This window comes from Kitasatospora sp. NPDC088391 (genome assembly GCF_044753345.1).
Classification (GTDB): domain Bacteria; phylum Actinomycetota; class Actinomycetes; order Streptomycetales; family Streptomycetaceae; genus Kitasatospora.
In genome coordinates, this window is sequence record NZ_JBIVNB010000005.1 from 168,494 (window position 1) to 225,867 (window position 57,374).

General features: G+C 74.1%; 48 protein-coding genes (2 of these 48 running past the window's edge). 34 read left to right on the forward strand and 14 right to left on the reverse strand.

Annotation, left to right across the window (positions count from 1 at the left end; all coding sequences use genetic code 11):
• Positions 1-931, reverse strand: the 5' portion of a protein-coding gene (locus ACIQBJ_RS17350; protein ID WP_400710254.1) for a polyprenyl synthetase family protein. 176 nt of this gene lie to the left of the window's left edge; only the first 931 of its 1,107 coding nucleotides appear in the window; its start codon is at positions 929-931; the stop codon falls past the left edge of the window.
• A gap of 215 nt (positions 932-1,146) precedes the next feature.
• On the opposite strand from ACIQBJ_RS17350, the gene metF reads away from it, so the two are divergent.
• Together metF and ACIQBJ_RS17360 are read left to right on the forward strand one after the other, a co-directional pair.
• Positions 1,147-2,061 (forward strand): methylenetetrahydrofolate reductase [NAD(P)H], encoded by a 915-nt coding sequence (metF, locus tag ACIQBJ_RS17355; RefSeq protein ID WP_400710257.1) that lies wholly within the window; start codon positions 1,147-1,149, stop codon positions 2,059-2,061.
• Between the two features lie 395 nt (positions 2,062-2,456).
• Positions 2,457-3,161: a hypothetical protein gene (locus ACIQBJ_RS17360; RefSeq protein ID WP_400710260.1), complete on the forward strand. Its 705-nt coding sequence runs from the start codon at positions 2,457-2,459 to the stop codon at positions 3,159-3,161.
• Positions 3,162-3,168: 7 nt separating this feature from the next.
• On the opposite strand, the gene ACIQBJ_RS17365 is transcribed toward ACIQBJ_RS17360, so the two are convergent.
• Together ACIQBJ_RS17365 and ACIQBJ_RS17370 are read right to left on the reverse strand one after the other, a co-directional pair.
• Positions 3,169-4,560 (reverse strand): phytoene desaturase family protein, encoded by a 1,392-nt coding sequence (locus ACIQBJ_RS17365; protein WP_400710263.1) that lies wholly within the window; start codon positions 4,558-4,560, stop codon positions 3,169-3,171.
• A 187-nt stretch (positions 4,561-4,747) separates the two neighbouring features.
• Positions 4,748-5,350 (reverse strand): DUF4126 domain-containing protein, encoded by a 603-nt coding sequence (locus ACIQBJ_RS17370; protein WP_400710266.1) that lies wholly within the window; start codon positions 5,348-5,350, stop codon positions 4,748-4,750.
• 468 nt (positions 5,351-5,818) lie between these two features.
• Between ACIQBJ_RS17370 and ACIQBJ_RS17375 the strand changes: the two genes are divergently transcribed.
• From ACIQBJ_RS17375 to ACIQBJ_RS17385, 3 genes are all read left to right on the forward strand, one after another.
• Positions 5,819-6,304, forward strand: a complete 486-nt coding sequence (locus ACIQBJ_RS17375; RefSeq protein WP_400710269.1) for an SAV_6107 family HEPN domain-containing protein — start codon at positions 5,819-5,821, stop codon at positions 6,302-6,304.
• Between the two features lie 115 nt (positions 6,305-6,419).
• Positions 6,420-7,172, forward strand: coding sequence for a methyltransferase domain-containing protein (locus ACIQBJ_RS17380; RefSeq protein WP_400710272.1), 753 nt, complete (start codon positions 6,420-6,422; stop codon positions 7,170-7,172).
• A gap of 229 nt (positions 7,173-7,401) precedes the next feature.
• Positions 7,402-7,779 (forward strand): DUF3040 domain-containing protein, encoded by a 378-nt coding sequence (locus ACIQBJ_RS17385; RefSeq protein WP_400710275.1) that lies wholly within the window; start codon positions 7,402-7,404, stop codon positions 7,777-7,779.
• Between the two features lie 147 nt (positions 7,780-7,926).
• Here the strand turns inward: ACIQBJ_RS17385 and ACIQBJ_RS17390 are convergent, their stop codons facing one another.
• The 4 genes from ACIQBJ_RS17390 to ACIQBJ_RS17405 all read right to left on the reverse strand — a co-directional run bounded on the left by ACIQBJ_RS17390 (position 7,927) and on the right by ACIQBJ_RS17405 (position 13,364).
• Positions 7,927-10,350, reverse strand: a complete 2,424-nt coding sequence (locus ACIQBJ_RS17390) for a transglutaminaseTgpA domain-containing protein (protein ID WP_400710278.1) — start codon at positions 10,348-10,350, stop codon at positions 7,927-7,929.
• Positions 10,347-11,666: a DUF58 domain-containing protein gene (locus ACIQBJ_RS17395; protein ID WP_400710281.1), complete on the reverse strand. Its 1,320-nt coding sequence runs from the start codon at positions 11,664-11,666 to the stop codon at positions 10,347-10,349. The genes ACIQBJ_RS17390 and ACIQBJ_RS17395 overlap by 4 nt, the downstream gene beginning before the upstream one ends.
• A gap of 1 nt (position 11,667) precedes the next feature.
• A complete protein-coding gene (locus tag ACIQBJ_RS17400; protein WP_400711344.1) occupies positions 11,668-12,615 on the reverse strand; it encodes an AAA family ATPase in 948 nt (315 codons plus the stop codon).
• A gap of 233 nt (positions 12,616-12,848) precedes the next feature.
• Positions 12,849-13,364: a beta-class carbonic anhydrase gene (locus ACIQBJ_RS17405; protein ID WP_400710284.1), complete on the reverse strand. Its 516-nt coding sequence runs from the start codon at positions 13,362-13,364 to the stop codon at positions 12,849-12,851.
• Positions 13,365-13,853: 489 nt separating this feature from the next.
• Here ACIQBJ_RS17405 and rsmH point away from each other — a divergent pair, with 489 nt between their 5' ends.
• From rsmH to ACIQBJ_RS17485, 16 genes are all read left to right on the forward strand, one after another.
• Positions 13,854-14,822 (forward strand): 16S rRNA (cytosine(1402)-N(4))-methyltransferase RsmH, encoded by a 969-nt coding sequence (gene rsmH / locus ACIQBJ_RS17410; protein ID WP_400710287.1) that lies wholly within the window; start codon positions 13,854-13,856, stop codon positions 14,820-14,822.
• Between the two features lie 117 nt (positions 14,823-14,939).
• Complete coding sequence (locus tag ACIQBJ_RS17415) at positions 14,940-15,410, forward strand: cell division protein FtsL (RefSeq protein WP_400710290.1); 471 nt, start codon at positions 14,940-14,942, stop codon at positions 15,408-15,410.
• Complete coding sequence (locus ACIQBJ_RS17420; protein WP_400710293.1) at positions 15,407-17,557, forward strand: peptidoglycan D,D-transpeptidase FtsI family protein; 2,151 nt, start codon at positions 15,407-15,409, stop codon at positions 17,555-17,557. The genes ACIQBJ_RS17415 and ACIQBJ_RS17420 overlap by 4 nt, the downstream gene beginning before the upstream one ends.
• Position 17,558: 1 nt before the next feature.
• Positions 17,559-19,205: a UDP-N-acetylmuramoyl-L-alanyl-D-glutamate--2,6-diaminopimelate ligase gene (locus tag ACIQBJ_RS17425; protein WP_400710296.1), complete on the forward strand. Its 1,647-nt coding sequence runs from the start codon at positions 17,559-17,561 to the stop codon at positions 19,203-19,205.
• On the forward strand, positions 19,202-20,605 hold the full coding sequence (gene murF, locus ACIQBJ_RS17430) for a UDP-N-acetylmuramoyl-tripeptide--D-alanyl-D-alanine ligase (protein ID WP_400710299.1): 1,404 nt from the start codon (positions 19,202-19,204) through the stop codon (positions 20,603-20,605). Before ACIQBJ_RS17425 ends, murF begins: the two co-directional genes overlap by 4 nt.
• On the forward strand, positions 20,602-21,663 hold the full coding sequence (gene mraY, locus ACIQBJ_RS17435; protein WP_400710302.1) for a phospho-N-acetylmuramoyl-pentapeptide-transferase: 1,062 nt from the start codon (positions 20,602-20,604) through the stop codon (positions 21,661-21,663). The genes murF and mraY overlap by 4 nt, the downstream gene beginning before the upstream one ends.
• A complete protein-coding gene (murD, locus tag ACIQBJ_RS17440) occupies positions 21,660-23,084 on the forward strand; it encodes a UDP-N-acetylmuramoyl-L-alanine--D-glutamate ligase (RefSeq protein ID WP_400711347.1) in 1,425 nt (474 codons plus the stop codon). The genes mraY and murD overlap by 4 nt, the downstream gene beginning before the upstream one ends.
• A 114-nt stretch (positions 23,085-23,198) precedes the next feature.
• Complete coding sequence (gene ftsW / locus ACIQBJ_RS17445) at positions 23,199-24,563, forward strand: putative lipid II flippase FtsW (protein WP_400710305.1); 1,365 nt, start codon at positions 23,199-23,201, stop codon at positions 24,561-24,563.
• A 6-nt stretch (positions 24,564-24,569) separates the two neighbouring features.
• Complete coding sequence (murG, locus tag ACIQBJ_RS17450) at positions 24,570-25,676, forward strand: undecaprenyldiphospho-muramoylpentapeptide beta-N-acetylglucosaminyltransferase (protein WP_400710308.1); 1,107 nt, start codon at positions 24,570-24,572, stop codon at positions 25,674-25,676.
• A complete protein-coding gene (locus tag ACIQBJ_RS17455) occupies positions 25,669-26,442 on the forward strand; it encodes a cell division protein FtsQ/DivIB (protein ID WP_400710311.1) in 774 nt (257 codons plus the stop codon). The genes murG and ACIQBJ_RS17455 overlap by 8 nt, the downstream gene beginning before the upstream one ends.
• 334 nt (positions 26,443-26,776) lie before the next feature.
• On the forward strand, positions 26,777-27,985 hold the full coding sequence (gene ftsZ / locus ACIQBJ_RS17460; protein WP_400710314.1) for a cell division protein FtsZ: 1,209 nt from the start codon (positions 26,777-26,779) through the stop codon (positions 27,983-27,985).
• Entirely contained in the window at positions 27,982-28,716 is a 735-nt protein-coding gene (gene pgeF, locus ACIQBJ_RS17465; protein ID WP_400710317.1) for a peptidoglycan editing factor PgeF, read from the forward strand. The genes ftsZ and pgeF overlap by 4 nt, the downstream gene beginning before the upstream one ends.
• A complete protein-coding gene (locus ACIQBJ_RS17470; protein WP_400710320.1) occupies positions 28,713-29,501 on the forward strand; it encodes a YggS family pyridoxal phosphate-dependent enzyme in 789 nt (262 codons plus the stop codon). Before pgeF ends, ACIQBJ_RS17470 begins: the two co-directional genes overlap by 4 nt.
• A 202-nt stretch (positions 29,502-29,703) precedes the next feature.
• Positions 29,704-30,321: a cell division protein SepF gene (locus ACIQBJ_RS17475; RefSeq protein ID WP_400710323.1), complete on the forward strand. Its 618-nt coding sequence runs from the start codon at positions 29,704-29,706 to the stop codon at positions 30,319-30,321.
• Positions 30,322-30,397: 76 nt separating this feature from the next.
• Positions 30,398-30,685 carry a YggT family protein gene (locus ACIQBJ_RS17480; protein ID WP_099898494.1) on the forward strand — a complete coding sequence of 96 codons (288 nt, stop codon included), beginning with the start codon at positions 30,398-30,400 and terminating at the stop codon, positions 30,683-30,685.
• Between the two features lie 46 nt (positions 30,686-30,731).
• Positions 30,732-32,042, forward strand: a complete 1,311-nt coding sequence (locus tag ACIQBJ_RS17485; protein ID WP_400710326.1) for a DivIVA domain-containing protein — start codon at positions 30,732-30,734, stop codon at positions 32,040-32,042.
• Between the two features lie 251 nt (positions 32,043-32,293).
• On the opposite strand, the gene ileS is transcribed toward ACIQBJ_RS17485, so the two are convergent.
• Positions 32,294-35,425: an isoleucine--tRNA ligase gene (gene ileS, locus ACIQBJ_RS17490; protein WP_400710329.1), complete on the reverse strand. Its 3,132-nt coding sequence runs from the start codon at positions 35,423-35,425 to the stop codon at positions 32,294-32,296.
• Between the two features lie 586 nt (positions 35,426-36,011).
• On the opposite strand from ileS, the gene ACIQBJ_RS17495 reads away from it, so the two are divergent.
• Together ACIQBJ_RS17495 and lspA are read left to right on the forward strand one after the other, a co-directional pair.
• Complete coding sequence (locus ACIQBJ_RS17495; RefSeq protein WP_400710332.1) at positions 36,012-36,518, forward strand: TraR/DksA family transcriptional regulator; 507 nt, start codon at positions 36,012-36,014, stop codon at positions 36,516-36,518.
• 151 nt (positions 36,519-36,669) lie between these two features.
• A complete protein-coding gene (lspA, locus tag ACIQBJ_RS17500) occupies positions 36,670-37,362 on the forward strand; it encodes a signal peptidase II (protein ID WP_400711350.1) in 693 nt (230 codons plus the stop codon).
• Between the two features lie 101 nt (positions 37,363-37,463).
• On the opposite strand, the gene ACIQBJ_RS17505 is transcribed toward lspA, so the two are convergent.
• Complete coding sequence (locus ACIQBJ_RS17505; protein ID WP_400710335.1) at positions 37,464-38,993, reverse strand: FMN-binding glutamate synthase family protein; 1,530 nt, start codon at positions 38,991-38,993, stop codon at positions 37,464-37,466.
• Positions 38,994-39,125: 132 nt separating this feature from the next.
• Between ACIQBJ_RS17505 and ACIQBJ_RS17510 the strand changes: the two genes are divergently transcribed.
• Together ACIQBJ_RS17510 and ACIQBJ_RS17515 are read left to right on the forward strand one after the other, a co-directional pair.
• Complete coding sequence (locus tag ACIQBJ_RS17510) at positions 39,126-40,064, forward strand: RluA family pseudouridine synthase (RefSeq protein WP_400710338.1); 939 nt, start codon at positions 39,126-39,128, stop codon at positions 40,062-40,064.
• Between the two features lies 1 nt (position 40,065).
• Positions 40,066-40,530, forward strand: a complete 465-nt coding sequence (locus ACIQBJ_RS17515; RefSeq protein WP_400710341.1) for a GNAT family N-acetyltransferase — start codon at positions 40,066-40,068, stop codon at positions 40,528-40,530.
• Positions 40,531-40,547: 17 nt separating this feature from the next.
• Here the strand turns inward: ACIQBJ_RS17515 and ACIQBJ_RS17520 are convergent, their stop codons facing one another.
• Positions 40,548-41,558, reverse strand: a complete 1,011-nt coding sequence (locus tag ACIQBJ_RS17520) for a mechanosensitive ion channel family protein (protein ID WP_400710344.1) — start codon at positions 41,556-41,558, stop codon at positions 40,548-40,550.
• A 395-nt stretch (positions 41,559-41,953) separates the two neighbouring features.
• On the opposite strand from ACIQBJ_RS17520, the gene ACIQBJ_RS17525 reads away from it, so the two are divergent.
• Positions 41,954-44,680, forward strand: a complete 2,727-nt coding sequence (locus ACIQBJ_RS17525; RefSeq protein WP_400710347.1) for an alpha/beta fold hydrolase — start codon at positions 41,954-41,956, stop codon at positions 44,678-44,680.
• Positions 44,677-45,543, forward strand: coding sequence for an ABC transporter permease (locus ACIQBJ_RS17530; protein WP_400710350.1), 867 nt, complete (start codon positions 44,677-44,679; stop codon positions 45,541-45,543). The genes ACIQBJ_RS17525 and ACIQBJ_RS17530 overlap by 4 nt, the downstream gene beginning before the upstream one ends.
• 24 nt (positions 45,544-45,567) lie before the next feature.
• On the opposite strand, the gene ACIQBJ_RS17535 is transcribed toward ACIQBJ_RS17530, so the two are convergent.
• Positions 45,568-46,119, reverse strand: a complete 552-nt coding sequence (locus ACIQBJ_RS17535; RefSeq protein ID WP_400710353.1) for a hypothetical protein — start codon at positions 46,117-46,119, stop codon at positions 45,568-45,570.
• A 376-nt stretch (positions 46,120-46,495) separates the two neighbouring features.
• On the opposite strand from ACIQBJ_RS17535, the gene ACIQBJ_RS17540 reads away from it, so the two are divergent.
• The gene (locus ACIQBJ_RS17540) at positions 46,496-46,957 is read left to right on the forward strand and encodes a hypothetical protein (RefSeq protein ID WP_400710356.1); all 462 of its coding nucleotides are present in this window, start codon (positions 46,496-46,498) and stop codon (positions 46,955-46,957) included.
• Between the two features lie 7 nt (positions 46,958-46,964).
• On the opposite strand, the gene ACIQBJ_RS17545 is transcribed toward ACIQBJ_RS17540, so the two are convergent.
• The gene (locus ACIQBJ_RS17545; protein WP_400710359.1) at positions 46,965-48,836 is read right to left on the reverse strand and encodes a serine/threonine protein kinase; all 1,872 of its coding nucleotides are present in this window, start codon (positions 48,834-48,836) and stop codon (positions 46,965-46,967) included.
• A gap of 205 nt (positions 48,837-49,041) precedes the next feature.
• Between ACIQBJ_RS17545 and ACIQBJ_RS17550 the strand changes: the two genes are divergently transcribed.
• Entirely contained in the window at positions 49,042-49,947 is a 906-nt protein-coding gene (locus ACIQBJ_RS17550; protein WP_400710362.1) for an MBL fold metallo-hydrolase, read from the forward strand.
• A gap of 47 nt (positions 49,948-49,994) precedes the next feature.
• On the opposite strand, the gene ACIQBJ_RS17555 is transcribed toward ACIQBJ_RS17550, so the two are convergent.
• Complete coding sequence (locus ACIQBJ_RS17555) at positions 49,995-50,990, reverse strand: serine protein kinase RIO (RefSeq protein ID WP_400710365.1); 996 nt, start codon at positions 50,988-50,990, stop codon at positions 49,995-49,997.
• A gap of 312 nt (positions 50,991-51,302) precedes the next feature.
• On the opposite strand from ACIQBJ_RS17555, the gene ACIQBJ_RS17560 reads away from it, so the two are divergent.
• The 4 genes from ACIQBJ_RS17560 to ACIQBJ_RS17575 all read left to right on the forward strand — a co-directional run bounded on the left by ACIQBJ_RS17560 (position 51,303) and on the right by ACIQBJ_RS17575 (position 55,225).
• Positions 51,303-51,722 carry a helix-turn-helix domain-containing protein gene (locus tag ACIQBJ_RS17560; protein WP_400710368.1) on the forward strand — a complete coding sequence of 140 codons (420 nt, stop codon included), beginning with the start codon at positions 51,303-51,305 and terminating at the stop codon, positions 51,720-51,722.
• Positions 51,722-52,102 (forward strand): DUF4180 domain-containing protein, encoded by a 381-nt coding sequence (locus ACIQBJ_RS17565; protein ID WP_400710371.1) that lies wholly within the window; start codon positions 51,722-51,724, stop codon positions 52,100-52,102. The genes ACIQBJ_RS17560 and ACIQBJ_RS17565 overlap by 1 nt, the downstream gene beginning before the upstream one ends.
• 137 nt (positions 52,103-52,239) lie before the next feature.
• A complete protein-coding gene (locus tag ACIQBJ_RS17570) occupies positions 52,240-54,525 on the forward strand; it encodes a M9 family metallopeptidase (RefSeq protein WP_400710373.1) in 2,286 nt (761 codons plus the stop codon).
• Between the two features lie 112 nt (positions 54,526-54,637).
• The gene (locus ACIQBJ_RS17575; RefSeq protein ID WP_400710375.1) at positions 54,638-55,225 is read left to right on the forward strand and encodes a dienelactone hydrolase family protein; all 588 of its coding nucleotides are present in this window, start codon (positions 54,638-54,640) and stop codon (positions 55,223-55,225) included.
• A 17-nt stretch (positions 55,226-55,242) separates the two neighbouring features.
• On the opposite strand, the gene ACIQBJ_RS17580 is transcribed toward ACIQBJ_RS17575, so the two are convergent.
• A complete protein-coding gene (locus ACIQBJ_RS17580) occupies positions 55,243-56,337 on the reverse strand; it encodes a winged helix DNA-binding domain-containing protein (protein WP_400710378.1) in 1,095 nt (364 codons plus the stop codon).
• 189 nt (positions 56,338-56,526) lie between these two features.
• Between ACIQBJ_RS17580 and dnaE the strand changes: the two genes are divergently transcribed.
• Positions 56,527-57,374 carry the 5' end (the start) of a DNA polymerase III subunit alpha gene (gene dnaE / locus ACIQBJ_RS17585; protein ID WP_400710381.1) on the forward strand. The gene runs 2,686 nt beyond the window's last position, so the window shows 848 of its 3,534 coding nt (coding positions 1-848); its start codon is at positions 56,527-56,529; its stop codon lies off the right edge, out of view.

The window sequence follows — 57,374 nt, forward strand, 5'->3', positions numbered from 1 at the left end:
TCTCGTCCGGGGTGAGGTCCGGGGCGCCGAGCCGGACGTCCAGGCGGTGGGCGTCGGCGGCGGACAGGCCGCGCATGGCGTGCGCGACCAGCAGGGTGCGCTTGCCCTCGCGCAGGTCGTCCCCGGCGGGCTTGCCGGTGACGGCCGGGTCGCCGAAGACGCCGAGCAGGTCGTCGCGGAGCTGGAACGCCTCGCCGAGCGGCAGGCCGAACGAGCCCAGGGCGTCCACCAGGCCGGGACCGGCGCCGGCCAGCAGCGCGCCGACCTGGAGCGGCCGCTCGATGGTGTACTTCGCGGACTTGTAGTGCAGCACCGTCCGGGCCCGGTCGAGCGCCCCGGCGTCGGCGGAGTCCCCGGCGACCGGCTCCAGCACGTCCAGGTACTGGCCGAGCATCACCTCGGTGCGCATCAGGTCGAAGGCGGGCTTCGCGGCCGAGACCGCCGCCGCCGGCAGCCCCGAGCGGTGGAACAGCTCGTCGCACCAGATCAGCAGCAGGTCGCCGAGCAGCACCGCGGCGGAGGCCCCGTACTGCTCGCGGTCGCCGCGCCAGCCGCTGGCCCGGTGCAGGTTCTCGAAGCGCCGGTGGACGGCCGGCAGGCCGCGCCGGGTGTCGCTGCGGTCCATCAGGTCGTCGTGCACCAGGGCGCTGGCCTGCAGCAGTTCCAGCGCGGCCGCGGCCCGCTCGACGCCGGGCTCGTCCGCGGCGCCGCCGGCCGCCCGCCACCCCCAGTAGCAGAACGCCGGACGCAGCCGCTTGCCGCCGTCCAGCAGGAAGTCGCGCAGCGCGTCGGCGACCGGCCCCAGCTGCCCGGAGACGCCGGAGAGCAGGGCGGTCTGCTCCGCCATGAACGCGCCGAGCGCGGCGTTGACGCGGTCGCGCACGTCCTCCGCGTCGACGGGGTTGCGGGGAAGACGGGTGGAGGAGGGCACCTGGAACTCCGGATCGTGGGCTGACAGTCAGACTAACGCGCCCGATCGGGTGCCCCGGCCCGCCGTCCGGGCCGCCCGCGCCCCGCCCACCCGTTCGAGCAGCTCGGCGGGGGAACGGCGGGGGGAACGGCGGGGGCACGGCGCGATCTCATCCGGTGTCTCACGGGCTGGACGCCGTTTGTCCGGGCCGCGCCGCCGACGGCTAACCTGCCTGCATGGCACTCGGTATTCCCTCCACCAGAAGCGACCGCGCGCAGACCGTGCGCGACCTGCTGGCGGCAGGCGACCGCTCCTTCTCCTTCGAGTTCATGCCGCCCCGCAACGAGGAGGGCGAGCGCAAGCTCTGGGACGCGATCCGCCGGGTCGAGTCGCTGGACCCCAACTTCGTCTGCATGACCTACGGCGCGGGCGGCTCCTCGCGCGGCCGCACCGTCGACCTGGTCGGCCGGATCGCCACCGAGACGACGCTGACGCCGGTCGCCCACCTCACCGCCGTCGACCACTCGGTCGCCGAACTGCGCAACATCATCGGCCAGTACGCGGACCAGGGCGTGCGCAACGTCCTCGCGGTGCGCGGCGACCCGCCCGGCGACCCGATGGGCGAGTGGGTGCGCCACCCCGAGGGCGTCCGCTACGCCTACGAGCTGGTCGAGCTCATCAAGGGCATCGGCGACTTCTGCGTCGGCGTGGCCGCGTTCCCGCAGATGCACCCGCGCTCCGAGAACTGGGACGAGGACATCCGGCACTTCGTCGCCAAGTGCCGGGCCGGCGCCGACTACGCCATCACCCAGATGTTCTTCGAGGTCGAGGACTACCTGCGGCTGCGCGACCGGGTCGCCGCGGCGGGCTGCGCGACGCCGATCATCCCGGAGATCATGCCGGTCACCAACATCCGCCAGCTGGTGCGCTTCCCGCAGCTCTGCGGCTCGGACTTCCCGCCCGGGTTCCGCAGCCGCCTCGAAGCCGCTGCCGAAGACCCCGCCGCCGTCCGCGCGGTGGGCCTGGAGCACGCCACGGCCATGGCCGAACGCCTCCTCGCGGAGGGCGCCCCGGGGCTGCACTTCATCACCCTCAACCACTCCACCTCGACCCTGGAGATCTACCAGAACCTGGGCCTCCACCAGCGCTGACCCCGCCTGCGGCGAGCCGATGGGGGCCGATGGCCGGCGCTTCCTGTGGGGCGGGGACTTCGCCTGCGGCGGGCCGGTGGCGACGACGGATTTTCGGCCTGCGGCCGGGTGCTGCGGTGGGTCGGCGGGTGCCCTCGGCCGTGGCCGGTGCTTCCCGTGGGGCGGGGACTTCGTGTGCGGCGGCCGATGGGCGTGCGGGGTCTTCGGCCTGTGGATGCCCCGCCTGCGGCGGGGGCCGGTGCTTCCCGTGGGGTGGGAGTTCTGCCTGTGGCGGGTCGGCAGGGGTGGGGAAGCCTCGGCTGGTGGCCGGGCGGTCGGGGATGAGGTGGTGTTCGGCCGGAGGCTGTACAGTCGCCCGCAACCGCGCGGTGATGGTGGCAGTCGGAGGTGGCGGGATGGGCATCGGGTACCTGCTCCTCTATGGCGCGCTGGCGGTGGTGGCGCTCTGGCTGACGGCCGAGCTGCTGTTGCAGAACCGGGCCGCGCTGCACTGGCGGGCGTTGGCGCTGGGCGGGTTCCTGGGCGTGGTGCTGGGGATGGCGATGTCCTCGGTGCTGGTGATAGCGGCGGGCGCGGGCGCCTTCGCGGTGGGCCAGGCGATGGTGACGGCCTCGGTGAAGCGGGGGCGTCCGGTGGGCTGGTCGCTGCGCGGGGCGGACGGGGGCCTGCCCGGCCCGCTGGCCCGGGTGCCGCTGCTGGCGGCCGCGACCGGCGGGGCCGCGGTGGTGGCCGAGGAGGCCGCCGCGGTGGAGCCGGTCGGCGAGGTCGGCCCGGTCGAGGACGAGCCGGTCGACGAACAGCCGTACGCCTACCAGGAGTTCCAGGAGCTGGACGCGGGCGTGTACGCCGACGGCCCGGCCGTCCAGCAGGAGTACGTCCAGCAGCAGCAGTGGGTCGCGCAGCCGCAGCTGATCGGCTACGACCAGTACGGCCAGCCGGTCTACCAGTACCTGGACCCGTACGCGCAGCCCGGCTACCAGGATCCGTACGGCCAGCAGCAGTACCAGTACCCGCAGCAGCAGACGTACGTCCCGGAGCAGCCGGGACCGGCCCAGGACCAGCAACAGCAGCAGAACTGGTACTACCAGCAGCAGTACTGACGCACCGTCAGGCCGGGCCGAGCAGGCCCGCGGTGATCGAGGCGGACATCCCGACCCGGGCCAGCCCGCCGCCGGGGTGGGCGTGCGCGCCGATCAGGTACAGGCCGGCCGGTCCGGGCTCGTTGGCCGCGGCGAGCCGGCCCCCCGCCAGCGCGGGCACCGGGACGGCGGGCGTCCAGCGGGTCTCCCGCCAGCGCAGCCGCGGGCGCAGGTCGAGCCCGGCGGCGGCCAGGTGGGACAGCAGCCGGTCGGCCCAGGCGTCCAGCGCGGCGGCGGCCGGGGCGGGCCCGCCCGGCACCGTGACGGTCAGCACGGCGGCCTCCGCGTCCGGGCCGGGCAGCAGCGCGGGGTCGTCGGGGCGCAGCAACTGGACGGTGGGCCGCTCGGGCAGCGTGCCGTCGGTGAAGACCGCGCGGGCCTCGGCGGCCGGGTCCGCGGCGTGCACGACGGTGCGGTGCGCGGTGCCGGCCGGGCGGGCCCCGTCCAGGGCGAGCAGCACGGTGCAGCGGCCGGGCGCGGGCGCGGCGGGCTCCGGGAGGCCCAGGCCGGGGACGGCGGACAGCACCGCGTCGGCGGACAGCACTCCGTCGTCGGTGCGGACGCCGGTGCCCCGGCCGTCGGCGGCGGTCTCCAGGGCGCGCACGGGCGTGCCGAAGCGGAACTCGACGCCGCGCTCCCCGCAGCGCGCGAACACCGCGTCGGCGAGCGCCCGCAGGCCGCCGTCGACGTACCAGACGCCGAAGGACTGCTCCATGTACGGCAGCACCGTCGCCGAGGCGGGCGCGGTCCGCGGGTCCAGGCCGTACCGCAGCGCGTACTCGGCGAGCAGCGCGGCCGGGCCGGGCCCGCCGCCGAGCTCGCGGGCCGCGTCGGCCAGGGTGGGCCGGCCGCGCGGCAGCAGCCGGGACAGGCCGCGGCGCGGCGGCACCGGGTACGGGTCGGCCGGGTCGACGGCCGGGCGGGGCTCCTCCAGCAGCGGGCGGCGGGTCGCCTCCCAGACCGTGCGGCCCCGGTTGACCAGCTCGCCCCAGCGCTCGCCGGCGCCCGCGCCGAACGCGGTGTCCAGCGCCTGGCCGACCCCGCCCCGGGAGGCGTTCGGCAGCACCAGCTCGGTGCCGTCCGGGAACAGGTGCCGGCTCTCCGGGTCCACCGGCCGCAGCCCGACCAGCTGCTCCAGCGGCTCCCGCCCGGTCTTCAGCGCGAGGTCCCGGTAGACGGCGGGCAGCGCCAGCAGGCCCGGCCCGGTGTCGAACCCGAAGCCGTCCCGCCGGTACGCCCCCACCTGGCCGCCGTGCGTGCCGGCCGCCTCCAGCACCGTCACCCGGTGTCCGAGGGTGGCCAACCGGGACGCGGCCGCGAGACCGCCCATACCTGCGCCGACGACGATGATCCGAGCCATGGCAGAAGATCCTAGGGGGTGCCCGCACGACGGTTGCCCGAGCCGGAGAGCGACGCCTCCGGCGGGCGGGGGAGCGGGGACGGTGGTGGGGCGGGGGTGCCCGCACGACAACCACCGAAGCGGGGGCGGCGCCTCCGGCAGGGCCGGCCGACCGGGGCGGGGGCCGTGGTGCGGGCGGGTGCCCGGATCAGGCCGTGGCCGCGCGGGCCCGGGAGAGGCGGCGTTCGCGGCGGCGCAGCCAGAAGCGGCGGATGCGGGAGACCGCGAACCAGACCAGCAGGAGTCCGAGGGCCAGCAGGACCGCCGACACCGAGGCCGCCAGCCAGGGGTGGAAGACCGCCAGGGTGACCAGGCCCGCCACCGACAGGTCCTCGCCCAGGCTGACCGCGATGTTCGAGGCCGGCTCCGGCGAGGTGTTCACCGCCATCCGCAGGCCCGCCTTGACGCCGTGGCTGAGCAGCGCCGTCGCACCGCCGACCGCGCCCGCCGCGACCTCGCCCAGCGAGCCCGGGTCGTGCGCCGCCAGCAGCGCGCCCACCGTGGCGCCCGCGACCGGGCGGACGAAGGTGTGCACCACGTCCCACACGCTGTCCACGTACGGGATCTTGTCGAGCACCGCCTCGCACAGGAACAGCACCCCGGCGGCGATCAGCACGTCGGTGCGCTCCAGCACCGGCGGCACCGACTCGGCCCCGCCGAACCGCCCGAACAGGCCCAGCAGCAGCACCACGGCGTAGGCGTTGATCCCGCTCGCCCACCCGCTGGTGAAGATCAGCGGCACGGCCTCCACGGCGGCCCCCCTTTTCCACGCGCCCGCCCGCGCCTCGGACAGGACCCGGCCACCGTACCGGGCGCCGCCGACCGGGGCGGGCGTCCGGCGGCCCGGGCGTCTGAGTACCCGTACTCAGATCACCGGTTGAGTACCCGGGCGGATTCCGCCGGACCCGTCCCGGACGGCAGAGTGGTGCGCACCGGGAAGGCCGCCGCAGGGCGGAGCCTCCCGGAGCGCCCGGGGCCGGGTCGCCGCCGTGGGGGATCGGTGGCCGGGACAGGCCCGGGGCGCGCCGACGGCCGGAGAACGGGGGCCGGGCACCGCCGACACGGGGCGGCGGAGCCCGGACCCCTCCCAGGGGGGTCCGGCCGTGGGGACGACCGAAAGGGCCGAAAAGGGCCCGAGTTGTCAGACCCCCCGTTCACGATGGATGCATGCGCGGGCCGACCGGCCCGGGCAAAGGTCCGGAGTGAACGGGGGAGACCCATGACCATCAGTCGTCCTGAGCCTGTCGCCCGCCCTGCCGTCGATCAACCCACCCTGCCCGCCGGTCGCACCGGCGACGTCCACCCGGTGCTGCGCCGGGTCGCGCCGTCGCCCGCCGCGCTCGAACTGCTCCGCCACGCGCACCGCACCCTGGTGCACGCCCGGGGCCGGCAGGATCCGCTGGAGCGCTACGCCACCGCCCACCTCGCCGCACTGCGCGCCACCGCGGCCGTCCTCGCCGTCCGGGGCCGCCCCGAGCGGCACCCGCGCCGCCGCCACGCGATCCGCCCGGCCTGGGAGCTGCTGCCCGAGGTCGCACCCGAACTCTCCGAGTGGGCCGCCTACTTCGCGGCCGGGGCGCGCCGCCGGGCCGCCGCCGAGGCGGGCATCGCCGGTGCCGCCGGCGAGCGGGACGCGGACGACCTGATCCGCAACACCGCCCTGTACCTGCGGATCGTCGAGCGCATCCTGGCCCTGCACCCCTGAGCCCGGGCGGCCGCCCGGGGCCGGCGGCGCGCTGCGCCGGGCCCGGGCGGCCGGGGCGCGGCGGATAAGGTGGTGGCGTTCCCGCCGTGGAAGACCTGCCTAGAGGGGTGCCGCCTTGTATCCGACCCGTCCCCGCAGTGCGCTGCGTACCGCCGTGGTGTGGGAGGTGCTGCGGGCGGCGCTGGAGCGCCGGGCCGCCGAGCTCGGACGGCCGGTGCTGGAGGTCGTCGACACCGGCGGCGGCACCGGCAACTTCGCCGTGCCCGTGGCCCGGCTCGGCCACCGGGTGACGGTGGTCGACCCCAGCCCGGACGCGCTGTTCGCGCTGGAGCGCCGGGCCGCCGAGGCCGGGGTCACCGACCTGGTCCGGGCCGTCCAGGGCGACACCCAGACGCTGCCCGAGCTGGTGCCGGCCGGCTCGGTCGACGCGGTGCTCTGCCACGGCGTCCTGGAGGTCGTCGACGACCCGGCCGAGGCGCTCGGCCACCTGGTCGGCACCCTCGCCCCGGGCGGCCTGGTCAGCCTGCTGGCCGCCAACCGCAACGGCGCCGTGCTGGCCCGCGCGGTGGCCGGCCACTTCACCGACGCCCGGGTGGCGCTGGACGCGCCGGACGGCCGCTGGGGCGCCGGCGACCCGATGCCCCGCCGCTTCACCGGCGAGCAGCTCGACGCGCTCGCCACCGGGGCGGGCCTGAAGGTCGCCGCCGTGCACGGCATCCGGGTCTTCGCCGACCTGGTCCCCGGCGTCCTGGTCGACACCGAGCCCGGCGCGCTGGACGCGCTGCTCAAGCTGGAGCTGGCCGCCGCCGAGCAGCCCGCGTTCCACGCCGTCGCCACCCAGTTGCACCTGCTCGCCGCGGCGGTCTGAGACCCGGCCGGGGCACCATCGCGGCGGTCCGCTCGTTGGGCAGGGCGGGCCGTCCGTGGGGGCGGCCCGAGCCACGCCCGATTGACCACGCCGAACCCGGGCCGTGGACCGTATGATCTGGGTAAAGCCGGTAAGCATGACGGCCAGACCCGTGGGGCATATGGACCACACAGGCCCGAGCCAGGGGTGGCGGACCGGTCGCCCCGCGACCGACGAGTAGGAGGACTCCGTGCCGCTCTCGGAGCACGAGCAGCGACTGCTCGAGCAGATGGAGCGAGCGCTGTACGCCGAAGATCCCAAGTTCGCGTCGGCGCTCGAGGGAACCGGCCTGCGCACCTACACCCGCCGGCGGGTCTACCTGGCCGTGGCGGGGTTCGTGGCAGGCGTCGCGCTGCTGATGGGCGGCCTGGTCGCCCAGGTCATCTGGATCAGCGTGGTCGGGTTCCTGGTCATGCTCGGTTGTGCAGTCCTCGCGGTCACCGCCTGGCGGCGGGGCCCGGTCGGGCACGGTCCGCGGCAGGCCGCGGCGCCACGTCGGCGGACGGGCGTGATGGACCGGATGGAACAGCGCTGGCAGCGGCGCCGCGACGAGCAGAGCGGGCTGTAGCAGCCGGCCGGAGCCCGAGCGGCCCGAGTGGCCCGAGCGGTGGAGAGCCGCGAAGAACCGGAAGAGCACGGAAAGAGCCGCCGGCGGGGAGGACCTCCTCCCCGCCGGCGGCTCTTTCCGTGCCCGGCGCCGGGCGCCCGGCGGGGCTCACCCCTCGTCGTCGGCGTCCTTCCCCCGGCGCAGCGGCCGGGCCAGCGCCTCGCGGAGCCGGGCCGAGCGCTCGGCGGAGCGCTCGCGCAGCGCGGCCGCCCGCTCCTGGGCCCGCCAGCGCAGGCGCACCGCGGACGCCGGGAGCAGCAGGGCGCGCAGCCGGCGGCCCCGGGAGACGCCGTCGAGCAGGCCCTCCCGGACGGTGTGGACGTCGGCGCCGAGCCGCGGCGACGGGTCGCTCTCCCGGGCGTACAGGACCTGCTCGGTGGCCAGCGCGACCCGCCCGGCGGCGGCCGCCGCCTCGGGGGCGAGGCCGCCGTCCTCGGTGAGCCGGCGGACGGCGCTGCGCGGGGTGCGGGCCTCGTCCGGCGGGAGGCCGAGGTCCCAGGCCGAGTCGGTCAGCTCGGCCCAGGCGGCGAGCACCTGCGCGTCGGTCAGGCGTGGCCCGTGCCGGTCGGCCAGGTGCCGGGCGCCGCCGATCCGGCGGCGGCGGAGCCTGGTCCGCCAGAGCATCGGGAAGGCCAGCAGCAGGAGCACCAGCACGACCGCGGCGGCGGCGACCAGCACGACCGGGTCACGCCACCACGGGGTCGCCGCGGTCTTCACCTCGACGACCGCGGTCTCGGCGCCGCAGTCCCCGGTCTTGCGCTGCTGCGCGGTGCAGTTGCTGGACGGGGACGGCCCGGCCGAGGGCTGGTCGGTGGGCGCGGCGGTGGTCGGCGCGGCGCTGGGCGCGGTGGTCGGCGCGGTCTGCGGGACGGAGTAGAGCGGCAGCGAGCCCTGGTTGGGGGTGGGCTCGAAGCGCATCCAGCCGAGGCCGTTGAAGTACAGCTCGGGCCAGGCGTGGTAGTTGGAGCTGCGCACCACCCGGTTCGCGGCGTCGCCGGTGCCGGGGGTGAAGCCGATCGCGACCCGGGACGGGATGCCGAGCGAGCGGGCCATCGCCGCCATGGTGGAGGCGAAGTGGACGCAGAAGCCCTCCCGGTCCTGGAGGAACTTGGCGATCGCGTCCGGGCCGGTGCGGGCCTCGATCTTGGTGTTGTAGGTGAACTGGCCGCCGGTGAAGTACTGCTGGAGGGCGACGGCCTGGTCGTAGGGGGTGGTCCGGCCCCTGGTGACCTGCTTGGCGGTGTCGCCGACCACGGCGGGCAGGTCGGCGGGCAGCGCCAGGTAGCGCTCGGCGATGTCGGCGGGCGGCGGCCCGGCGGCCCGCAGCTGGGCGGCGGTGGCGCCGACGGTGACCGAGCCGACGGTGTACGAGAGCCCGCCCGCCTTCGCGCCGTTGACGGCGTTCACGGTGCGCCCGGTCTTGTCGAAGCGCCAGTTCGTCGTGGACGGCAGCTGCACGTAGGACACCGGGTACGGCATCGGCAGCCAGGTGGTGTTGAGGTTGCCGGAGACCCGGACGTTGGTCCGGACCGTGGTGGTCGCGACGTTCGGGGCCAGCCCCTCGGGCGGGGGCAGGGTGGCCGGCAGCGCCTCGCCGCTCGGCTCGCCGCCGCGCCACTCCTGGCCGTTGAACTCGGTGAGCGCGGCGATCCGCAGGTAGAGCTGGTTGACGTCGGGGGAGTCGGTGGAGAAGCGCAGCAGCTCGGTGTCGTCGCTGGAGCGCAGGTTGGCGGTCAGCGCGACGACCAGGTTGAGCGAGCGCTCGTCGCCCCGGCCGTTGCCGTCGCCCGTCCCGTCGCCGTGCCCGCCCAGGCCGCCGAACAGGCCGGGGCCGACCGCGGGGACGAAGGCCGGCAGCAGGAGGGCGGCGGCCAGCGCGATCACGCCGACCCGGCGGCCGCCGTTGGAGAGCCCCGCGGTGGCGCGGCCGGTGCCGTGGAAGACCCGGCCCCAGCGGGTCAGCCGGTCCTGGCCCTCGGTGTACAGCAGGACGAGGTAGCCGGCGGCCGCGCACAGGAACCACAGCCACATGCCGCCGGGGGCTTCGGCCAGGCCGCTGCCCACCGAGTACAGGGCGAGCAGCGGCAGGCCCGCGGCGGCGGCCCGGCGGTAGGTGACGGCGAGGGCGTCGACCAGGACGGCGACCAGGGCGACCGAGCCGACCACGATCAGCCGCAGGCCGTCGGTGGTCGGGGCCGGGATCGCGTACTCCTGGATGTTGTCGCCGCCGGAGCTCAGCAGCCCGGACAGGGCGTCCAGCGCGCCCGCGCCCGGCAGCACGCCGAAGGCCATCGAGGACTGCACGGTGGTGAGCATCAGCACGTACAGCACGGCGAGCAGCTGGAGCGGCGTCACCAGGGCGCGCGGCAGCGGCAGGACGCGCAGGCCGGCGCCCGCGCCGGCCGTGACGGCGATCATCAGCAGGCCGTGCGGGGCCAGCCCGAAGGAGTCCTTGAACAGCGGGGACAGGCACAGCGCCGCCAGGGCGGTGGCCAGGGCCGCGCAGAGCGTCAACTTGGCCCGGGTGGTCACGCGCCGACCTCGTCTCGGTAGGGAAGGGAGTTCAGGGTGCGGTCCGCGCTCCGCCACAGGGCGGGCAGCGAGTCGCCGGCCCGGACCGGCAGGACCGTCCAGCCGGACTCGCGGAGCCGGGCCGCCCGGGCGGCGGCCTGCTCGTCCGGGGTGTCCGGGAGGACGTGGCGCAGGCCGGACCAGGTGCCGGTGTCCAGCAGCAGGACGACCGCGCCGCCGGTGCGGCGGCGCAGCCGGGCCAGCCGGTCGGCCTGGTCCTCGTCGAGGGTGCCGACCACGGCGACCAGCAGGCCCTCGCCGTCCAGCCGGAGCACCTCCTCGGCGCGGGCCAGGGTGCCCCGGTCGGAGTGCTCGACCACGGCGAGGGCGTCCAGCAGCGCGCCGACGGACTCGGCGGCGGTGCTGCCCTGGGCGCCCTGCCCGGGCACCGCGTGGCCGGTGTCGGTGAGCAGCCTGGTCCGGTAGCCGCGCTGGACCAGGTCGACGCCGATCGAGGCGGCGGCGGACACCGCCCACTCGAAGGAGGAGGCCGGGCCGGAGCCGCGGTGCGCGCTCTCCCGGGTGTCGAGCAGCACGGTGGCGCGGGCCCTGAGCGGCTGCTCCTCCCGGCGGACCATCAGCTCGCCGTACCGGGCGGTGGACTTCCAGTGCACCCGGCGCAGGTCGTCGCCGTGCCGGTACTCGCGCGGGATGACGTCGTCGTCGCCGGCCAGCGCCAGGGTGTGGCTGTTGGAGTCGCCCTGCCCGGCGGACTCGCCGGGCAGCCGGACCGCCGGCAGGTCCTGGACCTGCGGGACGACGGTGAGCACGTCGGCGGCGCTGAACGCGCGGGTCAGCTCGCACATCCCGAACGGGTCGGAGAGCCGGAGCTGGAGCGGGCCGAGCGGGTAGCGGCCGCGCAGGTCGGAGCGGACCCGGTAGGAGACCTCGCGGAAGCCGCGCGGCTCGACCCGGTCCAGCACGAAGCGCGGGCGCGGGCCCAGCACGTACGGGACCTTGTCTTCCAGCAGCAGCAGGCCGGTGGGCACCCGGGAGACGTTGTCCAGCCGCAGGTGCACCCGGGCCTCCTGGCCCGCGGTGGCCCGGTGCGGGCTGAGCCGGCGGCCGGAGGCGACCCGGTAGCGGGTGCGCACCAGCAGGCCGGCGGCGGCCAGCGGCAGCGCCGCCAGCAGCGCGCCGACCTGGAGCAGCGCGCCCTGGCCGAACACGAAGGCGCAGACGGCGGCGGTCAGGCCGGCCGCCAGGAAGGAGCGGCCGCGGGTGGTCAGCCCGCGCAGCGCCGCGCGCAGCCCGGAGACCTGGCCGGAGGCCGCCACCTCAGCGGCCCTGCGGGCGCGGGACGGGCTGTCGGGCCACCAGGTCGAGCACGACCTGCTCGACGGTGCGGCGGCTCAGCTGGGTCTCCGAGGTGGGCAGCAGGCGGTGCGCCAGCACCGGGACGGCGAGCGCCTGCAGGTCGTCCGGGAGCACGTAGTCGCGGCCGTCCAGGGCGGCGTGCGCGCGGGCGGCGCGGACCAGGTGCAGGGTGGCCCGGGGGGAGGCGCCCAGGCGCAGTTCGGGGCAGGTGCGGGTGGCGGAGACCAGGTCGACGGCGTAGCGGCGGACCGGGTCGGAGACGTAGACGGTCTTCACCAGGTCGATCAGCTTGAGCAGGTCGGCGGCGTGCGCGACCGGCTGCAGGTCGTCCAGCGGGTTGGCGGCCGAGTGCAGGTCGAGCATCGCGAACTCGGCGTCGGCGCTGGGGTAGCCGATCGAGATCCGGGCCATGAAGCGGTCGCGCTGGGCCTCCGGCAGGGCGTAGGTGCCCTCCATCTCGACCGGGTTCTGGGTGGCGATCACCATGAACGGCGAGGGCAGTTCGTGCGTGGTGCCGTCGATGGTGACCTGGCGCTCCTCCATCGACTCCAGCAGCGCGGACTGGGTCTTCGGCGAGGCCCGGTTGATCTCGTCGCCGACCACGATCTGCGCGAAGATCGCGCCGGGCCGGAACTCGAAGTCCCGCTGGTGCTGGTCGAAGACGTTGGTGCCGGTGACGTCGGAGGGCAGCAGGTCCGGGGTGAACTGGATGCGGCGCACCGTGCAGTCCACCGAGCGGGCCAGCGCCTTCGCCAGCATGGTCTTGCCGACGCCCGGCACGTCCTCCAGCAGCAGGTGGCCCTCGGCGAGCAGCACCGTCAGGGCGATCCGGACGGCCTCCGGCTTGCCCTCGATCACGCTCTCCACGGAGCCCCGGACGCGGTCCACGACCGCCGCCAGCTCGGCCAGCCCGGCGGGCTCCCGCCGGTCCTGGCGACCCGCCTGCGGCTGCTGCGCGCCCTGTCCGTTGATGGTCGTCACCCGTAACGCTCCCATGTTGCACAGTCGCCGGGCGGCTGGTTCGAGCCCGGTCCACCCCGAATACTTGGCGCATTCTTCCCTGTCGAACGGCCAGAAGTCACCCGCTCGGCCGACACGCGAAGGCTGTCCCGGTTTGGGACGGTCCGGTGGTCCGGACGGTTTCAGGAGATCTCCCGGAGCAGACCGGTGTGCACGTCGAAGACGAAACCGCGGACGTCCCCGGTGTGCGGCAGGAACGGGGAGGTGCGGACCCGCCGCATGGACTGCCGGACGTCCCGGTCCAGGTCGGTGAACGCCTCCACCGCCCACTGCGGGCGCTGGCCGACCTCCTGCTCCAGCTCGTGCCGGAAGTCCTCGGTCAGGCCGAGCAGGCCGCAGCCGGTGTGGTGGATCAGCACCACGGTGCGGGTGCCCAGGGCGCGCTGGCTGATCGTCAGCGAGCGGATGGTGTCGTCGGTGACCACGCCGCCCGCGTTGCGGATGATGTGCGCGTCGCCCAGCTCCAGGCCGAGCGCGGCGAACAGGTCGAGCCGGGCGTCCATGCACGCCACCACGGCGACCCGGCGGACCGGGCGGGCGTCCATGCCGCCGTCCCGGAAGGTCTCCGCGTACGAGCGGTTGGACACCACGAAGCGATCGGTCTCGGTGGGCCGCTCGGGGCCGGGGGCAGTCGCCATGGCGACGACGGTAGTGGGCGCGCGGCCCCGCCGGGGGCGGAACGCGGTCGGGGCCCCGGTCCGGGCCGCATCCCGTTCGGGCGGCTTCGCCCCGGTTCGCCCGGCGCGCCCGCCGGTCGCCCGCGCCCCGGCCCCGCGGACCCGCCGCACCGCCCCGACCTGCGCGAACGGATGCGTCCGCCCGGGTGGTGCACCGTCGCGGAACGTTGACCGGCGGGGTCCGGGCGATAGGCTGGCGGGGCAGCGGAGCACGGCGGACGGCACCCGGGGAACGGGGTGTCCGGCGCTCTCCGCGCCGGGTCGGCCCGCCCGTGCGCAGCCCGCGGCCTCCTCCCGCTCCGTGCCCACCTGGCGCACCTTCCCCGGTGCCGGGCGGTCGCTCCTTCCCCCAGCGAGCGGGCGGGGACCACGGGCGGCGTGCGGCGGGCCCGCCCGGGTGCGGGACAATGGCCCGGCCAGACCGCACCTGAGGAAGGGCCCCGCCCCCGTATGAGTACCGACAGCCCTGCCCCCCGGCACGTCCCGGTGATGCTGGAGCGCTGCCTGGACGCCCTCGCCCCGGCGATCTCCGGGCCGGGCGCCGTGGTGGTGGACGCCACCCTGGGCCTCGGCGGCCACAGCGAGGCGCTGCTGACCCGCTTCCCGGACGTCCGCCTGATCGCCGTCGACCGCGACCCGCGGGCCCTGGAACTGTCCGCCGAGCGGCTCGCCCGGTTCGGCGACCGGGCCACCCTGGTGCACGCCGTGTACGACGAGATCCCGCGCGTGCTGGACGAGTTGGACGTCCCCGAGGTGCACGGCGTGCTGTTCGACCTGGGCGTCTCCTCGATGCAGCTGGACGAGGCCGACCGCGGCTTCGCCTACTCCCAGGACGCCCCGCTGGACATGCGGATGGACCAGACCCGGGGCATCTCGGCCGCCGAGGTGCTGAACACCTACGGGCACGGTGACCTGGCCCGCATCCTCAAGGTCTACGGTGAGGAGCGGTTCGCGGGCAAGATCGCCTCCGCGGTGCTCCGGGAGCGGGCGAAGGAACCGTTCACCACCAGCGCGCGTCTGGTCGAGTTGGTGCGCAACGCCATCCCGGCCGCCACCCGGCGCACCGGCGGCAACCCGGCCAAGCGGACCTTCCAGGCGCTGCGGATCGAGGTCAACGGCGAGCTGGAGGTGCTGGACCGGGCGATTCCCGGCGCACTGGACGCCCTCGCGGTGGGCGGCCGGATCGTCGTGATGTCCTACCAGTCGCTGGAGGACCGCCTGGTCAAGCAGTACCTGCAGGCCGGCGCCACCTCCACCGCCCCGCCGGGCCTCCCGGTGATCCCGGAGGAGCTGCAGCCCTGGCTGAAGCTGCTCACCCGCGGTGCCGAACTGGCCACCGAGGAGGAGATCGAGGAGAACCGGCGCGCCGCGCCCGTACGGCTGCGGGTGGCGGAGAGGATCAGACGGACCCGGAGGTAGCCAGCCGCCGGGAGCAGCGGAGCGAAGGGGAGTGGAGCGGTGCCGGTGGCCGGCGGGCGGACCAGGGGGAGCGTTCCCGGGCAGGGGGGCAGGGCACGGATCACCGTCCGGCCGGGGGTGCGCCAGCTGCGCGGGCGCACCCCGTTCGCGGTACTGGTGGTGGCGCTGCTGTCGGCCGGGCTGCTCGGCCTGCTGATGCTCAACACCGCCCTCAACGAGGGCTCGTTCACGCTGTCCCGGCTGAAGAAGCAGACCACCGACGCCACCGACCAGCAGCAGACCCTGCAGCAGCAGATCGCCGAGCAGTCCGCGCCCGACGCGCTGGAGCAGCGCGCCCGCGGCCTCGGCATGGTCCCCGGCGGCGACCCGGCCTTCCTCAACCCCGACGGCAGCGTCACCGGGAAGGCCCGGCCCGCCGAGGACAGCCCGCCGGTGCCGCGCTCCAGCGCCGAGCCCTGGCAGCGCCCCGGCGGCAGCCCCGCGCCCACCCCCGGCGCCACCGCGAGCCCCGGCGACCCCGGCATCGAACTCGCCCCGGCCCCGCCGGCCGGCTCGGCCGCCCCGTCCGCCTCCGGGACCGCCCGATGACCCGCCCGCCCGCCGACGGCCCCCGCCCGCGCCGCACCCCGCCCGCCGCCGGCCGCCCCGCGTCCGGCCGCCCCGCCGCGCCCCGCCGCCGGGTCGGCGAGCCGCGCCGCGCCGCCGACGGCACCCCGCCGCGCCCGGCCCGGCCGCGCCCCGTCGCCGCCGGGCACCGCCAGGCCGCCCCGCCGCGCCCCGGCGCCCGCCCGGCCCGCCGCCCCGGCCCGCCGCGCCGCCCGGCGGCCCGCCCCGGCCCGCGCTCGATCCGGCTGGCCGACCCGCGCCGCCGGCTGCGGCTGGTGACGGTCTGCCTGCTGCTGGTCTTCGCGGTCTTCGCGGCCCGGCTGGTGCAGCTCCAGCTGTTCGACTCGGACGAGATGGCGGCCGCCGCGGGCGCCAACAAGTACGTCCGGGTGGCGCTGCCCGCCGAGCGCGGCTCGATCTCCGCGGCCGACGGCACCGTGCTGGCGACCTCGGTGGACGCCTACGACCTGACCGCCGACCCGACCATGTTCACCCCCGCCGCGACCCGGCTGCCGGACGCCCCGGAGCAGGCCGCCGCGCTGCTCGCGCCGATCCTCGGCCAGCCGAAGGAGAAGCTGGCCGAGAAGCTGCACCTGAACAGCAAGAACCCGAAGAGCCAGTACGCGCTGGTGATGGCCCGTCAGTCCCCGCAGGTCAAGGGGCAGATCTCGGACCTGCGGGCCCAACTGGCCAAGCAGGTCGACACCGCGGCCTGCCGGGGCCAGCGGCTGCTGCTCGACAAGCCCGCCGACAAGGGCGGCCGGCAGTCCCTGGACGCGTCCTGCGTGAACCCGCTGACCGGCCTGTTCTGGGAGCAGTCCACCCGGCGCAGCTACCCGGCGAACGGCCTGGCCGCGAACCTGGTCGGCTTCGTCAACGCCGAGGGCACCGGCACCGGCGGCCTGGAGCTGCAGTACCAGCAGCAGCTGGCCGGGCGGGACGGCTACGCCACCTACGCCGCGTCGGCCGGCCGCCGGGTCGCCACCGCCGGGGGCAGCCGGGAGGACGCGGTGCCCGGCACCGACCTGCGGCTGACCGTGAACCCCGACATCCAGTGGGCGGCCCAGCGCGCCATCACCGACCAGGTCGCCAACGCCGGGGCGGAGAAGGGCTACGTGGTCGTCCAGGACGTCCGGACCGGCCAGGTGCTGGCGATGGCCACCTCGCCCGGCTTCAACCCGAACGACCTGTCCTCGGCCCGGGCCGACCAGCTCGGCAACGCGGCCCTGCAGGACGCCTACGAGCCCGGTTCCACCGCCAAGCTGATGACCATGGCGGCGGTGCTGGACACCGGCACCGCCAAGTGGGACACCCACGTGACGGTGCCGAACACGCTGCAGCGCGCCGACCGGGTGTTCCACGACGACGTGGACCACGAGACCTGGTACCTGACGCTGGCGGGCGTGCTGGCCAAGTCCTCCAACATCGGCACCATCGAGGCCGCCGAGCACCTGGGCCCGACCCAGGCCGAGTCCAACAAGGTGCTCGCCGGGTACCTCGACAAGTTCGGCATCGGCCGGCCCAGCGGCCTCGGCTTCCCCGGCGAGACCCGCGGCATCCTGGCCAAGCCGGAGGACTGGAACGGCTCGCAGCAGTACACCATCCCGTTCGGGCAGGGCCTGTCGGTGAACGCGCTGCAGGCCACCTCGGTGTTCTCCACCATCGCCAACGGCGGCGTGCGGGTCGCCCCCAGCCTGCTGGCCGGCAGCACCGGGCCGGACGGCCGCTTCACCCCGGTCCCGGCCGGGGCGCAGACCCGGGTGGTGACACCGGAGACCGCGAAGACGCTGACCGAGATGCTGGAGTCCGTCGTCACCGACGAGCAGGGCACCGGCAACAAGGCGCAGATCCCGGGCTACCGGGTGGCCGGCAAGACCGGCACCGCCAACCGGGTGGACCCGAAGACCGGCAAGTACTCCGGGTACACCGCCTCCTTCATCGGCTTCGCGCCCGCCGACCAGCCCCGGGTGACGGTCTCCTGCGTCATCCAGGACCCGGTCAACGGGCACTTCGGCGGGCAGCTGTGCGGGCCCGTCTTCAAGCAGGTGATGGAGTTCACCCTCAAGACCCTCCAGGTCCCGCCGAGCACCAGCGAGGCACCGAACCTGGCCGTCGACTGGAAGCCCTGAGATGAGCGACACCCCCGAGCGCCCCGCGCGCGAAGTGAGCAGCGTCACGGCCGAGCAGGCCCGGTTTGGCCCCGGGGGCCGTGCGGCCGATAGCCTTCCGGCCGTGCCGAAACCCGATCAAATCTCCGCGAGTCCGCCCCGTCCGAGCCGTGCCGCGGCACTGCCCCTCGCCGAGGCGGCCCGGCTGCTCGGGCTGGCCCCCCTGGACGGCCCCGAGGTCACCGGCGTCACCCACGACTCCCGGGCGGTGCGGCCCGGCGACGTGTACGTGGCCTTCCCCGGCGCCAACCACCACGGCGCGGCGTTCGCCGCGGGCGCGGCGGCGGCCGGCGCGGTCGCGGTGCTCACCGACCCGGCCGGGGCCGAGCTGGCGGCCGGCGCCGGGGTGCCGCTGCTGGTGGTGGAGCGCCCGCGCGAGGTGATGGGCGCGCTGGCCGCCGCGGTCTACGGGGCGCCCAGCGAGCGGATGCTGATGATCGGTCTGACCGGCACCAACGGCAAGACCACCACCTCCTACCTGGTCGAGGGCGGCCTGCGCGGGGCCGGCCGGCTCCCCGGCGTGATCGGCACCGTGGAGATGCGGGTCGGCGACGACCGGATCAAGTCCGAGCGGACCACCCCCGAGGCCACCGACCTGCACGCGGTGCTCGGTGTGATGCGCGAGGCCGGCGCCGACGCGGTGGTGATGGAGGTGTCCAGCCACGCGCTGGTCTACGGCCGCACCGACGGCGTGGTCTACGACGTCGCGCTGTTCAACAACCTGACGCCGGAACACCTCGACTTCCACCCCGACATGGAGGACTACTACCGGGCCAAGGCCCGGCTGTTCGAGGAGGGCAAGGCCCGCCGCGGCGTCGCCAACCGGGACGACTCCTACGGCCGTCGGCTGGCCGGCGAGGCCCGCATCCCGATGACCACCTTCTCGGCGGCCGGCGACCCGGCCGCCGACTGGCGGGCCGTCGACGTCCAGCTCGGCCCGGCCGGTTCGACGTTCCGGGTGCTCGGCCCGGACGGCGAGCGGGCCGACGCCGCGGTGCCGCTGCCCGGTCCGTTCAACGTGGCCAACGCGCTCGGCGCGATCACCGCGCTGGTCACCGCGGGCGTCGACCTGGACGCCGCGGTCGCCGGGGTGGCCGCCGTCCCCGGCGTGCCCGGCCGGCTGGAGAAGGTCGAGGCCGGCCAGGACTACGTCGCCGTGGTCGACTACGCGCACAAGCCGGACGCGCTCAGCGCCGTCCTCGCCTCGCTCCGCGAGGTCACCAAGGGCCGGCTGCACGTGGTGGTCGGCTGCGGCGGCGACCGCGACCCCTACAAGCGCGCGCCGATGGGCGCGATCGCCGCCCGGCTCGCCGACACCGCCGTCCTGACCAGCGACAACCCGCGCTCCGAGGACCCGCTGGCGATCCTCGCCACCATGCTGACCGGCGCCACCGAGGTGCCCGAGCAGGAGCGCGGCGAGGTGCTCGCCGTCCCCGACCGGAGCGAGGCGATCGCCCTCGCGGTGTCCCGCGCGCACAGCGGCGACACCGTCCTGGTGGCCGGCAAGGGCCACGAACTCGGCCAGTACGTCAAGGGCGAGGTCCGCCCGTTCGACGACCGTCAGGTCCTGCGGACCGCGATCGAGCACGTGAGGGAGGCGGGGCGATGATTCCCCTGACGCTTGGTCAGGCCGCGCAGGCGGTCGGCGGCACCCTGGACGGCGCCGACCCGGCGGCCGCGATCACCGGCGGCGTGGTCACCGACAACCGGCGGATCGAGCCCGGCGGCCTGTTCGTCTGCGTGCTCGGCGAGCGCGTCGACGGCCACGACTTCGCCGCGAAGGCGGTCGCCGACGGCGCGGTCGCGGTGCTCGCCACCCGCCCGGTCGGGGTGCCCGCGATCCTGGTCGACGACGTGGTGGTGGCGCTCGGCCGACTGGCCCGGGCCGTGGTCGCCGGCGCCCCGCAGGCCGCCGTGGTCGGTCTGACCGGTTCCTCCGGCAAGACCTCCACCAAGGACCTGATCGCCCAGGTGCTGTCCGCGGCCGGCGAGACGGTCTACGCGGACGGCAACGCCAACAACGAGATCGGCCACCCGCTGACGGCGCTGCGGATCTCCCCGACGACCCGTCACCTGGTGCTGGAGATGGGCGCCCGGCACAAGGGCGACATCGAGTACCTGACCGGGATCACCCCGCCCACCGTCGGCCTGGTCCTCAACGTCGGCAGCGCGCACGTCGGCGAGTTCGGCTCCCGGGAGGGCATCGCCGAGGCCAAGGGCGAGATGGTGGAGGCCCTTTCGGCCGACGGCGTCGCCGTGCTGAACGCCGACGACCCGCTGGTACGGGCGATGCGCACCCGCACGAAGGCCCGGGTGGTGCTGTTCGGCGAGAGCCCGGACGCCGACGTGCGGGCCACCGGAGTTCGCCTGGACGCCACCGGACGGCCACGGTTCACGCTCAGCACCCCGGCCGGTTCCGCACCCGTGCAGCTGCGCCTGTACGGTGAGCACCACATCTCGAACGCCCTCGCCGCCGCCGCGGTGGCGGTGGAGCTCGGGATGCCCGTCGACCGCGTCGCCGAAGCACTCAGCGAGGCCGGTGCGCTGTCCCGCTGGCGCATGGAGGTGGTCGACCGGGCCGATGGCCTCACCGTCGTCAACGACGCCTACAACGCGAACCCGGAGTCCATGCGGGCCGCGCTGCGGGCTCTGGCGACGATGGCGGGCACCGGGCCGGAGCGCCGCCGCACCTGGGCGGTGCTCGGCGAGATGCGGGAGCTCGGCGAGGACAGCCTCGACGAGCACGACACCATCGGACGGCTCGCGGTCCGGCTCGACATCAGCAAGCTGGTGGCGGTCGGCGGACGCGAGGCGGCCCGGATGGAACTGGGCGCGAGGAACGAAGGTTCGTGGGGTGAGGAGTCGGTGCTGGTGTCCGACACGGACGCGGCGATCGAGCTGCTGCGCAGTCAGGTCCGGCCGGGGGACGTGGTCCTGGTGAAGGCATCCCGTTCGGCCGGCCTGGAGAAGGTCGCCGAGGCACTGCTCGCGGACGGTGCCGCCCGGTGAAGCAGATCCTCTTCGCCGGCATGATCGGCCTGGTGCTGACCCTGCTCGGCACCCCCGCCCTGATCAAGCTGCTCGCCAAGCACGGCTACGGCCAGTACATCCGCGACGACGGCCCCAAGGCGCACCACAGCAAGAAGGGCACGCCCACCATGGGCGGCATCGCCTTCATCCTGGCGACCCTGATCGCGTACTTCGCCACCAAGGCGATAACGGGCGTGTCGCCCAGCGCCTCCGGCCTGCTGGTGCTCTTCCTGACCGCGGGCATGGGCCTGGTCGGCTTCCTCGACGACTACATCAAGGTGGTCAAGCGCCGCTCGCTGGGCCTGCGGGCCAAGGCGAAGCTGCTCGGCCAGTCCTTCGTCGCGCTGGCGTTCGCCGTGCTCGCCCTGCAGTTCGAGGACAACCGCGGCCTGACCCCGGCCTCCGACCACCTGTCCTTCGTGCAGGACTTCAAGTGGTCGATCGGCCCGGTGCTGTTCGTCATCTTCGCCTACTTCATGATCGCCGCGATGTCGAACGGCGTGAACCTGACGGACGGTCTGGACGGCCTGGCCACCGGCGCCTCGGTGATGGTCTTCGGCGCCTACACCTTCATCGGCCTCTGGGAGCACAGCCAGAACTGCGCCTACGCGATCCAGGCCACCGCCTCCTGCTACGACGTCCGCGACCCGCTGGACCTCGCCGTGGTCGCCGCCGCCCTGATGGGCTCCTGCTTCGGCTTCCTGTGGTGGAACACCTCGCCCGCGAAGATCTTCATGGGCGACACCGGCTCGCTCGCCCTCGGCGGCGCGCTGGCCGGCCTGGCCGTCGTCTCCCGCACCGAGCTGCTCCTCGCCGTGCTCGGCGGCCTGTTCGTGATCATCACTCTTTCGGTGATCATCCAGGTCGGCTCGTTCCGGATGACCGGCAAGCGCGTTTTCAAGATGGCGCCGCTCCAGCACCACTTCGAGCTCAAGGGCTGGAGCGAGGTCCTGATCGTGGTCCGGTTCTGGATCATCCAGGGCCTGTGCGTCGCCGTCGGACTCGGACTCTTCTACGCGGGATGGGTGACCGGATGAACAACCCGGAGTGGGCCGGACTGCCGGTCGTCGTCGCCGGACTCGGCCTCTCCGGGATCAGCGCCGCCCGTGTCCTGCACGGCCTCGGCGCCCGGGTCACCGTCGTGGACGGCGGGGACGGGCCGGGCCTCGCGGCCAAGGCCGCCCCGCTGGCCGAACAGGGTGTCACCGTCCGCCTCGGCGACGGCGCGAGCCTGCCCGAGGGCACCCGACTGGTCGTCACCTCGCCCGGCTGGGCCCCCGGCAGCCCGCTGTTCGCGGCGGCCGCCGCCGCGGACGTCCCGGTCTGGGGCGACGTCGAACTCGCCTGGCGGCTGCGCACCCCGCACCCCGCCACCGGCGAGCCCGCCCCCTGGCTGGCCGTCACCGGCACCAACGGCAAGACCACCACCGTCCAGATGCTCGCCTCGATCCTGACCGCGGCCGGCCGGCGCACCGCCGCCGTCGGCAACGTCGGCGTCTCGGTGCTGGACGCCGTGCTGGCCGAGGAGCCGTACGACGTGCTGGCCGTCGAGCTGTCCAGCTACCAGCTGCACTGGGCGCCCTCGCTGCGGGTGCACTCCGCCGCCGTCCTCAACCTCGCCCCCGACCACCTCGACTGGCACGGCTCGATGGAGGCGTACGCCGCCGACAAGGGCCGGATCTACCAGGGCAACCAGGTCGCCTGCGTCTACAACCTGGCCGACCCCGCCACCGAGGCGCTGGTCCGCGAGGCCGACGTCGAGGAGGGCTGCCGGGCGATCGGCTTCGGCCTCGACGCGCCGCGCGTCTCCCACCTCGGCGTGGTCGACGGCCTGCTGGTCGACCGGGCCTTCGTCGCCGACCGGGCCAACTCCGCGGCCGAACTCGGCGCCGTCGCCGACGTGAACCCGCCTGCCCCGCACAACATCGCCGACGCGCTGGCCGCCGCCGCGCTGGCCCGCGCCTACGGGGTCGACGCCAAGGCGGTCCGCGACGGCCTGCGCGCCTTCAGCCCCGACAAGCACCGGATCGCGCACGTCGCCGAGGTCGACGGCGTGACCTGGGTCGACGACTCCAAGGCCACCAACACCCACGCCACCGCCGCCTCGCTGGCCGCCTACCGGCCCGTGGTGTGGATCGCCGGCGGCCTGGCCAAGGGCGCCGCCTTCGACGAGCTGGTCGCGGGCGCCGCCGACCGGCTGCGCGCCGCGGTGCTGATCGGCCAGGACCGGCAGCTGATCCGCGAGGCGCTGGAGCGACACGCCCCCGACGTCCCGGTGTTCGAGCCCGCCCCGGGCGAGACTGGCGCCGGGGCGATGGCCGCGATCGTCGCGGCCGCGGCCGCCGTCGCCGAGAAGGGCGACACCGTCCTGCTGGCGCCCGCCTGCGCCTCGATGGACATGTTCACCGACTACGGTGAGCGCGGCGACCTGTTCGCCGCCGCCGTCCGCGCGCTGTAGTCCAGGAGCGCACCGCCGGGGGCGGGCGGAACCGCACGCCCCCGCCCGTTCCTCCGGCCCGTTCCCCGAAGCCCGTCCCTCGAAGCCCATTCCCTCGAAGCCCAGGAGGTCGTGGTGCCCACCACGGAGAAGCCGCCGCGCGAGCGCCTGCGGCTGATCTCGGCGACCACGACCACCTTCAAGTCGGCCGGCCCGGTCGCCCGGGCCCGGGCCGCCCGGGAGCGGTTCGGGTACCTGATGGCCCGTCCGCTGACGCCCTACTACCTGATCCTGGGCGCCACCCTGCTGCTGGTGGTGCTCGGCCTGGTGATGGTGTTCTCGGCCTCGCAGTCCTTCGTCACCGAGCACGGCCTGCCGATGACGTTCTTCTTCCGCAAGCAGCTGGTCGCGCTGCTGCTCGGCGGCGCCCTCGCGGTGGTGCTGACCCGGGCCCCGGTCAAGGTGCTGCGCCGGGCCGTCTACCCGCTGCTGTTCGGCGTGGTCGGCGCGCTGGTGCTGGTGGCGATCCCCGGCATCGGCTCGCGGATCAACGGCAACCGGAACTGGATCAGCCTGGGCTTCTTCCAGGTCCAGCCCTCCGAGTTCGCCAAGCTGGCGCTGCTGCTCTGGGCGGCCGACCTGCTGGCCCGCAAGCAGCGCACCCACATGCTGGACCAGTGGAAGCACCTGCTGGTCCCGCTGGTGCCGGGCACCGTCGTGCTGATGATGCTGATCATGATCGGCGGCGACATGGGCACCACCATGGTGCTGGTCGCCATGCTGTTCGGCCTGCTCTGGATGGTCGGCGCCCCGCTGCGGCTGTTCGCCGCCACCCTCGGCATCGCGGTGGTCGCCTGCACCGCGCTGATCATCACGGTGCCGCACCGGCTGGGCCGGCTCTCCTGCGTCGGCATCACCAAGCCCGACCCGAACCTGGACTGCTTCCAGGCCCTGCACGGCCTCTACGCCCTGGCGGCGGGCGGGCCGTTCGGGTCCGGACTGGGCGCCGGCGTCGAGAAGTGGGGCCAACTCCCCGAGGCGCACACCGACTTCATCTTCGCCGCGACCGGCGAGGAACTGGGCCTGGTGGGGACGCTGTCGGTGCTCGCCCTCTTCGCGGCACTAGGCTACGCGGGTATCCGAGTGGCCCTCGGTACCGCGGACCCGTTCGTCCGGTACGCGGCGGGCGCCGCCACCACCTGGATCATGGCGCAGGCCGTGGTCAACCTGGGGTCGGCGCTGGGACTCCTGCCCATCGCGGGCGTCCCGCTGCCGCTGTTCTCGTACGGCGGTTCGGCGATGCTGTCGGCCATGTGCGCCGTCGGGCTGCTGCTGTGCTTCGCGCGCAGCACCCCGGCGGCGAAGGCAGCGCTGGCTGCCCGGCCCCGCAGGTGGCGGAAGGGGGCCAACTCCCGGTTCGGGCCCGTCCTGGGCCGGGTGCTGCCAGGTAGGAAGACCACAGCGCGCGAGGCCGCCCGGCCGCCGCGCAGGGAGCGGTGAATTTCGGTGCATGTCGTACTCGCCGGCGGCGGGACCGCCGGCCACATCGAGCCGGCCATGGCGCTCGCGGACGCGCTGCGCAGGCACGACCCGTCCGTCGGGATCACCGCGCTCGGCACCGAGCGGGGCCTGGAGACCCGGCTGGTCCCGGAGCGCGGCTACGAACTGGCGCTGATCCCGGCCGTCCCGCTGCCCCGCAAGCCCACCCCGGAACTGATCACCGTCCCCGGCCGGCTGCGCGGCACCGTGCGCGCCGCCCAGGAGGTGATCGAGCGGGTCAAGGCGGACGCGGTGGTCGGCTTCGGCGGCTACGTGGCGATGCCCGCCTACCTGGCCGCCAAGCGGGCCGGGGTGCCGATCGTGGTGCACGAGGCGAACGCCCGCCCCGGCCTGGCCAACAAGATCGGCGCCCGCTACAGCGACTTCGTGGCGGTCTCCACCCCGGACTCCAAGCTCCGCGACTCCCGCTACATCGGCATCCCGCTGCGCCGCACCATCGCCACCCTGGACCGCGGCACCGTCCGCCCGGAGGCCCGGCACCACTTCGGCCTCGACCAGCGGCTGCCCACCCTGCTGGTCTCCGGCGGCTCGCAGGGCGCCCGCCGGCTGAACGAGACGGTGCAGGCGATCGCGCCCCGGCTCCAGCAGTACGGGGTGCAGATCCTGCACGCGGTCGGCCCGAAGAACGAGCTGCCGGTCATCGACGACATCCCGGGCATGCCGCCGTACCGGGCGCTGCCCTACCTGGACCGGATGGACCTCGCCTACGCGGCGGCCGACATGATGCTCTGCCGGGCCGGCGCGATGACGGTGGCCGAGCTGGCCGCGGTCGGCCTGCCGGCCGCGTTCGTGCCGCTGCCGATCGGCAACGGCGAGCAGCGGCTGAACGCCCAGCCGATGGTGAAGGCGGGCGGCGGCCTGCTGGTCGACGACGCCGAGCTGACCACCGACTGGGTGCTGAAGAACGTGCTGCCGGTGCTGACCGACCCGGCCCGGCTGTGGGAGATGTCGCGCGCGGCCGCCGAGTTCGGCCGCCGGGACGCCGACGACCTGCTGGTGCAGATGGTCTACGAGGCGATCGAGGCCGCCCGCGGCGGCCGCCGCCGTGGCTGAGCAGGACGACGAGGAGGAGTTCGGGGCGGAGGCCGACGAGGCCCGCCCGCCCCGGCTCCGGCTCTCCCGGCGCGGCGTCACCGTGCTGGTGGCGCTGGGCGCGCTGCTGGTCGGCGGCCTGGTCTGGACGGTGTTCTTCTCCGCCGCGCTGGACGTCCGCCGGGTGGCGGTGCAGGGCCTGGACTCCGGGCAGTTGACCAGCGACGAGGTCGAGCGGGCGCTCGGCGCCACCGCGCGCGGCCCGCTGGCCCGGGTCGACCTGGACGAGGCCCGGGCCGAGGTGGCGAAGGTCCCGCGGGTGGCCGAGGTCGAGGTCTGGCGGGGCTGGCCGCACACCCTGCGGGTCAAGGTGACCGAGCGCCGGCCGGTGGCCGCGGTCAAGGCCGACGACGGCCGGTTCGTCCAGGTCGACGCCCGGGGTGTGGAGTTCGCCACCGAGCCGCAACCCCCGTCCGGCGTCCCGGTGGTGGCCCTGCAGCTGAGCGGGCCGGCCCAGGACGCGCTCCCGGTGGTGGACCGTCCGAGCCTGGTCCGGGCGGCGATCACGGTGGCGGCGGGACTGCCGCCGGCCGTGGCGAAGCAGGCCGGTTCGCTCACGGTCTACTCGTACGACGACATCCGGCTGCAGCTGGCCTCGGGCGCCACCGTGCGCTGGGGGAGCGCGGAGCAGACCGCCCGCAAGGCCGGGGTGCTGACCGCGCTACTGGCCCGGAAAGCCGGGAATTACGACGTGAGTGCTCCGGATGCCCCGGCGGTATCCGGTTGATTTGGTAAGTTCTGTGCCGGGGGGCGGTATTGACGGAGCCACGGCTCCGGTCCGACCCTTGGTGGTCACCCCGGTTTCACCGAGGGGTCGATGATCACATAGGCTCAAAAGAAAAAGGGAAGCTCGGCGTGTTCGTTGAAACACGCGCCGGTTGCGACCTACTGTCCTGTGTCAACGAGCTGTGCTCGACACCGCGGTGACACCGGCACAGCCATAACCCTCAACCTCAAGTTTAGGGTTCGGGTTGGAACCACGTGCTTCCCACCCATCGACATCCGTCGGCCTTCACAATCCAGGGGAGCCGACCCGGAAATTCGAGGCGAGAGGCCCCGACGTGGCAGCACCCCAGAATTACCTCGCGGTCATCAAGGTCGTCGGCATCGGCGGCGGCGGAGTCAACGCCATCAACCGGATGATCGAGGTCGGGCTCAAGGGCGTCGAGTTCATCGCCATCAACACCGACGCCCAGGCGCTGCTGATGAGCGACGCCGACGTGAAGCTCGACGTCGGCCGCGAACTGACCCGCGGCCTCGGCGCCGGTGCCAACCCGGAGGTCGGCCGGAAGGCCGCCGAGGACCACCGCGAGGAGATCGAGGAGGTCCTCAAGGGGGCCGACATGGTCTTCGTGACGGCCGGCGAGGGCGGCGGCACCGGCACCGGCGGCGCGCCCGTGGTGGCCAACATCGCCCGCTCGCTCGGCGCGCTCACCATCGGCGTGGTCACCCGCCCGTTCACCTTCGAGGGCCGCCGCCGCGCCAACCAGGCCGAGGACGGCATCGCCAGCCTGCGCGAGCAGGTCGACACCCTGATCGTGATCCCGAACGACCGGCTGCTGTCGATCTCCGACCGCCAGGTCTCGGTGCTGGACGCCTTCCGCTCCGCGGACCAGGTGCTGCTCTCCGGCGTGCAGGGCATCACCGACCTGATCACCACCCCCGGCCTGATCAACCTGGACTTCGCCGACGTCAAGTCGGTCATGTCGGACGCCGGTTCGGCCCTGATGGGCATCGGCTCGGCCCGCGGCGAGGACCGCGCCAAGGCCGCCGCCGTGATGGCGATCTCCTCGCCGCTGCTGGAGGCGTCCATCGACGGCGCCCGCGGCGTGCTGCTCTCCATCTCGGGCGGCTCCGACCTCGGCCTGTTCGAGATCAACGAGGCGGCCCAGCTGGTCAGCGAGGCGGCCCACCCCGAGGCGAACATCATCTTCGGCGCGGTCATCGACGACGCGCTCGGCGACGAGGTCCGGGTCACCGTGATCGCGGCCGGCTTCGACGGCGGCCAGCCGCCGGCCATCGTCCGCGAGCCGGTGGTCAAGTCGACCTCCTCCGCGGCCGCCGCCCCGGAGCGCCCGACCACCCGCCCGACCTACGGCAGCATCGGCTCGGTCACCCGCGCCGAGGAGCCGGCCCGGCAGTCGGAGCCGGCGGCGCCCGCCCCGGTGACGGCCACCGCCCCGCCGGTGCCGCCGCAGGTGCAGCCGGTCCGCCAGCCCTACGTCGAGAGCCCCGCGGAGGAGCTCGACGTGCCGGACTTCCTGAAGTGATCGACAGATCCTTCCGCGACGGTGCTCACTTCGCCTCCACCACCCGGTGGGGCGGGGTGAGCACCTCGCCGTACGGGGAGCTCAACCTCGGCGGTGCGGTGGGTGATTCGCCCGAATCCGTCAAGCAGAACCGTTTCTTCGCGGCCCGGGAACTGGGCCTGGACCCCGCCGACGTGGTCTGGATGAACCAGGTGCACGGCGCCGGGGTCGCGGTGGTGACGGAGCGCCAGCCCGACGGCACCGCCCCGACGGTGGACGCGGTGGTCACCGACCGCCCGCTCGCCCTCGCGGTGCTCACCGCCGACTGCACCCCGGTGCTGCTGGCCGACCCCGCCGCCGGAGTGGTCGGCGCGGCGCACGCCGGCCGCCCGGGCCTGGCCGCCGGGGTGGTCCCCGCCGCGGTCGAGGCGATGCGCGCCCTCGGGGCCCGCCCCGAGCGGATCATCGCCGTCACCGGCCCCGCGATCTGCGGCCGCTGCTACGAGGTGCCGGCCGAACTGCGCGCCGAGGTGGCCGCCGCCGTCCCGGCCGCGCACGCCGAGACCTCCTGGGGCACCCCCGCGCTGGACGTCCCCGCCGGGGTCGCGGCCCAGCTCGCCGCCGCGGGCGTCCGACAGGTCGAACTCTCGTCCGTCTGCACGCTGGAATCCCCGGACCACTACTCCTACCGTCGGGAGCAGCGGACCGGCCGACTCGCCGGCTACGTCTGGCTGGGGCCCTCACACTCATGACGAACGACATCTACGGTCCGTTCCCGGGCGCCCCCGCCTTCGCGGCCGGGCTGACGGGGGCTCAGCGGGCCCGCTCGGAGCAGCTCGCCGCCAACCTGGAGGTGGTGGAGCGCCGGATCGCCGACGCCTGCGCCGCCGCGGGCCGCCCGCGCGAGGAGGTCACGCTGATCGTGGTGACCAAGACCTACCCGGCCGAGGACACCGCGCTGCTCGCCGGACTCGGCGTCACCGACGTCGCGGAGAACCGCGACCAGGACGCCGGGCCCAAGGCCGAGCAGTGCGTGAACCTGCCGCTGACCTGGCACTTCGTCGGCCAGTTGCAGACCAACAAGGCCCGCTCGGTGGTCCGTTACGCGGACCTGGTGCACTCGGTGGACCGCGGACGGCTGGTCGACTCGCTGGCCGCCGCCGTCCGGGCCGCCGAACGCCCGCCGCTGGGCTGCCTGGTCCAGGTCGCCCTCGACAAGGAGGCCGGGGAGGGGGAGCACCGCGCGGGCGTCGCCCCGTCCGAGGTGCTCGCGCTGGCCGACCGGATCGCCGACACGCCCGGGCTGCGCCTGGACGGTGTGATGACCGTCGCACCGCTGGCCGGGCCGCTGGCGGGCGATCCGGCCCGGGCCTTCGAACGCCTCGCGGAAATCGCAAGCGCCGTACGCGCGACCCATCCGGCTGCCACGATGGTTTCGGCAGGGATGAGTGGGGACTTGGAGCAGGCCATCGGCACCGGGGCGACACATGTACGCGTCGGTACGGCGGTACTCGGAGTGCGGTCACCGCTCGGGTAACGTCACCGAGTAAGTAGATCAGACTGCAGGACAAAATAGGACAGAACCTAGCAGATGATCAGTCTGCTGGTAAACCGTGGATCGCACCGAGCGCACACCTCCGCGGCCTGACGGACCGCCGGCCCGACACACCGTGCGAGGACGTGGGCCCCGGCACCCGCAGGGCGGACGCGGTGGGCGCATGAGCGGAGGAGACAGCAGCATGGCCGGCGCGATGCGCAAGATGGCGGTCTATCTCGGCCTGGTCGAGGACGAGACCTACGACAGCCAGGGGTACGACCCCGACGACGACTACGACAGCGACCCGGAGCCGATCCGCACCGGTCGGACCGAGGACCTCCGGGCCGAGCGGCCCGTCCCCGCCCCCGCCGAGCGGCCGGCCCCCGTGGCCCAGATCGCCCCCCAGTCGGTTCCGGCCGCGGTGCCGATCCGGCAGGAGCAGCCGCGGATGGCTCCCGTGTCGTCCATCACATCCGAGCGCCACCGCAACCTGGAGAAGAGCACCCCGGTGATCATGCCCAAGGTCGTCAACGAACGAGAGCCCTACCGCATCACCACGCTGCACCCGAGGACCTACAACGAGGCCCGTACCATCGGGGAACAGTTCCGCGGCGGCACCCCTGTGATCATGAATTTGACCGAGATGGACGACACGGACGCGAAGCGGCTCGTAGACTTCGCCGCTGGACTGGTCTTCGGTCTGCACGGCAGTATCGAGCGCGTGACGCAGAAGGTGTTCCTGCTGTCGCCTGCTAACGTCGATGTCACGGCGGAGGACAAGGCTCGGATCGCCGAGGGTGGGTTCTTCAACCAGAGCTGACCCGGTCACGACTGCACGTGTGGATCGAGCGACAGTGCGTCACTGACGGAACGTCGGCCAGGGAGAGGGAGACGCGATGATCTTCGGTTCGGTGCTCTACTGGGTGCTGACCGTGTTCCTGCTGATCCTGCTCTTCAGGCTGGTCATGGACTGGGTGTTCCAGTTCGCCCGCTCATGGCGCCCCGGGAAGGCCATGGTCGTGGTGCTGGAGGCCACGTACACTGTCACGGATCCGCCGCTCAAGCTTCTTCGGCGCTTCATCCCGCCGTTGCGTCTCGGGGGCGTGGCGCTCGACCTGTCCTTCTTCGTACTGATGATCATTGTGTATGTCCTGATCTCGCTCGTGCAGCGCCTGTCGTTCTGAACGATGCGACAGGATGCCGGTCCGACGATCACGTTGAGGTGAAGAGATGCCATTGACCCCCGAGGACGTTCGGAACAAGCAGTTCACGACCGTCCGCCTGCGCGAAGGCTATGACGAGGACGAGGTCGATGCCTTCCTCGACGAGGTCGAAGCCGAGCTGACCCGCCTGCTGCGCGAGAACGAGGACCTGCGCGCCAAGCTGGCCGCCGCCACGCGTGCCGCCGCGCAGAACCAGGCGAACATGCGCAAGGAGCAGCAGGCCCCGCAGGACGGCGGCCGCCCCGGCGCCCCGGTGCCCGCCGCCATATCCGGCCCGCCGGTGCCCGGCCAGCAGGGCCCCGGTCCGCAGCAGCTCGGCGGCCCGCAGCAGGGCATGGGCAACCAGCAGGGCATGGGCAACCAGCAGGGCATGGGCAACCAGCCGCTGGGCCTGCCCTCCGGCGCCCCGCAGCTCCCGGCCGGTCCGCAGCAGGGCATGGGCGGCCCGATGGGCAACCCGATGCAGCAGCAGATGGGCCAGACCATGGGCGGCCAGCAGCAGCTGGTCCAGCCGATGGGCGGCCAGATGCTGCAGCCGATGGGCAACCCGATGCAGCAGCAGATGGGCCAGCCGATGGGCGGCCAGCAGCTCCAGCCGATGGGCGGGCAGCTGCAGCCGATGGGCAACCCGATGCAGCAGCAGATGCCGCAGCAGAACCCCGGCGGCGACAGCGCGGCCCGGGTCCTGGCGCTCGCCCAGCAGACCGCGGACCAGGCCATCTCCGAGGCCCGCTCCGAGGCCAACAAGATCGTCGGCGAGGCCCGCAGCCGCGCCGAGGGCCTGGAGCGGGACGCCCGCTCGAAGGCCGACGCCCTAGAGCGGGACGCCCAGGAGAAGCACCGCGTCGCGATGGGCTCGCTGGAGTCCGCCCGCGCCACGCTGGAGCGCAAGGTCGAGGACCTGCGCGCCTTCGAGCGCGAGTACCGCACGCGCCTGAAGTCCTACCTGGAGACCCAGCTGCGCCAGCTGGAGTCGCAGGCGGACGACTCGCTCGCCCCGCCGCGGATCCCCGCCACCGCCTCGCTGCCGCCGGCCGCGTCGTCGATGGCGCCCGCCGGTGCCAGTGCGATGTCCTCCGCGGCGCCGTCGTTCGGGTCGAACCCGTCCTTCGGCGGCAACCAGTCCTTCGGCGGCGCGTCCTTCGGCGGCTCCGGCGCCCCGTCCTTCGGCGGCGCGTCGAACGGCTCGAACGGCGCGATGGCCCCGGCGGGCATGACCCAGCCGATGGCGGCCGTCCGGCCGCAGCCCCCGCAGCCGATGCAGCAGGCGCCCGCTCCGATGCGCGGGTTCCTGATCGACGAGGACGGCGACAACTAGGCGGTCCTGCAACACCAAGATCCGCCCGAGGAGGGGAGTTCCCCTCGTCGGGCGGATCTTTTGTGTCTCCGGTGGCAGCCCGCCGCGCCCCGGGCGGGGCGGGGAAGCGCTGCGCTTCGGCTGCCCGGGGAGTCCGAAGGCCGAGGCGCTGCGCTTTCGGCGATGCCCTGCCGAGGCGCTGCGCTTCGGCGAGGCGGGGCCGAAGCGCAGCGCTCCCGCCGCTGCCCTGCCAGCCGAAGCGCAGCGCTTGGTCAGGCCTTGCGGAGGGTGAACTCCAGGGCGAGGGCCTCGTCGGTGAAGCGCGGGGCGTCGGGGTCGGTGACGGTGAGGCCGAGGGAGTCGGCCAGGACCTCGGCGGCCACCAGGTCCTGATGTTCCGTCAGGGCCGCGAGGACGGCCCGGTCGGTGCTGGTGAGCTGCAGGTGGATGTGGTCGGTGATCTCCAGGCCGGAGTTCTTCCGGGCGTCCTGGATCAGCCGGACCGCGTCGCGGGCCACGCCGAGGTGCTTGAGCTCCGGGGTGATCTCCAGGTCGAGGGCGACGGTGGCGCCGGACTCGCCGGCGACGGACCAGCCCTCGCGCGGGGTCTCGGTGATGATCACCTCCTCGGGGGAGAGGGCGACCGTCTCGCCGTCCAGTTCGACCGAGGTGGCGCCGGTGGCGCGCAGTTCGGCGGAGAGCCGGGCGGCGTCGGTGGCGGCGACGGCCTTGGCGACGTCCTGGACGCCCTTGCCGAAGCGCTTGCCGAGGGCCCGGAAGTTGGCCTTGGCGGAGGTGTCGACCAGCGAACCGCCCGCTTCGGAGAGGGACTGCAGCTCCAGCACGTTGAGCTCGTCGGCGATCTGGGCCCGCAGGTCCGTCGGCAGCTCCTCCCAGCCCTGGGCGGCGATCAGCGCGCGGGACAGCGGCTGGCGGGTCTTGACGCCGGACTCGGCGCGGGCGGCGCGGCCGAGCTCGACCAGGCGGCGGGCCAGCACCATGTGGCGGGACAGCTCGGGGTCGACCAGCGTCTCGTCGGCGACCGGCCAGCTGCTCAGGTGGACGGAGGCCGGGGCGTCCGGGACGACCGGGACGACCAGGTCCTGCCAGACCCGCTCGGTGAGGAACGGGGTGAGCGGGGCCATCAGGCGGGTGACGGTCTCCAGCGCCTCGTGCAGGGTGGCGAGCGCCGCCGGGTCGGCCTGCCAGAAGCGGCGGCGGCCGCGCCGGACGTACCAGTTGGACAGGTCGTCGACGAAGCCGGACAGCAGCTTGCCGGCCCGCTGGGTGTCGTACGCCTCGTAGGCGGCGTCGACCTCGCGCACCAGGGTGTTCAGCTCGGACAGCACCCAGCGGTCGAGGACCGGGCGGTCGGCCGGGGCCGGGTCGTCGGCGGAGGGGGCCCAGCCGGCCGGGCGGGCGTACAGGGCCTGGAAGGCGACGGTGTTCCAGTAGGTGAGGAGGGTCTTGCGGACCACCTCCTGGATGGTGCCGTGGCCGACCCGGCGGGCCGACCAGGGGGAGCCGCCGGCGGCCATGAACCAGCGCACCGCGTCGGCGCCGTGCTGGTCCATCAGCGGGATCGGCTGCAGGATGTTGCCGAGGTGCTTGGACATCTTGCGGCCGTCCTCGGCCAGGATGTGGCCCAGGCAGACGACGTTCTCGTAGGAGTTCTTGTCGAAGACCAGGGTGCCGACGGCCATCAGCGTGTAGAACCAGCCGCGGGTCTGGTCGATCGCCTCGGAGATGAACTGCGCCGGGTAGCGCTGCTCGAACAGCTCCTTGTTGCGGTACGGGTAGCCGTACTGCGCGAACGGCATCGAGCCCGAGTCGTACCAGGCGTCGATCACCTCGGGCACCCGGACCGCGGTGGCGGAGCACTGCGGGCAGGGGAAGGTGACGGCGTCGATGTACGGCCGGTGCGGGTCCAGGCCGGACTGGTCGGTGCCGGTCAGCTCGGAGAGCCGGGCGAGCGAGCCGACGCAGGTCAGGTGGTCGTCCTCGCAGCGCCAGATCGGCAGCGGGGTGCCCCAGTAGCGGTTGCGGGACAGCGCCCAGTCGATGTTGTTGTTCAGCCAGTCGCCGAAGCGGCCGTGCTTGACCGTCTCCGGGTACCAGTGGGTGGCCTCGTTCTCGCGGATCATCGCGTCCTTGACGGCGGTGGTCCGGATGTACCAGGACGGCTGCGCGTAGTAGAGCAGCGCGGTGTGGCAGCGCCAGCAGTGCGGGTAGCTGTGCTCGTACGGGAGGTGGCGGAACAGCAGGCCGCGGGCGTCGAGGTCGGCGACCAGGGTCTCGTCGGCCTTCTTGAAGAACACCCCGCCGACCAGCGGCACGTCGGCGGCGAAGGTGCCGTCGGTCTCGACCGGGTTGACCACGGGCAGGCCGTAGCGGCGGCAGGTCGCGAGGTCGTCGGCGCCGAACGCGGGCGACTGGTGGACGATGCCGGTGCCGTCCTCGGTGGTGACGTAGTCGGCGGTCAGCACGTAGTGCGCGTCCGGGATCTCGACCAGGTCGAACGGGCGCCGGTAGGCCCAGCGCTCCATCTCGGCGCCGGTGAAGGACTCGCCGGTGGCCTCCCAGCCCTCGCCGAGGGCCTTGCCGAGCAGCGGCTCGGCGACCACCAGGCGCTCGTTCCCGTCGGTGGCGACCACGTAGGTCACCTCGGGGTGGACGGCGGCGGCGGTGTTGGAGACCAGCGTCCACGGGGTGGTGGTCCACACCAGCAGGGCGGCGGTGCCGGCCAGCGGGCCGGAGGTGAGCGGGAAGCGGACGAACACCGAGGGGTCGACCACGGTCTCGTAGCCCTGGGCCAGCTCGTGGTCGGACAGGCCGGTGCCGCAGCGCGGGCACCAGGGGGCGACCCGGTGGTCCTGGACCAGCAGGCCCTTGTCGAAGATCTGCTGGAGCGACCACCAGACCGACTCGATGTAGGACGGGTCCATGGTGCGGTACGCCTCGTCGAGGTCGACCCAGTAGCCCATCCGCTCGGTCAGCTCGACGAAGGCGTCGGTGTGCCGGGTCACCGACTCGCGGCACTTGGCGTTGAACTCGGCGATGCCGTACTTCTCGATCTCGGGCTTGCCGGAGAAGCCCAGCTCCTTCTCCACCGCCAGCTCCACCGGCAGGCCGTGGCAGTCCCAGCCGGCCTTGCGGGCCACGTGGTAGCCCTTCATGGTGCGGTAGCGCGGGAAGACGTCCTTGAAGACCCGGGCCTCGATGTGGTGGGCGCCCGGCATGCCGTTGGCGGTCGGCGGGCCCTCGTAGAACACCCACTCGGGGCGGCCCTCGGACTGCTCCAGGCTGCGCCGGAAGATCTTCTGGTCCCGCCAGAAGGAGAGGACCTGGTGCTCCAGCGCGGGCAGGTCGACCTGCGCGGGGACGGCGTTGTAGGTGGGGGACATGGCGGGCTCTCAACCTCCGGCGGATGCGTGGACTGGCTCCGACGGAGGGACGAGGCGGCGAGCCGCCCCGCGGTACCACCCTCCTTGACCGCGCGCGCTGCGGCCCTCTCTTTGGGTTTGCGGCCGGTTCTACTGGGCCCCGGACTGCGGGCCGTTCTTCCGGCGGCTCCGGGGTGATCTTCCCGCCGCGCACACCCCCGGGCTCACACCGCCCCCGGGTCGCTCCTGGCTGCGTACGTCGGTACTCGTCCCATCTGCGCCTTGCAGGGCCCAGTGTATCGGCCTCCGCAAGCCGATTCGCGCACCCGCGAGCCGGGCCCCGGGTGGTTAGCCGGGGGCGATCTGGGCACAACTTGTGCAGCACCGACCCGGCGGCGGCTGCGCGGGTGGGATCGGCGCAACGCTTCGGTATGTCCCGTTGTGGGTGGATTCGATGAGGTTTATCGTTCCGGGACCGGCAAGATCGTCGGGAACCGACGCATCTGATCATTCGTGAATGAGGTCGAAAGCCATGGCGGAGAAGGCGACAGGAAACGTGACCACGAGGTCGCGCGAGGCCATGGCGGGCGACCCAGGGGAGGGGACCGTGAGCACCAGCACCGCACGGCGGAAGACCGGCACCACCGGACGCGAGGCGGCCACCAGCCGCACCCACGTACCCGCGGGCTCCGGCGCCCGCGGCGCCGAGGCCGCGGACCCGGCCGACCTGCCGGTCCGCCCCGGCGAGGACCCGTGGACGGCCGAGGAGGTCACCGAGCTGCACGCCGAGCTGGCGGCCGACCTGCTCCGGCTGCGCGCCGAGATCGAGGCCTCCGAGGCCGCCGTGGCCGGCCTGATGCGCGACTCCAACGACGGCGCGGGCGACGACCAGGTCGACGCCGGCACCAAGAACATCAACCGGGAGAGCGAGCTGGCCCTCGCCAGCAACGCCCGCGACAGCCTGGCCCAGACCGAGCACGCGCTGGCCCGCCTGGAGGGCACCGGCTTCGGCCTGTGCGAGTCCTGCGGCCAGCCCGTCGGCAAGGCCCGGCTGCAGGCCTTCCCGCGCGCCACCCTCTGCGTCAGCTGCAAGGCCAAGCAGGAGCGCCGCTGACGCTCCGCGCCCGTGGGCCCCGGGGCCGCCGCCCCGGGCGGGCCGCCCCGGCGGCCGGGAGGCAATCCCGGCCGCGGCGGCCATCGGGGCGGGCGGTGTCGTACGCTCGTCCCCGTAATGTCGAACGGTTTTCCCCACGGCAGCGGAGCGGATCATCAGCACGCCAGGTTCCCACCAGACCCAGGACGAAGCCGTCCCCACCGCCCGGCCCAGCGCGGCGGGTGAGCCCGTGAGCGCGCCCGAGGAACAGCCGGCCGCCGGCAGCGGGGCGACCGCCGCCGAGGGCACCCGCGCCGTGGTGCGCCGCCGCCGGATCAGCCTGCTGCTGGCCGTCGCGCTGGTCGCCTACCTGGTCGACCTCGGCTCCAAGCTGCTGGTGGTCGCCCGGCTGGAGGGCCGGACCGACCCGATCAAGGTGATCGGCGACTGGATGACCTTCCAGGTGATCCGCAACCCCGGCGCCGCGTTCAGCATGGGCCAGGCGATGACCGTGCTGTTCACCGCCATCGCGGTCGGCGTCATCGTGGTGATCTGGCGGATCGCCCGCCGCCTCTACAGCCTGCCCTGGGCGATCGCCCTCGGCCTGCTGCTCGGCGGCGCCCTCGGCAACCTCACCGACCGGCTGTTCCGCGCCCCGTCGGTGTTCCGCGGGCACGTGGTCGACTTCATCTCGGTCCAGCACTTCGCCGTCTTCAACCTCGCCGACTCGGCGATCGTCTGCGGCGGCATCCTGGTGGTGCTGCTCTCCTTCCGCGGCTCCAACCCGGACGGCAGCACGCACAGCGCCCCCGCGAAGGGCGAGGCGGACTCCCCGGAGGAGAAGCCGGAGTCGGACGGCTCCTGACCCCGTACGCACGAGGGCCCGCCCCGCGCACCGGCTGTTCGCCGGGTGCGGGGCGGGCCCTTTCGCGCGGGGTGCGGGGCGCGGGGTGCGGGGCGCCGGGCTCAGGCGGCCGGGCCGCCGGTGGCCAGCGCGGTGATCTCCGCGGCCAGCCGCGGGCCGAGCCGGCCCCAGCCCTCCTTGTAGCCGTACACCCCCGCCAGGGTGCGGGACTCGTAGTCGCCGTTCATCACCTCGATGTCCTCGGGGGTGATCAGCGACGGGTGGGCCACGCCCAGCGCCGAGGACACCTTCGTCAACTCCCGCCGCAGGGTGCGCAGGTAGACGGCGGCCCGGGTGGCCTTCGAGGCCGGGTCCAGGCCGCGGGCCAGCCACGGGTTCTGGGTGGCGATGCCGGTCGGGCACTTGTCGGTGTGGCACTTCTGCGCCTGGATGCAGCCGATCGACAGCATCGCCTCGCGCGCCACGTTGACCATGTCGACGCCCAGCGCGAAGGCCACCGCCGCGTTCTCCGGCAGGCCGAGCTTGCCGGAGCCGATGAAGGTCAGCTCGTCCGTCAGCCCCTGCTCGGCGAACGCCCCGTAGACCCGGGAGAAGCCCATCCGGAACGGCAGCGACACCGAGTCGGCGAAGATCCGCGGGGCCGCGCCGGTGCCGCCCTCGCCGCCGTCCACCGTCACGAAGTCCACGCCGCGGTCGCCGCGGGCCATCAGGGCGGCCAGCTCCTGCCAGAACGCCATCTCGCCGACCGCGCTCTTGACGCCCACCGGCAGGCCGGTCTCGGCGGCCAGCAGCTCGACGAAGTCCAGCATCGAGTCGACGTCGCCGAACGCGCTGTGCCGGGACGGCGAGGCGCAGTCCACGCCCACCGGGATGCCGCGGATCGCGGCGATCTCCGGCGTCACCTTCGCGCCCGGCAGCATGCCGCCCAGGCCCGGCTTGGCGCCCTGCGACAGCTTGATCTCGATCGCCCGGACCGGGGCGCCCGCCACGACCTCCTTGAGCTTGTCGAGGTTGAAGCTGCCGTCCTCGTTGCGGCACCCGAAGTACGAGGTGCCGATCTGCAGCACCAGTTCGCCGCCGCGCCGGTGGTACGGGGACAGGCCGCCCTCGCCGGTGTTGTGCATCGCGCCGGCCAGCGCCGCGCCCTCGTTGAGCGCGCCGATCGCCGCGCCGGAGAGCGAACCGAAGCTCATCGCCGAGATGTTGACCACGCTGGCCGGGCGGAACGCCCGGGCCCGGCCGCGCGGGCCGCCCAGCAGCTTCGCCGAGGGCAGCGGGGCCTGCGGGTCGTGCGGGTCCGGGAGGGCGCCCGCGAAGGTGCGCTGCTTCAGGTAGGCGTGGCCCTGCACGTGCGCGACGTCGACCTCGGTGCCGAAGCCGAAGTAGTTGTTCTGCTCCTTGGCGGAGGCGTAGATCCAGGTGCGCTGGTCGCGGCTGAACGGCCGCTCCTCCTCGTTGGAGGTCACGATGTACTGCCGCAGTTCCGGGCCGATCCGCTCCAGCAGGTAGCGGGCGTGGCCCACCACCGGGAAGTTGCGCAGCAGCGCGTGCTTCTTCTGGACCAGGTCGCGGGTCGCGAGCGCGGCGACCGCGGCGGCCGCCGCCGCCGTACCGATCGTGCGGGCCTTCATGGACGTTCCCCCCATCGGGTCCGGCCCCGTCCTCGTCGACGGCGCCGTCGTGTGGTGCGAACCGATGCTAGGAGGCCCCGGTGAACGGCCTGCGGCCAGGGGGCGGGGCGCGGGTCGGGCATACTCGGGTGGGTGAGTATCGCAGCGCAGACCCGTAGCCTCCCCGTACCCGACGGCCTGGAGGGCGAGCGGCTGGACGCCGCCCTGGCCCGGATGTTCGGGTTCTCCCGCACCAAGGCCGCCGAACTCGCCGCCGAGGGCAAGGTGACCCTGGACGGCGCGGTCGCCGGGAAGTCGGACCGGGTCACCGCCGGGTCCTGGCTGGAGGTCGAGATCCCGGCCCCGGCGGCGCCGGTGCAGATCGTCGCCGAGGCCGTCGAAGGCATGCGGATCATCCACGACGACGACCACGTCGTCGTCATCGACAAGCCGGTCGGCGTCGCCGCGCACCCCAGCCCCGGCTGGACCGGCCCCACCGTGATCGGCGGCCTGGCCGCGGCCGGCTACCGGATCTCCACCTCCGGCGCGGCCGAGCGCCAGGGCGTGGTGCACCGGCTCGACGTCGGCACCTCCGGGATCATGGTGGTCGCCAAGTCCGAGCGCGCCTACACCGACCTGAAGCGGCAGTTCCACGACCGGGTCACCGAGAAGAAGTACAACGCCCTGGTCCAGGGCCACCCCGACCCGATGTCCGGCACCGTGGACGCGCCGATCGGTCGGCACCCCAGCAGCGACTGGAAGTGGGCCGTCACCCGTGACGGCAAGCCCTCCGTCACGCACTACGACCTGATCGAGGCGTACCGGGCGGCCTCGCTGCTCGACATCAAGCTGGAGACCGGCCGCACCCACCAGATCCGGGTGCACATGTCGGCGCTGCGCCACCCCTGCGTCGGCGACCTCACCTACGGCGCGGACCCGACGCTGGCCAAGCGGCTCGGCCTGACCCGGCAGTGGCTGCACGCCGTCTCGCTGGGCTTCGAGCACCCCGAGGACGGGCGCTGGGTCGAGTTCAGCTCCGTCTACCCCGAGGACCTGCAGCACGCGCTGGACGTCATCGCGGCGGAGAGCTGAGATGACCGACGTCTCGATCCGGGCGGTCGACGGGGACGCGGACATGGCGCTGGCGCGCGGCGTCCGGCACGAGGTGTTCGTGGTCGAGCAGGACGTGCCGCCGGAACTGGAGTACGACGACCTCGACGCGACCTCGCTGCACCTGCTCGCCGTCGGCCCCGACGGGGCGGCGCTCGGCACCGCCCGGCTGATCTCCGGCGCCGAGGCGCTGGCGGTCACCGGCGGCGTCGAGGGACGGGTGCTGCTCGGCCGGCTCGCCGTCGTGAAGGCCGCGCGCGGCACCGGGCTGGGCGTCCGGCTGGTGCGCGCCGTCGAGGAGCTGGGGCGCGGGCGCGGCGCCCGCGAGGTCGAACTGCACGCCCAGGTGCAGGCGCTCGGCTTCTACGAGCGGCTCGGGTACGCGGCCGAGGGGCCGGTGTACGACGACGCCGGAATCCCGCACCGGACGATGGTGCGGGTGCTGTAGCCCGGGCCGGTGCTTCTTCAGTCGGTCTTCACCCGGGGCAGCGCCTCCGGGTGACGGTCCCTCAGGTGGGCCACCAGGTGCTCGCGGACGGCGAACTTCAGCGCTGCTGCCGCGTCCGGGTCGGCGGCCGTCATGCCGGCCCGGAGCACCAGGGTGGACGGGGTGGTGTCGGTGGCGTCCAGCGACCAGGCCCGGCCGTCCCACAGCTCGGTGGAGTCGAGGAAGCGCTTCAGCTCGGCGCGCAGCTCCTCCACCGGGGTGCGGTGGTCCAGGTGCAGCAGCACCCAGGCCAGCAGGGCCGGGTCGCGGCGGCTCCAGTTCTCGAAGGGCTTCGCGACGAAGTACGAGACCGGGACCACCAGGCGGCGGTCGTCCCACAGCCGCAGCACCAGGTAGGACAGGGTGATCTCCTCGACCGTGCCCTGCTGGCCCTCCAGGACGACGGTGTCGCCGATCCGGACGGTGTCACTGAAGGCGATCTGCAGGCCCGCGAAGAAATTGCCGAGGGCGGACTGGGCGGCGATGCCCGCGACGATGCCGATGATGCCCGCGGAGGCGAGCAGGCTCGCGCCGACGGTCCGCATCGCGTCGAAGGTCAGCAGCATCGCGCCGCCCGCCACCACCCAGACCAGGGCCGAGCCGACCCGGCGGACCAGGCCCAGCTGGGTCCGGACCCGCCGCACCCGGGAAGCGTCCTCGGTCACCGTCTCGTAGCGGCTGAACACCGCCTCCAGCACGGCGGCCAGCACCCGGACGGTGAGCCAGCCCAACGACCCGATCAGCAGCAGGAGCACGGCGTGGCGGCTGCCGCTGTCGTCCGCGTGGAAGATCCGGCGGACCGGGCGGGCGGCGAGCAACAGGGCCGACAGCAGGACGAGTTGGAGCGGGATGCGGCAGCGGCGCAGCAGCGCCCAGACCGGGGCGTCCGGGTGGGCGGCGGCGACCCGCTGGAGCACCTGGTCGACCAGCCAGCCGGCCAGCAGGGTGGCGAGGATCGCGGCGAGCAGGCTGAGGAAGGGCCAGAGCACGGGGCACGCACCTCGGGGGCGGGGGATTCGTACTTTAGCGTGCGGTATGTGGGGGTTCGGGGATTTCGCGCCCACCCGCTCGCCCGTGGACGCTTCGGGAGATCGGGGACTTCGTGCCCACCCGCCCACCCGTGAACGCATCGGGAGGTCCGGCGGGACGGCAGGGGGGAGGGGAGGGAGGGGAAGAGAGCTGAGGGAGGGGGCGGCGAAGGGGAGGGGAGGGAGGTGGGGCGGAGAGGGGGAGGGGAAGAGAGGCGAGGTGGGTGGCGGGGGAAGGGAGAGAAGGGGAGAGAGGGGAGGGGGAGGAAGCGGGGTGGCGGGAGGACCGGTGGGGTGTGGGGGTGTCGTGGGGTGTTAACGGGAGTCCTACTTGCCGCACGGCTAGGATCTTCGGCATGGGCTTCGGTGGGGCATGGCGCGGGTGGTTGACGCGGCGTAGGGCGGTGCTGGCCGGTGGGGTGGCGGTGGGGCTGCTGGTCGGGGGTGGGGCGTTCGCGGTGGCGGGTGAGCCCGCGGGGGTGCAGCGGGAGGACCGGTTCCTGGAGATGCCGGACGGGGCGGGGAGCGTCCGGATCGACACCTCGTTCTTCACGTCCGGCGGGGCCGGGCGGCGGCCGGCGGTGCTGTTGGCGCACGGGTTCGGCGGGTCGAAGGAGGATCTGCGGGCGCGGGCCGAGGAGTTGGCGCGGTCCGGGTACGCGGTGCTGACCTGGTCGGCGCGCGGGTTCGGGAAGTCGACGGGGCAGATCGGGCTGGACCGGCCGGACGCCGAGGTCGCGGACGTCTCGCGGCTGGTGGACTGGCTGGCGCAGCGCCCCGAGGTGCAGTTGGACGGCCCGGGCGACCCCCGGGTGGGGGTGACGGGCGCGTCGTACGGCGGCGCGGTCTCGCTGCTGGCGGCCGGGTCCGACCCGCGGATCGACGCCATCGCGCCGCAGATCACCTGGTGGAACCTGGCGGACGCGCTGTTCCCGCAGGCGGCCCAGGGGAGTTCGGCCGCCGACGGGGTGTTCAAGAAGCTGTGGGCCGGGATCTTCTTCACCACCGGCTCGGCCGGTTTCGGCGCCCCCGGCGCGCCGTCGGAGCAGGCGCCGGGCCCGGTGGGCTGCGGCCGGTTCCGGGACGAGCTGTGCGCGATGTACAACCGGGTCGCGGCCGCCGGCCGGCCGGACGCGGAGGCCGTACAGCTGCTGGACGCGTCCAGCCCGTCCTCGGTGGCGGCGCGGATCAAGGTGCCGACGCTGGTGGTCCAGGGCCAGCAGGACTCGCTGTTCCCGCTCGACCAGGGCGACCGGATCGCGAAGGCGGTGGCCGCGAACGGCGCGCCGGTGGCGGTCGACTGGTTCGGCGCGGGCCACGACGGCGGGCAGGAGACCAGCACCCGGGTCGACGCCCGGGTGACCGCCTGGTTCGACCACTACCTGAAGGGCGCGGGCAACGACACCGGCCCGGCGTTCCGGGTCACCAGGACCGGCGGCGTCGACTCGACCGGCTTCCAGGCGGTGCTGCGCGGCGCGGACGCCGACGCCTACCCCGGGCTGGGCGGCACCGCGCGGCGCGAGGTGGAGCTGACGGGCCGTGAGCAGCGGATCGCGAACCCGCCCGGCGGCTCGCCGCCGAACATCTCGACGCTGCCCGGGATCGGGGCGCTGGCCCAGCTGTCCTCGGTCGGCGCGGGCCTGTCGATCGACTTCCCCGGCCAGTTCGCCTCCTTCGAGTCCCGGCCGCTGGACGGGCCGCTGCACCTGACGGGCGCGCCGGAGGTCCAGGTCCGGGTGAAGGCCGACACCCCCGAGGCGGTGCTGTTCGCCAAGCTGTACGACGTCGCCCCCGACGGCAAGCAGTCACTGCCGCAGCAGCTGGTCGCCCCGCTCCGGGTGACCGGCGCGGACGCCGCGGACGGCCGCACCGTGCGGGTGGCGCTGCCCGCCGTCGACCACGAGTTCGCGGCCGGGCACCGGCTGCGCCTGGTGCTGGCCAGCACCGACCTGGCGTACGCCTCCCCGCAGCAGGCCGCCACGTACACCGTCGCGGTGGCCGGGCAGCTGGCCGTCCCGACGGTCGAGCAGCTGCACACCGAGGCCGCGCCGCTGCCGCGGCGGACCTGGGTGCTGCCGCTGGTGGCGCTGGCGATCGGCGCGCTGCTGGTGTTCGCCCGCCGCCGCCGGGACACCGCGCCCGCACCCGATCCGGCGCTGGCCGGGGTGCCGCTGGAGATCACCGGGCTGGCGAAGAAGTACAAGGGCTCGACCGACCGGTACGCGGTGCGGGACCTGTCGTTCCGGGTGGAGGCCGGGCAGGTGCTCGGCCTGCTCGGGCCGAACGGCGCGGGCAAGACCACCACGCTGCGGATGCTGATGGGCCTGATCCGCCCCGACGAGGGCGGGATCCGGGTGTTCGGGCACGCGATCCGCCCCGGCGCGCCGGTGCTGTCCCGGGTCGGCGCGTTCGTCGAGGGCGCGGGCTTCCTGCCGCACCTGACCGGCCGGGCCAACCTGGAGTCGTACTGGGCGGCGACCGGCCGCCCGGTCGAGGACGCGCACTTCGCGGAGGCGCTGGAGATCGCCGGCCTCGGCGAGGCGCTGGAGCGCGCCGTGCGCACCTACTCGCAGGGCATGCGGCAGCGGCTGGCGATCGCGCAGGCCATGCTCGGCCTGCCCGACCTGCTGATCCTCGACGAGCCGACCAACGGCCTGGACCCGCCGCAGATCCGCGAGATGCGGGAGGTGATGGTCCGTTACGCCGCCGCCGGGCGCACCGTCATCGTCTCCAGTCACCTGCTCGCCGAGGTCGAGCAGTCCTGCACCCACCTGGTGGTGATGGAGCGCGGCCGCCTGGTGGCGGCCGGGCCGACCGCGGAGATCACCGGCGCGGGCGAGCAGCTGATGGTGACCGTCGACGACGGCTACCAGGGCGGCGCCGCGGTGGCCGAGAAGCTGGCCGCGCTGGACGGCGTGGCCGAGGCGCGGGCCGTGGACGGCGGGCTGCTGGTCCGCCTGGACGGCCTGCCCGCGAGCCGGCTGACCGCCGAACTGGTGCGCCTGGGCGTGCCGGTGGCCGGGGTCGGGCCGCAGCGACGGCTGGAGGACGCCTTCCTGTCCCTGATCCAAGGAGCGGCATGAGTACTGTGACGCCTGTTGACCGGGGCACCGCCGCGCCCGGCTACCGGCCGGGCCGGACGCTGCCGCTGCGGGTCGAGGCGATGCGGCAACTGCGCCGCCGCCGCACCCTGGTGATCGGCGCGGTGCTCGTGCTGCTGCCGTTCGTGGTGCTGGCCGCCTTCCAGATCGGCGGCACCCCCGGCCGGGAGAACCGCACCACCTTCATCGAGCTGGCCACCGCGTCCGGGGTCAACTTCGCCACCACCCTGCTGTTCATGGGCACCGGCTTCCTGCTGGTCATCCCGGTCGCGCTGTTCTGCGGCGACAGCGTCGCCTCCGAGGCGAGCTGGTCCTCGCTGCGCTACCTGCTGGCCGCGCCGGTGCCCCGGGCCCGGCTGCTGGCGCGGAAGTTCACCGTGGCGCTGGCGTTCTCGGCGGCCGCCGTGGTGCTGCTGCCCGCGGTCGGGCTGCTGGTCGGCACCGCCGCGTACGGGTGGGGCGACCTGAAGCTCCCGACCGGGGCGACGCTGTCCGCGGGCGAGGCGCTGCCCCGGCTGGCGATCGCCGTGCTGTACGTCTTCCTCGCCGAGATCGTGGTCGGCGCGCTGGCGTTCTGGCTCTCCACGGCGACGGACGCCCCGCTCGGCGCGGTCGGCGGCGCGGTCTTCGTGTCGATCATCACCGGGGTGCTGGACGCGGTGACCGCGCTCGGCTCGCTGCGCGAGTGGCTGCCCGCGCACTGGCAGTACGCCTGGGCGGACGCCCTGCAGCCGCAGTTGGAGTGGGGCGGCATGGTGCAGGGCGTGGTGCTGTCGCTGTCGTACTCCGTGGTGCTGCTGGCGCTGTCGTTCCGCGGGTTCGCGGCGAAGGACGTGGTGTCCTGACGGCGCCGCTCCTCCGGCGGGCCGTCAGCGGGCGCCGTCGCGGACCAGCAGCAGGTCCAGGCCGAGGCGGTGGGCCTCGGCGGCCCAGTGCGGCAGGTGCTCGGTGAGGAACCAGGCGGCCTCGTCGAGGTCGTCCTCGTCCAGGCCGTCGAGTTCCTGCTCGGGGATCGACTCCGGGTCCAGGCGCGCGAGTTCGGCGAGCAGCGCGGCGGTGCCGGTGCGGTCGGCGAGGGTCGGGAACGGCCACGGCCAGTCGTCCGCGCCCGGGGTCGGGAAGGCCCAGCGGCGGGACCAGAACGCGGTGAGCGCGGGGAGGTCGAACTGCCGGAACAGTCCGGTGAGTTCGTCCCAGTGCCGACCGGGCACCGTCACGCCGCCGAGCGGTGTTCCGAGCGCGCCCGCCAGGGCGGGCAGCAGCCCCGCGTAGCGGGAGTCGGCCCCGGCGCGCAGCCGCCCGGAGAGCAGTTCGGCGAGGGCGGGGGAGTCGGGCACCCCCGGGAGCGCCGTGCCGGAGCCGGGCAGTCGGAGCAGGGCGGCGGCGTCCACCGCGAAGGCGGCGAAGTGCTGTTCGGCCATGGCCCGCAGTATGCCCCGGAACTGTGACAACTCCGTTGCCCGGCAAGGGAGTCGGCCAGGTTCTGCGACCCCGGTGGCGGGAATCCTGAGGGCAGGTGCACGGAAGGCGAACGGGGGAATTCGCATGGGATTTCTGATTTTCCTGGTGATGTGCGGCGGAATCGTCTGGTTGATCCTCCGGATGACGGGGGAGTCCGCCCGCTCGCGGCGACACGCGCGCTACCAGCGGCGCCGTCGGAGCGGTCGTCGGGGCGGCGGCAGTGACGGGGGCGCGGGTGTCGGCGGCGCTGCCTGCGGCGGCGGCGGCGGTTGCGGCGGAGGGGGAGGCGGCTGTGGCGGGGGTTGCGGTGGCGGTGGCTGACGGCGGGTCGGGCCGGTGAACCGGTGGCGGTACGAGCGGCGGCTCGCCCGGGTGCGGGCCGCCGTGGCGGCGCTGGAGCTGCCCGAGGCGGTCTTCCGGACCTGCCCGTACCGGCCGCGCGCCCTGGTGGAGACCGGGTTGCGGCAGTGGCTGAGCTGCTGCGGGGCCGCGATGCTCGACCGGCAGGTGATCGGCATGCCCTCGCACGCGGTGGACGAGGCCTGGCACGGGCTGATCCTCTGCACCGCCCGCTACCGGGCGTTCTGCCGGGAGGCGTACGGCGGCTTCCTGCACCACCACCCGCAGGGCGGGGAGCCCCCGGGCCCGCGCGGCCGGGCCGGGACGATGGCCGAACAGCTCCACCGGACGGCGGTGGCCTGGGAGTTCGTCGCCCGGCCGGGTGAGGAGTGCGTGCTCTGGGACCTGGACCCGCGGGTCGGCGTCGCGGAGCCGTGGAGCACCGGGCCGCCGCACTGAGCGGGCGTCAGGAGAAGCGGAACAGCTGGGACTTGGCGCCGGGGGAGCAGCTGTCGACGGTGAGCTGCCCGCCGCCGTGGTCGGTGAGGCAGCTCTGCGGGCCGTAGCCGAACTTCAGCTGGAAGGTGCCGGAGCCGGCGTCCGCGAGCGACCAGGCGGTCAGGTCGCCGTAGGAGTTGGGGCCGGCCAGTTCGGTGGAGCTGGGGCTGCCCGCGTAGTTGGCGCCGAGGCTGACGCCGCTGTCGGCCTTGCAGGCGGTGAAGGTGGTCTGGCCGAAGTTGTCGGTGGCCTTGATCCAGCCGTAGGCGGTGTAGCCGCCGGTGACGACGGCGACCCCGGCGCTCACGGCGTTGTCCTTGAGCCCGACGGCTTGGCCGCTGCCGACGTTGACCAGGCGGCCCCAGCCGGAGCCGCCGCAGCCGGAGGCCGGGCCGGGGGGCTTGGGCTGGGTCGGGGTGGTGCCGCTGCCCGAGCCGGCCGAGCCGCCGCCGCCGCCCGCGTTGCCGCCGTTGGCCGAACCGCCGTTGGCGGAGCCGGTGTTGCTGCCCGTGCCGGGGTTCGAGCCGGTGCCGGTGCCGGGGTTGGAGCCGTTGCCGGTCCCGGTGCCAGGGTTGCTGCCCGCGCCGGTGCCGGTGCCCGGGGCGGTGCCCGGGCCCGCGCCGTTGTTCGCGGCCGGGTCGCCGTTCGGCGGGGCCGGGGCCTCGGTGCCGGGCGGGGCGGTGCCGGGCGCGCCGGTGGTGGCGGCCGGGCCGGTGCCGGTGGGGGTGCCCGGGGCGGTGGTGCCGGGGTCGGCCGTCGCGCCGGGGCCCTGGGCGGAGGGCCCGTTCGCGGACTTGTGCTGCCAGGGCAGCAGGTCGAGCTGATGGGCCGTCACGCCGCCGCCGGTGACCAGGATCAGCGGGAGGACCAGGGTGACCAGCCGTCGGCGGCCGTCCGGCCGGGGCGCCCGGCCGGACGGGACGGTCGGGCTCTCCGGGGCGGGCGGCGCGGGCGCGGTGGGCCCGGCGGGGGCGACGGGCTCGGGGAGCGAGACGATCGCGCCCAGCCCGGCGGGGGTGGACATCGCGGCGCGGGTGGCGGCGGCCATCGCGGCGGCGTCCGGGTAGCGGTCCGCGGGCAGCTTGGCCAGGGCCCGGGCGACCACGGCGCGGACCGGCGCGGGGACCGCCTCCGGCAGCTCGGGGACCGGCTCGCGGACGTGCTTGAGCACCACTTCGAGCGGCGTGCCGCCGGTGAACGGGGGCTTGCCGGCCAGGAGTTCGTACAGCACCACGCCGACCGAGTAGAGGTCGGAGACGGCGGAGGCGTCCCGGCCCTCGGCCCGTTCGGGGGCCATGTACAGGGCGGTGCCGATGACCGCGTGGGCGGTGGTGATCCGGGTGTCGGCGAGGGTCCGGGCGATGCCGAAGTCGGTGACGGTGATCCGGCCGTCCTGATCGATCATCAGGTTGGACGGCTTGATGTCGCGGTGCACGATGCCCTGCTGGTGGGCGGCGTGCAGGGCGTCCAGGACCTGGGCGGCGATGTCCAGCGCGCGGTCCGGCGGCAGGCCCTTGCGGTCGCGGGCCTTGTCGAGCGGGCGGCCGGTGAGCAGCTCCATCACGATGTAGGCGGTCGTCGTGCCCGGCTCGGAGTCGTCCTCGCCGTAGTCGTGGATGTGCACCACGCCGCGGTGGTTCATCGCGGCCAGCACGGTGGCCTCGCGGCGGAAGCGGGCGGCGAAGAGCTCGTCCTCCATCAGCGCGGGCAGCACGATCTTCACCGCGACCTGGCGGCCCAGCACCCGGTCGTCGGCCCGCCAGACCTCGCCCATCGCGCCGCTGCCCAGCCGTTCGGCGAGCGCGTAGCGGCCCCCGAGCACCGTCCCCCGACCCCACATGTCCCGCGTCCCCCGAGCGTGTTGTACGACCTGTCAGCAGCGATTCTGACCGTTCGAACGCCGGAGGGGAAGTTCGGCCCCGGTTCCCCGTCCCGACCGGCCGCAGCGACCCTAACACCTGTTGTGTGACACAACTGCTGTGCACGGAGTGATGATTGACATACGGTCGGCCGGTTGCACCCCCGCCTATCCGAGGAGCCCGCAGGTGTCGAACACTCCGGTCGACTTCACCCCCGTCGACCCGGCCCCCGTCGACTTCACCGCCGACCGGCCCGTGATCCGGCCGCTGGACGTCCGGTGGAACCACGGCTCGCCGTCGTCGAAGCACAACACCGACCCCGACCTCCAGGTGTTCGTCCACGACGAGCACACCGTGATCCTCCGGCAGAACATGGCCGTGAACTACGAGGCGCCCTTCCTGTACCTGCTGTTCGGCAACGAGCGCGCGCTGCTGCTCGACACCGGCGCCACCGCCGAGGCCGCCTTCATGCCGCTGCGCGCCACCGTGGACGCGCTGGTCGCCGACTGGCTGGAGCGCCACCCGCGGGAGGACTACCGGCTGCTGGTGCTGCACACCCACTCGCACGGCGACCACACCGCCGGGGACGGGCAGTTCGCCGACCGGCCCGGCACCGAACTGGTGCCGGCCCTCAAGGAGTCGGCCTGGCCCTGGTACGGCTTCGACGCCGACCCGGACGCCGTGGTCACCGTCGACCTCGGCGGCCGGGTGGTGGAGGCGATCGCCACGCCCGGGCACCACGCCGCCGCCGTCACCCACTACGACCCGTGGACCGGCTTCCTGCTCACCGGCGACACCGTCTACCCCGGCCGCCTGTACATCGAGGACTGGCCGGCCTTCGTCCGCAGCGTCGACCGGATGATCGAGTTCGCCGAACAGCGGGCCGTCACGCACGTGCTGGGCTGCCACATCGAGATGTCCACCCAGCCGGGCATCGACTACCCGATCTTCTACACCCACCAGGAGCACGAGGCCCCGCTGGAGCTCAAGGTCGCGCACCTGTACGAGCTCCGCGGGGCGCTCGCCGCGATCGGCGACGAACCGCGGCGGCTGGCGCTGCCGCGGTTCGTCCTGTGGCCGCACGGCTCGTAGCGCCCGGCCCGCCCGGCCCGGCGGTGGCCGCCGCCGTCTCCGCCCCGTCAGCGGCGGAGGCGGGCGTCGGCCGCCAGGGACTCGACCAGCTCCTCGACCCGGGCCGGCGGGAGGCCGCGGGAGACGAACCAGGCGCCGACGTTGCGCACGTCCCGCTCCAGGAAGGAGAGGCCGCGCGGGTTGGCCACCACGTCGACGATCTGCGGCACGTCGATGATCACCAGGCGGCCGCGGTGGACCAGGATGTTGTACGCCGAGAGGTCGCCGTGGGCGTAGCCGTCGAAGGCCAGCACCGCCAGGCTGCGGGCCAACTGCGCCCACAGGTCGTCGACATCGGCCTCCTCGGCGCGGAGCTGGGCCAGCCGGGGCGCGGCCGTGCCCTCCTCGTCGCCGATGAACTCCATCAGGATCTCGGTGCCGGTGATCTGCACCGGGTACGGCACGGCCACGCCGGCCGACCAGAGCCGGCAGAGCGCGTTGAACTCGGCGGCCGCCCACTGGCCGGCGATCGCCTCCTTGCCGAAGGCCGTCCGCTTGGCCATCGCCCGGCTGATCCGGGACTCCTTGTGCTGGCGGCCCTCCAGGTAGCCGGAATCGCGGTGGAACATCCGGTGCTGGGCGTCCCGGTAGCGCTTGGCGGCCATCAGGGTGCGGCGGCCGGTGCCGGGGACGGCGCGCTCCAGCAGGAAGACGTCCGCCTCCTTGCCGGTCTTCACGATGCCGAACTCGGTGTCGACGGCCGCGAGTTCGGTGACGACCCAGTCGGGGCGCGGCTCGGGGCCCTTCTCGGTCGGGGTGGACTGGTCCCAGGTCGACCAGCGGTCGCCGGTGGGCGGGCCGTCCGTCACCGGGGCGGCGGGGAAGTCCGGGAGGAAGTCCCCGGAGCCGTCGTGGGCGTCGTGGCCGTCGGGCTCGGCGGACGGGAAGTACAGGTAATCGGGTTCGTTCGCATCGTCGAAGCGGTCGGCCCTGCGGCCGCGGCGCGACGTGCCCTTGGGGCGGATGCGGGAGAAGGAATCGTTGTCGGCAAAGCGCTCGCGCACTGCGGTGGCTCCTGAGGAGAGGCCCACCGGGGCGCGGAAGTGAGGCGCTGTCAGCCGGTGGGGCGAAGACGAGAAGGAAGGGCGTGTGGCGCGCAGGCGAAGGCGCGCCGCGTCGTGGCGGCAACCATCGGGGCACACCTCCTTCTACTTCTCGTCAGGTCCGCACGCGTCGTGCGTCGAGGACGTGGACCACCTTAGCGGGATGCGCGTCCGGTGCAAGCGATTTATTCGGGCGCCTCCCGGGCCGGGCGTAAATGGACGAGAACTTCCTTTTCCTGCCGTACCATGGGGAGTGATAGGGAAGGATGAGGAATGCGGGAGTTCTACTCCGTCGAGGACGTGGCCGAGCTGCTCGGGCTGCACGTGAAGACCGTCCGCGGCTACGTGCGGGACGGGAGGCTGAAGGCGGTCCGGATCGGGAAGCAGTACCGGATCGCCCGGGCCGAGGTCGAGGCGCTGACCGGCGCCCCGGCGCCCGCCCCGGCGCCGGCGGCGCGGGCGGAGGTCTCGGCGGTGGTGCAGGTCGACGGGGTCGACCGGGCCGGGGCGGACCGGCTGGTGACGGCGGTGCTGGCGGCGGCCGGGGCCCGGTCCGGGGGGTCGCGCCCGCTCTGGGTGCAGGCGGTGCGGGAGGAGGAGCGCGGCGCGCTGCGCTTCGTGGTGCTCGGCCCGCCGCGGCGGGTGGGGGACGTGCTGGTGCTGATCGAGGAACTGACCGGAGGCGGGATCTGATGGACGTTCAGGAGCTGGGCGGGGTCACGGTGCTGGTGTGCCCCGCGGCGGGCGAGCCGGTGGCGGGGGAGCGGCAGGCGCTGGACCTGCTGGGCGACGCGTCCTACCGGGAGGCGTCCTGGGTGGCGGTGCCGGTGGAGCGGCTGGGGGCGGAGTTCTTCCGGCTGCGCAGCGGTGTCGCGGGCGCGGTGGTGCAGAAGTTCGCCCAGTACCGGTCCGGGCTGGCGGTGGTGGGGGACATCGCGGCGCACGTCGAACGCTCGGACGCGCTGCGGGACTTCGTCCGGGAGAGCAACCGGGGCGGGCAGCTCTGGTTCGTCGCGGACCTGCCGGAGTTGGCCGGGCGATTGGCCAACTCGGTGGTTATGCCCGGCAGTTGATCTGACGCGCAGGTCTTCCCGATGCCAGGTGACATGTGTAATTGTACATGTCACCTGGTCGTCGGGCCCCACCCGACGGCTTCCGACCCTCCGCCGTGCCCCCCAACACGGCGTCACCCAGGCCCGGAGGCCCCCACGTGCGAACCTTCCGGATACCGTTCGCGTCCCTGACGCGCACGCTCACCCTGTTGCTGTCCTTCTGCCTGGCCCTCGGCTTCCTCGGCGCGCTGGCGCCCGGGGCCCGGGCCGCGGCCGACCCGGTCAAGCCGGACGGCCGGAGCGCGAAGGCGGCGAACGCGGCGAAGTCCGCGCCCCGCTCCACCGAGGCGGCCGAGCGCCGCAAGGACTCCGCCCGGGACGCCCGCGCGGACGCCAGCAAGCGGCCCCCCGTCACCACCGCGGGCGAGCCCACCGCCGCCGCCCGGCCGCAGTCCCTGGCCGCCGCCGCGACCTGCAACACCTCCGACTTCACCGGCCGGAGCGGCAGCGCCCTGGTGACGGCGATCAAGTCGGCGAGCGTGGACTGCGTCAACAGCCTGTTCTCGCTCCAGGGCAACGACGCCAAGCTGGCCTTCAACGAGTCGCAGATGGTCACCGTGGCCAACGCGCTGCGCAGCGTCTCGGCGAACTACCCCGGCGACGACTCCACCTCGGCCACCCAGATCGTGCTCTACCTGCGGGCCGGCTACTACGTGCAGTGGTACAACCCGGACGTGGTCGGCAGCTACGGCAGCGCCCTGAAGTCCGCGATCGAGGGCGGCCTGGACGCGTTCTTCGCCGCGCCGCACTCGCAGGACGTCAACGACGCCAACGGCGCCACGCTGTCCGAGGCGGTCACCCTGATCGACAGCGCCGCCGAGAACGCCCGCTACCTGAACGTCGTCAAGCGCCTGCTGAACGGCTACAACAGCAGCTACGACGCGTCCTGGTACATGCGCGCCGCCGTCAACAACACCTACACGGTGCTCTGGCGCGGCCACCAGAACAGCGACTTCCCGCCCGCCGTGCAGGCCGACCCGAGCGTGCTCGACGCCCTGCAGTCCTTCGCCTCGCGCAACAACGCGATGCTCGGTGGCGACAACGGCTACCTGGTCTCCAACGCCGGCCGCGAGATGGCCCGCTTCCTCCAGTACCCGGCGCTGCAGGCCAAGCTCCGCCCGATGGTGAAGGGCCTGCTCGACCAGAGCTCGATCACCGGCCGGACCTCCGCGCTCTGGGTCGGCCTGGCCGAGATGACCGACGGCTACGACAAGGCCAACTGCGCCTACTACGGCACCTGCGACCTGGCCAACCGGCTGAAGGCCGCCGTGCTGACCGTCAACTACACCTGCAGCCCGTCGATCCGGATCGTCGCCCAGGCGCTGACCGCCGACCAGCTGAACACCGCCTGCACCAGCCTCAAGGGCCAGGACGCCTACTTCCACAGCGTGGTCAAGGACAACGGGCCGGTCGCGAACGACAACAACACCACCATCGAGGTGGTGGTCTTCCACTCCAGCACCGACTACCAGACCTACGCCGGCCTGATCTACGACATGTCCACCGACAACGGCGGCATGTACCTGGAGGGCGACCCGTCCGCGGTCGGCAACCAGCCGCGGTTCGTCGCCTACGAGGCCGAGTGGGTCCGCCCGGACTTCCAGATCTGGAACCTCAACCACGAGTACACCCACTACCTGGACGGCCGCTTCGACATGGCCGGCGACTTCGACGCCGGCATGGTCACCCCGACCGTCTGGTGGGTCGAGGGCTTCGCCGAGTACGTCTCCTACTCGTACCGCAACGTCGAGTACACCGACGCGATCACCCAGGCCGGCCTGCACACCTACCCGCTGTCCACGCTGTTCGACACCACCTACCAGAACACCGACCAGACCCGGACCTACAACTGGGGCTACCTGGCCGTCCGCTACATGCTCCAGTCGCACCGCGCCGACATGGACGCCGTGCTCGCCAAGTACCGGGCCGGTGACTGGAACGGTGCCCGCACCATTCTGAAGACCACCATCGGCACCCGCTACGACGCCGACTTCAACGCCTGGCTGACCACCTGCAACGCCGGCAACTGCGGTGCCCCGACCACCCCCGGCGCCCCCGAGTGCACCGGCGCCGACACCCGGCAGCTCGACCAGAACTGCCGCCGCTCCAACGCCGCCGCCACCACCGGCAACTACGCGTACTTCTACCTGTACGTCCCGGCCGGCACCGCCAAGCTGACCATCGCCACCGCCGGCGGCACCGGCAACGCCGACCTGTACTACAAGTCCGGCGGCTGGGCCACCACCGGCTCGTACACGGCGAAGTCCGCCACCGCGGGCAACACCGAGACGATCACCGTCAACAACCCGCCCGCGGGCTGGAACTACATCAGCCTCTACGCCCAGCAGGGCTTCGCCGGGACGTCCGTCACCACCTCGTACTGACGGCCCGCCGCACCGAACGGCCCGGCCCACCCACCGGTGGGCCGGGCCCCGGCACGTCCGGCGATGGGAGATCATGGAGGGTCCGAAGCCCGAGCACCGAGGAGCCTCCCCCGTGGCCGAGATCGTCCTGTTCCACTCCGCGTACGGCCTGCGCCCCGCCGTGCACGAGGCCGCCGACCGGCTGCGCGCCGCCGGGCACACCGTGCACACCCCCGACCTGTACGGGGGCCGGACCTTCGACGACCTGGAGGAGGGCATGGCGTACCGCGACGAGATCGGCAACGACGACCTGCTGCGCCGCGCCGTCACCGCCGTCGCCCCGCTGCTGCCCGCCGAACCCGGCCTGGTGTACGCCGGGTTCTCGCTCGGCGGCTCGCTCGCCCAGAACCTGGCCCTCGCCGACGGGAAGGCCCGCGCCCTGGTGCTCTTCCACGGCACCTCGGACCTGCGGGAGGACGCCGCCACCGAGATCCCGGTGCAGCTGCACGTCGCCGAACCCGACCCGTTCGAGTCCGACGACTGGCTGAACACCTGGTACCTGTGGATGACCCGGGCCGGCGCCGACGTCGAGGTGCACCGCTACCGGGGCGCCGGGCACCTCTACACCGACCCCGAACTGCCCGACCACGACACCGAGGCCGCCGAGCGGACCTGGGCCGCCACGCTGGCCTTCCTGGAGGAGGTCGACCAGCAGTACTGACGGGCCGTCGGGGGCGCTCAGGACGCGAACACCACCTCGCGGCGCTCCGCCTCCGGCTCCAGGAAGGCCAGCAGCCGCTCGCCCTCCGCGACCAGCTCGGCGCGCCGCCCGTGCGGCAGCAGCGGGGTGAGGGTGAGGACGGCCGTGCCGCGCCCGCACGCGTGCTCCCAGACGCCCGCGACCAGGCCGTCCACCAGGTAGGAGGCCAGCAGGGTGCCGTTGACCGCCCGGTAGACCTGCCGCTGGATCGCGGCGGGCAGCATCCTGGTCCGGTCGGCGTGCGAGAGCAGCGCGGCGTCCCACTTCGGCAGCAGCCGCACCGGCAGCTCCCGGCCCGGGTCGACGTCCACCGGCGGCGCGTCCGGCAGGTCCAGCAGCTCGCGGCCGTCCTCGGCCCGGTAGCGGACCGGGTCGCCCAGCTCGGCCAGCGCCGCGTCGACCTGGCGCAGCCGCAGGCCCGCGAAGTGCGCGACGTCGGCCCGGGAGGCCGGGCCGTAGCCCGCCAGGTAGCGGCGCACCAGCCGGGCGGTGCCGGCCGGCTCCGGCGGCAGCGCCCCCGGCCACAGCACCATCGACGGCTTGCCGTGCGCCCGCCAGTGCCCGGACGGGGCGACGTGCACCAGCGGGAGCAGCGCCCGCGGCCAGTGCAGCAGGTCCGCGGCGCGGGCCCGGCCGCCGGACGCCTCGGCGGTGTGCCCGCGCAGCTCCTCGGCGGTCCGCGGGACGGCGGCGAACTCCCGCAGCGACGCCTCCAGGGCGGCCTCGTCCAGGCCGCTGTCCCGGTGCCGCCCGCGCAGGTCCTTCAGCCACTGCGCGCGCCAGGCCGCCGCCAGGTGCCCGTAGTCCTCGCCCGGCACCAGGTGCAGGGTGCCGCGCATCAGGGTGGACTTCACCACCGTGCCGTCCAGCAGCGCGGCCTCCAGCTGCCGGTGCCCGAAGCCGGGCAGCCGGGCCCACAGCGCGAGGTGCGGCGAGGGCGAGTACTGCGCCTGCAGCGCGGTCAGCCGGGCGACGGCGGAGGCGGCGTCCGGCGTCCCGGCGCGGTGCAGCAGCTGGCGGTCGAAGTAGGAGACGGTCAGCTCGCGGTCGGACAGGGTGCGGGCGGCGGGCATCGCGGGGCCTCCTGGCGGTCGTACGGGGACGGCACAAACTAACAGCCCGTCAGCAGGGTGCGGCCCCGGAAACGATCTTTTGAAGGGGACTAGACTCGGGGCGCGATCCCGGAAGCCGTGGTCCGAGCCCTGGTGGTGGCTCGGGCCTCACGTGTTTCGGCCCCCACCCAGGACCCCGGAGGCCCCGCCTTGAGCGACCAGCCGTACGCGCACCTGCACGTCCACACCGAGTACTCGATGCTGGACGGCGCCGCCCGGCTGAAGCAGCTCTTCAAGGAGGTCGAGCGGCTCGGGCAGACCCACGTCGCGATGACCGACCACGGCAACATGTACGGCGCCGCCGAGTTCCACAAGCAGGCGACGGCGGCCGGGATCACCCCGGTGATCGGCATCGAGGCGTACGTCGCGCCCGAGTCCCGCTCCAACACCAAGCGCATCCTGTGGGGCCAGCCGCACCAGAAGAAGGACGACGTCTCGGCGTCCGGCGCCTACACCCACAAGACCATCTGGGCCCGCGACAAGCAGGGCCTGCACAACCTCTTCAAGCTGACCTCGCGCTCCTACGCCGAGGGCTGGCTGGTGAAGTGGCCCCGGATGGACAAGGAGATCATCGCCGAGCACGCGGCCGGCCTGATGGCCACCACCGGGTGCCCGTCCGGCGAGGTGCAGACCCGGCTGCGGCTGGGCCAGTTCGACGAGGCGGTCCGGGCGGCCGGCGAGTACCAGGACATCTTCGGCCGGGAGAACTACTTCCTGGAGCTGATGGACCACGGCCTGGAGATCGAGACCCGGGTCCGCGACGGCCTGGTCGAGATCAGCCGGAAGCTGAACATCCCGCCGGTGGTCACCAACGACTCGCACTACACCACCGAGGGCGACGCGGGCGCGCACGACCTGCTGCTGTGCGTGCAGACCGGCAAGAACCTCTCCGACCCGGACCGGTTCCGGTTCGACGGCACCGGCTACTACATCAAGTCGGCCGCCGAGATGTACGGCCTGGACACCTCGGACGTCTGGCAGGAGGGCTGCCGCAACAG

Excerpts from the sequence above, each read along its gene's own strand:
- metF (WP_400710257.1), top strand. The coding sequence starts at position 1,147 with ATGGCACTCGGTATTCCCTCCACCAGAAGCGACCGCGCGCAGACCGTG.
- ACIQBJ_RS17360 (WP_400710260.1), top strand. The coding sequence starts at position 2,457 with ATGGGCATCGGGTACCTGCTCCTCTATGGCGCGCTGGCGGTGGTGGCG.
- ACIQBJ_RS17365 (WP_400710263.1), bottom strand. The coding sequence starts at position 4,560 with ATGGCTCGGATCATCGTCGTCGGCGCAGGTATGGGCGGTCTCGCGGCC.
- ACIQBJ_RS17375 (WP_400710269.1), top strand. The coding sequence starts at position 5,819 with ATGACCATCAGTCGTCCTGAGCCTGTCGCCCGCCCTGCCGTCGATCAA.
- ACIQBJ_RS17405 (WP_400710284.1), bottom strand. The coding sequence starts at position 13,364 with ATGGCGACTGCCCCCGGCCCCGAGCGGCCCACCGAGACCGATCGCTTC.
- rsmH (WP_400710287.1), top strand. The coding sequence starts at position 13,854 with ATGAGTACCGACAGCCCTGCCCCCCGGCACGTCCCGGTGATGCTGGAG.
- ACIQBJ_RS17420 (WP_400710293.1), top strand. The coding sequence starts at position 15,407 with ATGACCCGCCCGCCCGCCGACGGCCCCCGCCCGCGCCGCACCCCGCCC.
- ACIQBJ_RS17425 (WP_400710296.1), top strand. The coding sequence starts at position 17,559 with ATGAGCGACACCCCCGAGCGCCCCGCGCGCGAAGTGAGCAGCGTCACG.
- murF (WP_400710299.1), top strand. The coding sequence starts at position 19,202 with ATGATTCCCCTGACGCTTGGTCAGGCCGCGCAGGCGGTCGGCGGCACC.
- murD (WP_400711347.1), top strand. The coding sequence starts at position 21,660 with ATGAACAACCCGGAGTGGGCCGGACTGCCGGTCGTCGTCGCCGGACTC.
- ACIQBJ_RS17470 (WP_400710320.1), top strand. The coding sequence starts at position 28,713 with ATGACGAACGACATCTACGGTCCGTTCCCGGGCGCCCCCGCCTTCGCG.
- ACIQBJ_RS17475 (WP_400710323.1), top strand. The coding sequence starts at position 29,704 with ATGGCCGGCGCGATGCGCAAGATGGCGGTCTATCTCGGCCTGGTCGAG.
- ACIQBJ_RS17480 (WP_099898494.1), top strand. The coding sequence starts at position 30,398 with ATGATCTTCGGTTCGGTGCTCTACTGGGTGCTGACCGTGTTCCTGCTG.
- ACIQBJ_RS17485 (WP_400710326.1), top strand. The coding sequence starts at position 30,732 with ATGCCATTGACCCCCGAGGACGTTCGGAACAAGCAGTTCACGACCGTC.
- ileS (WP_400710329.1), bottom strand. The coding sequence starts at position 35,425 with ATGTCCCCCACCTACAACGCCGTCCCCGCGCAGGTCGACCTGCCCGCG.
- ACIQBJ_RS17505 (WP_400710335.1), bottom strand. The coding sequence starts at position 38,993 with ATGAAGGCCCGCACGATCGGTACGGCGGCGGCGGCCGCCGCGGTCGCC.
- ACIQBJ_RS17515 (WP_400710341.1), top strand. The coding sequence starts at position 40,066 with ATGACCGACGTCTCGATCCGGGCGGTCGACGGGGACGCGGACATGGCG.
- ACIQBJ_RS17525 (WP_400710347.1), top strand. The coding sequence starts at position 41,954 with ATGGGCTTCGGTGGGGCATGGCGCGGGTGGTTGACGCGGCGTAGGGCG.
- ACIQBJ_RS17530 (WP_400710350.1), top strand. The coding sequence starts at position 44,677 with ATGAGTACTGTGACGCCTGTTGACCGGGGCACCGCCGCGCCCGGCTAC.
- ACIQBJ_RS17535 (WP_400710353.1), bottom strand. The coding sequence starts at position 46,119 with ATGGCCGAACAGCACTTCGCCGCCTTCGCGGTGGACGCCGCCGCCCTG.
- ACIQBJ_RS17545 (WP_400710359.1), bottom strand. The coding sequence starts at position 48,836 with ATGTGGGGTCGGGGGACGGTGCTCGGGGGCCGCTACGCGCTCGCCGAA.
- ACIQBJ_RS17560 (WP_400710368.1), top strand. The coding sequence starts at position 51,303 with ATGCGGGAGTTCTACTCCGTCGAGGACGTGGCCGAGCTGCTCGGGCTG.
- ACIQBJ_RS17565 (WP_400710371.1), top strand. The coding sequence starts at position 51,722 with ATGGACGTTCAGGAGCTGGGCGGGGTCACGGTGCTGGTGTGCCCCGCG.
- ACIQBJ_RS17580 (WP_400710378.1), bottom strand. The coding sequence starts at position 56,337 with ATGCCCGCCGCCCGCACCCTGTCCGACCGCGAGCTGACCGTCTCCTAC.